Genomic DNA, 57,671 nt, shown 5'->3' on the forward strand with positions numbered 1-57,671 from the left:
TTCTGGGATGAATATTGGTGCCTGGCGTTTACGCAATAATAGCACCTGGGGTGATGACAACGGCTGGTCGTCAATCAGCACGACGTTACAGCGCGATATTAAGCGTCTGCGGAGTCAACTGGAAATTGGACAAACGTATACTGACGGTGAGCTATTCGACAGCGTGCAGATGACGGGAATAAAACTGGAAACGGATACCAGTATGCTGCCGAGTAGCCAACAGGGATTTGCGCCGGTGGTGAGAGGTATTGCCAATAGCGATGCTAAAGTTTCGATCAAACAAAATGGCTATGTCATATACCAAAGCTATGTTTCTGCTGGTCCTTTTGAGATTCGAGATTTAAGTCAGGTGACCGCTGGATCCGATCTGGAAGTGACTATCACGGAAGCCGATGGAACGGAGCGTAGCTTTATTCAAGCCAGTTCGTCAGTGCCGGTGCTACAGCGAGAGGGTTCGCTAAAATACAGCCTGGCGGCCGGGCGCTACCGTGATACGGATGAGGGAGAAGAGCCGGGGTTTGGTCAGGCAACGGCTATTTATGGTCTGCCTTATGGCATGACCGTTTACGGCGGCTTATTGGGGGCGTCGATTTACCGCTCTGCACTGGTGGGCATTGGGGCTGATTTGCACCGCTTTGGTTCATTCTCGATGGACGTGACAGCGGCCAAAACCACATTTGATGGTTCGCGGGAAGACGCTAACGGTATGTCCTGGCGAGCACAGTATGCGAAAGACTTTCCTGTCACGAATACCACTGTGACGCTGGCGAGCTATCGCTATTCAACCGCTGGTTTTTATACCTACCAGGAAGCTATTGACCAGCGTAACAACGCGGATATTGAGGAGGGTATCTACAGCTATCGCAGTACCAATAATCGCCGAAGCCGAATGCAGGCCAACCTCTCGCAATCGATAGGACAATGGGGATCAATTTATGCTAATGCTTACCAGCAGGATTACTGGAATCTGAGTGGTCATGAACAGAGCGTTAGCCTGGGGTATAGCGCGCGTTGGGCTGGTGTGAGTTGGTCAGTGAACTACAGTATGACCAAAACACCGTCGACAGCCCAAGATCAGCAGGTTGCACTAACGGTGAATATTCCGCTTTCTCAGTGGCTTCCCAATGCATGGGCGACCTATAGCCTGAACAGTTCGCAGCATGGTAGTACGTCCCATCAAGTAGGGCTGAGCGGTATGGCACTGAAAGACAACAATCTCAATTACAACCTGCAGCAGAGCTATACCGATAATAATGGCGGGATGGGGGGCTATTTGTCAGCTCGCTATCGCGCTTCGGCGGGTGAGTTTGGCTCCAGCTATAGCTATCAGGGAGATAACCGCCAGTTAAGCTACACCGCACAGGGTTCGGTGGTTGCGCACCCGCACGGCATTACGCTGGGACGCTCGTTACAGGATGCTTTTGCGGTGGTGCATATTGCTGATGGCCGTGATGTCAGTATTCAGAATGCGCAGGGGATTTACACCGACCGCTGGGGGAATGCCATTGTGCCAACACTAAGCAATTACCGACATAACACGATTACGGTGAATACGCGCGGGCGTGGCAACCTTGATATTCAGGATGCTTCGCTGGATGTGGTCCCGACAAAGGGCGCGGTAGTGTCGGCCGATTTTATCGCGCGAGTCGGTCAGCGAGTACTGTTGACGCTGAAAAAAGGCTCAGGTTATGTGCCCTTTGGCGCAGTATTAAGTATGGATAATACCACTGCTATTGTTGGCGATAATGGTGAGGTTTACCTCACAGGGCTACAGGGATCCCAGGCATTTTCAGTTCAGTGGGGCAAGGGGCCGGAAATGCAGTGTAAAGGTACTGTCTCGGTTCCAGAAACGTCAACGCCCCAGATACGGTTAATCAGTACCCATTGTCAGTCATACAAGGATGAAAAGTGAACAGGATGCTCGTATTCAAAAAAGTGGCGATGGCCGTATTGTTGATTCTGCTGGCGGCGGCGAGTTCCCCGGTTCTGGCAGCCTGTATCTTTAATGGTGGTAGTGGCGGCGTTACTCAGACGTTCATTCTGCCAGCTACTATTATTGTTGAACCTGATACCCCCATCGGCACAATTCTGTATGAAAACAGTGTGGAAAGCGGAGAGGTTAAAGTTGATTGTGATAGCCAAGAGGTTAGGGTTCGAGAGGGTTACACCATCATTACCGATGCGGATGCCCGTGGAGATGTTCTTCCCGGCGTATATAAAACCAATGTCGCCGGTATAGGGATACGTGTCGCTGCCGCAGAGGAAAGAGTGGCGACGTTTAACTCAACCGATCTCGTGACGCCCTTGCACTATGTCGGAATGAGAAAAGGTTCTGAATTCACCACGAGATACCATACTGCTGCGGAGTTAGTGGTTATTGGCGAAGTGGCGGACGGTTATCTTGATACGTCGCGACTGTACTCCGAAGTGACCTACGATAACGTTATGATTAGCGCAATAGCATTCTCCCCAGCAAGCGTACATATCACCACGAACACCTGTAATCTGGCTGAGAAAAATATTTATGTTCCCCTCAAGACGCTCTACAGCGGAGACTGGGATGGCCAATACTCGGCCATTCTTTCTGACGATAATTTCAAAATAAAAATTACTGACTGCGCTGCCGGGACTCAGGTGGATTATCAATTTAAAAGCGCTGGATCTACGGGGGTGACGGACGGCAATATCCTTAATATTGCTAGCGGCGATAGCACCGCCAGCGGTGTAGGGATTCAAATTCTCGATAAAAACAATACGGTGCTGAGTTTTGATCAAGACTATACCGCCACGAGTAGCACCAGTAATAAAGAGGTCGTTGAGATCCCTCTGAAAGCGCGTTACATCAAGACAGGGACGGTGAAAGGCGGCGACGTAGACGCGATTGCGACATTTGAGGTCTACTATCGCTAATGCTGAAATGGTCGACACTTGGCTGACGTGGCATCAAAAATATAACAAATCTGATCATCTGGTAACTTTCGCCTTTCATCTGTTTATTTCTTAACCCCTTAATTCTGGTAGGGGCTTATATCGCTTGCTATGCGTCAGTCGGCTGTCCTATTATGCTGCCGTTATAATAATAATTCTCGTTTACGTTATCATTCACTTTCATCAGAGATATACCAATGGCGCGTTTTAAAACTGCTCAGCCAAATTCCTCGCTGCGTAAAATTGCAGTTGTGGTAGCCACAGCGGTTAGCGGCATGTCTGTCTATGCACAGGCGGCGGTCGAACCGAAAGAAGAAACCATCACCGTAACCGCAGCTCCTGCCGCACAAGAAAGTGCATGGGGGCCAGCTCCGACCATCGCCGCGAAGCGTTCCGCCACGGCGACCAAGACAGATACGCCTATCGAAAAGACCCCGCAGTCTGTTTCGGTCGTGACCAATGAAGAGATGCAAATGCATCAATTCCAGTCAGTGAAAGAAGCGCTGGGCTATACGCCAGGTGTGACGGTTAACAGTCGTGGTGCATCTAACACCTATGATTTTGTTATTATCCGCGGGTTCTCTTCCGTCGGTCTGAGCCAGAATAACTATCTGGATGGACTGAAATTGCAGGGTAACTTCTACAACGATGCGGTTATTGATCCTTACATGCTTGAGCGTGTTGAGTTGATGCGTGGCCCAACGTCTGTACTCTACGGTAAGAGTAACCCTGGCGGCATTATCTCTATGGTCAGCAAGCGCCCGACCACCGAGCCGCTAAAAGAAATTCAGTTCAAAATGGGGTCGGACAATTTGTTCCAGACCGGTTTTGACTTTAGCGATGCGCTGGATGACAACGGTGAGTTTTCCTACCGTTTAACCGGACTGGCACGCTCAACAAACGAGCAGCAGCAAGGGTCCGAATCGCAGCGTTACACGATCGCTCCGTCCTTCTCCTGGCGTCCGGATGACAAAACCAACTTTACGTTCTTGTCCTATTTCCAGAACGAACCGGAAACAGGTTACTACGGTTGGTTACCGAAAGAAGGTACCGTTGAGCCTCTGCCAAATGGCAAGCGTTTGCCGACCGATTTCAATGAAGGTGCTTCAAACAACACCTATTCCCGCAATCAGAAAATGGTGGGATACAGCTTCGAGCACGGTTTTAACGATACATTCACCGTTCGCCAGAATCTGCGCTTTACTGAAATGAAGACGTCGCAGCAGAGTGTGTACGGTACCGGGATTGCTTCCGATGGTCATACATTGAACCGTGGAACGGTTGTGGATGATGAGCGCCTGCAAAACTTCAGTGTTGATACGCAACTGGAAAGTAAGTTTGCGACTGGCACTGTCGAACACACTTTGTTAACCGGTGTTGATTTCATGCGCATGCGTAATGATATCAATGCTGCTTTTGGTAGTGCGCCACCGATTGATCTTAACGGCAACTACGATCCTGAGTATTTTGCATTCGGTGATACCGAACCGTATCAGATGAATGAAACCAAACAGACCGGTATCTATGTTCAGGATCAGGCTGAGTGGAATAAGTGGGTGTTTACCCTCGGGGGTCGCTACGACTGGTCACAGCAAGCCACAACAATACGTCAGAACTCATATACGCCAACGGAAGGGTACATTGAGCGTAATGACCACCAGTTCACCTGGCGTGGCGGTGTAAACTATCTATTTGATAATGGTATTACGCCGTATATCAGCTATAGCCAGTCGTTTGAACCGAGTTCATTTGACTTGTGGAGCGTTCCGCGCGTTTCTTACGAGCCGTCCAAAGGCGAGCAGTATGAAGCCGGGATTAAGTATGTACCGAAAGATCTGCCGATTGTCGTAACTGGGGCGGTTTATCAGCTCACGAAAACCAATAACCTGACTGCTGATCCTAATAATCCTCTGGCTCAGGTTCCTGCAGGTGAAATTCGCGCGCGTGGTGTTGAACTGGAAGCCAAAGCGGCACTTACCGCAAATATCAATATGACGGCTTCTTACACCTATACTGATGCGGAATACACGAAAGACACCAAGCTTAAGGGGAATACGCCTGAGCAGGTACCAGAACAAATGGCTTCTCTGTGGGGGGATTACACCTTCTATGAAGGTCCGTTATCTGGCCTGACGCTGGGCACCGGCGGCCGCTTTATTGGTTCCAGCTACGGCGATCCAACAAACACCTTTAAAGTGGGTAGCGCAGCAGTTATGGATGCTGTTGTAAAATATGATTTAGCACGTTTCGGTATGGCTGGCTCTAGCATTGCGGTTAACGTTAACAACTTGCTTGACCGTGAATATGTCGCCAGTTGCTTCCAGACCTATGGCTGCTTCTGGGGCGCGGAACGTCAGGTCGTTGCAACCGCAACCTTCCGTTTCTAATTTCTCTTTGGGCACGCTTTGCGTGCCCGTTTTACAAGTTGGCCGCTATGCAGGAAAACAGATCCCATCCCGACACCACTTTTGCGTTGAGTAATGTCTCCTTTCGTGTGCCTGGCCGCACGCTTTTGCATCCCCTCTCGTTAACGTTTCCCGTGGGAAAAGTGACCGGTCTTATCGGTCATAATGGTTCCGGTAAATCGACCTTACTGAAAATGCTGGGGCGTCATCAACCGCCATCAGACGGCGATATCCTGCTCGATGAGCAGCCGCTGGAAAACTGGAGCAGCAAAGAATTTGCGCGTAAGGTCGCCTATTTGCCGCAGCAGTTGCCACAGGCAGAAGGGATGACGGTACGTGAACTGGTGGCGATTGGTCGTTATCCATGGCACGGCGCGTTGGGACGTTTTGGCGTGGCTGACAGAGAAAAAGTGGAAGAGGCGATAACGCTTGTAGGGTTAAAGCCGCTGGCGCATCGTCTGGTTGATAGCCTGTCCGGTGGTGAACGCCAACGTGCGTGGATAGCCATGCTGGTGGCGCAGGACAGCCGCTGCCTGCTGCTTGACGAACCGACTTCGGCGCTGGATATTGCGCATCAGGTTGATGTGCTGGCGCTGGTGCACCGCTTAAGCCAGCAGCGTGGACTGACGGTGATCGCCGTATTGCATGATATCAACATGGCAGCTCGCTACTGTGATTATTTAGTAGCGCTGCGCGGTGGCGAAATGATTGCTCAGGGAACGCCTGCGGAACTGATGCGCAGTGAAACCCTGGAACTGATTTATGGCATCCCGATGGGCATTTTGCCGCATCCGGGCGGTGCCGCACCCGTGAGTTTTGTTTATTAATGGTCGGATTACATCATATCACCCGTCGACGTTTATTAACGGCGATGGCGCTGTCACCGCTGCTCTGGCAGATGAACTCAGCGCGTGCGGCGGCGGTTGATCCAGAGCGTATTGTGGCGCTGGAATGGTTACCGGTAGAGCTGTTGCTGGCGCTGGGAATCACCCCCTATGGCGTAGCAGATGTTCCTAACTACAGGCTATGGGTCAATCAACCCCCATTGCCGGACTCGGTGATTGACGTCGGGTTACGTACAGAACCCAATCTCGAACTGCTAACCGAAATGAAACCCTCGTTTATGGTCTGGTCCGCAGGCTATGGCCCTGCGCCAGAAAAGCTGGCGCGCATTGCGCCTGGGCGCGGATTTAGCTTCAGTGATGGCAAAAAGCCGCTGGCGGTCGCTCGCCAGTCGCTGCAGGAGATGGCGCAACTGCTGAATCTGCAACCGGCCGCTGAACGTCATCTGGCGCAATACGATAGCGTGATTGCCAGCCTGAAACCGCGCTTTATTCAACGTGGCGCGCGTCCTGTGCTCCTGACATCCCTGCTTGATTCCCGACATATGCTGGTATTTGGCCCGAACAGTCTGTTTCAGGACGTGCTGGAAGAATACGGGATCCTGAATGCCTGGCAGGGGGAAACCAACTTCTGGGGCAGCACAGTCGTGGGGATTGACCGGCTTGCCGGGTATAAAGATGTTGATGTGCTGTGCTTCGACCACGGCAACAATCAAGAGATGGCCGCGCTGATGTCTACGCCGCTGTGGCAGGCGATGCCATTCGTTCGTAGCGGACGTTTTCAGCGAGTGCCTGCGGTGTGGTTCTATGGGGCCACGCTGTCGGCAATGCACTTTGCCCGCATCCTGGATAATGCGTTGGGAGGCAAAGCGTGAGCAAACGAATTGCGCTGTTCCCGGCCCTGTTGCTGACGGTGTTGTTGATAGCAGCCTGCTGGCTAACCTGGATTAACTTCTCCGTTGCGCTGCCGCGTAGCCAGTGGCAACAGGCTATCTGGTCACCGGATATCGATGTCATTGAGCAGATGGTTTTCCATTACAGTCTGCTGCCACGACTGGCGATTGCATTACTGGTCGGTGCCGGATTGGGTCTGGTTGGGGTGCTGTTTCAGCAGGTGTTACGAAACCCGCTGGCGGAGCCGACCACGCTGGGTGTGGCAACCGGCGCGCAACTGGGCATTACGGTCACTACTCTGTGGGCTATCCCCGGTGCGCTGACCACGCAATTTGCGGCACTGGCCGGGGCGTGTATCGTCGGAGCGCTGGTGTTCGGCGTCGCCTGGGGTAAACGTCTCTCACCCGTGACGCTGATCCTTGCTGGTCTGGTAGTTAGCCTGTACTGCGGCGCGATTAACCAGCTGATGGTTCTCTTCCACCACGATCAGCTGCAAAGCATGTTTTTGTGGAGCAGCGGAACGCTCACTCAAACCGACTGGAACGGCGTGCAGCGTCTGTGGCCACAGCTGCTGGGCGGCGTGATGCTGACCCTGCTGTTACTGCGCCCGATGACGTTGATGGGGCTGGATGACGGGGTGGCGCGTAATCTTGGGCTGGCGCTGTCGCTGGCACGTCTGGCTGCGTTAACACTGGCGATTGTGCTGAGTGCCTTGCTGGTTAACGCGGTGGGGATCATCGGCTTTATCGGCCTGTTTGCCCCGCTGCTGGCGAAAATGCTCGGCGCGCGGCGTTTGCTGGCGCGCCTGATGCTGGCTCCGCTGATTGGTGCCCTGATCCTCTGGCTTTCCGATCAAATTATTCTGTGGTTGACCCGCGTGTGGATGGAAGTCTCCACCGGTTCGGTGACCGCGTTGATTGGGGCGCCGCTGCTGCTGTGGCTGCTGCCGCGCCTGCGCAGTATGAGCGCGCCGGATATGAATGCCAATAACCACGTGGCAGCGGAATGTCAGAACGTACTGATGTTCGCGCTGGTGGGTGGGGCGATATTGCTGCTGACTGTCGTCGTGGCGTTCTCGTTTGGTCGCGATGCTCACGGCTGGACCTGGGCCAGCAGCGCTATGCTGGACGAACTGCTGCCCTGGCGCTGGCCGCGTACTCTGGCGGCGTTGATTGCCGGGGTGATGCTGGCGGTGGCGGGCTGTATTATTCAGCGCCTGACCGGTAACCCGATGGCCAGTCCGGAAGTCCTGGGGATTAGCTCCGGTGCCGCGTTTGGCGTGGTGTTGATGCTGTTCCTCGTGCCGGGGGATGCGTTTGGCTGGCTACTGCCCGCCGGGAGTCTCGGGGCGGCGGTGACGCTGCTGATTATTATGATTGCCGCCGGGCGAGGCGGCTTCTCGCCGCACCGCATGTTGCTGGCGGGGATGGCGCTCAGCACCGCTTTCACCATGCTGCTGATGATGCTGCAAGCCAGCGGTGATCCGCGCATGGCAAGCGTGCTGACCTGGATCTCCGGCTCGACCTACAACGCCACCGGCGAACAGGTGCTGCGGACCGGGATCGTGATGGTGATCCTACTGGCGATTACGCCGCTGTGCCGTCGCTGGTTGACGATTTTACCGTTGGGTGGTGATACGGCACGTGCGGTGGGAATTGCATTGACACCGTCGCGCGTGGCGTTACTGATGTTGGCTGCCGGCCTGACGGCGACAGCCACCATGACCATCGGGCCGCTGAGCTTTGTTGGGCTTATGGCGCCGCACATTGCGCGGATGTTAGGTTTCCGGCGTACGATGCCGCATATGGTGATCTCGGCGCTGGCGGGTGGGGTACTGCTGGTGTTTGCCGACTGGTGCGGGCGTATGGTGCTGTTTCCGTATCAGATCCCGGCGGGATTACTGTCGACGTTTATTGGTGCGCCGTATTTTATCTATTTGTTGAGAAAGCAGAGTCGCTGAGTTTGCCGGATGGCGGCCTATGGACGGACCCCTTTCATGTAGGCCGGATAAGACGCTTTGCGTCGCCATCCGGCAATAAAAAAGCCGGGTGGCGGCTTCGCCTTACCCGGCCTACGTTGTTTCTGGACGTTCTCTTTTACAGCTTCGCAAATACCCGGCGTGCAGCGTCGACAGTGTTATTGATATCTTCCATGCTGTGCGCCACGGACATAAAGCCCGCTTCAAACGCGGACGGTGCCAGATAAACACCTTCATCCAACATCATGTGGAAGAAGCGCTTGAAGCGCTCGACATCGCACGCCATCACATCCTGATAGCAGGTCACGGTTTCGGCATCGGTGAAGAAGATCCCGAACATCCCACCTACATGGTTCACCACCATCGGAATATTAGTTTCCTGAGCCGCTTCCAGCAGGCCTTCTGCCAGTCGCGTGGTCAGGTCATCTAAGGTCTCATGAATCCCCGGCTGAGCGACTTCGTTCAGGCAGGCAAATCCTGCTGCCATAGCAATCGGGTTACCGGACAGCGTTCCCGCCTGGTAAACCGGGCCGGTTGGCGCCAGCGCGTCCATCACATCGCGACGACCGCCGAATGCGCCAACAGGCATACCGCCCCCGATGATTTTACCCAGGCAAGTCAGATCTGGCACCACACCGTAGTAATCCTGCGCGCCAGCCAGCGCGACGCGGAAACCGGTCATCACTTCGTCGATGATCAACAATGCACCGAACTCATCGCACAGCGCACGCAGGCCCGGCAGGAATTCCGGCAGTGGTGGGATGCAGTTCATGTTGCCCGCAACCGGCTCGACGATGATGCAGGCAATGTCCTGTGGATACTGCTCAAATGCCGCCCGCACCGAGGACAGATCGTTATAGGTACAGGTCAGGGTATGCTTGGCAAAATCTGCCGGAACGCCCGGTGAGTTCGGCTGGCCCAGCGTCAGCGCACCGGAACCGGCTTTTACCAGCAAGCAGTCGGCATGACCATGATAGCAGCCTTCAAATTTGATGATTTTATCGCGGCCGGTGAAGCCACGCGCCAGACGGATGGCGCTCATCGTTGCTTCGGTACCGGAGTTGACCATGCGCACCATGTCCATGGTTGGCACGAGTTCGGTGACCAGCGCCGCCATTTTGACTTCCATCTCGGTCGGTGCGCCAAAGCTCAGACCACGCTCGGCGGCTTCGATTACCGCATTGCGGATTGCCGGGTGGTTATGACCCAGTACCATCGGGCCCCAGGATCCGACGTAATCAATGTAGGCTTTACCATCGACGTCATACAGATATGCGCCATCTGCTTTTTCGATAAACAGCGGAGTACCACCCACGCCGGTAAAGGCGCGAACAGGGGAATTTACGCCGCCGGGGATAAGTTCGCGTGCTGCGCTGTAGAGGTTTTCAGACTTACTCATGGATGGGTCCTGGTTCGTAGAAAAAGTGAATGCGGGCTATTCTAGTTATTCAGCGAAGGTTATGAAAGTTTTGCGCATTTGAAACAATACGATTTGCAGGGGATTTTCACAAAATGAGCGAGTAGAATGCCGACTCCGTATTTGTATTACCAATAAATGATCATCTGATGAAAACAGACTCTCCCTCTTTTGAATCACAGCAAATAGTGCGTTTACGGCGCAGGGATCAGATCCGTCGACTCCTTGATCGGGACAAAACGCCGCTTGCGATCCTCTTTATGGCGGCCGTAGTGGGAACCGTGACTGGACTAGTGGGCGTGGCGTTTGAGAAATCGGTCACCTGGGTACAGAACTTGCGTATTGGCGCACTGGTACAGGTTGCCGATCACGCCATTCTGGTATGGCCGCTGGCCTTTATTCTCTCGGCGTTGCTGGCCATGGTGGGCTATTTTCTGGTGCGTAAATTTGCACCTGAGGCCGGTGGTTCGGGGATACCTGAAATTGAGGGTGCACTGGAAGAGCTGCGTCCGGTGCGCTGGTGGCGCGTATTGCCGGTGAAATTTATCGGCGGCATGGGGACGTTGGGTGCCGGTATGGTGCTCGGTCGTGAAGGGCCAACGGTGCAAATCGGCGGTAACATCGGGCGTATGGTGCTGGATGTCTTCCGTATGCGCAGCGCCGAAGCGCGGCATACCCTGCTGGCAACCGGTGCGGCTGCTGGTCTATCGGCTGCCTTCAATGCACCGCTGGCCGGCATCCTGTTCATTCTTGAAGAGATGCGTCCGCAGTTTCGTTACAACCTTGTGTCGATCAAAGCCGTGTTTACTGGCGTTATTATGTCGAGCATTGTGTTTCGTATTTTCAACGGCGAGGCCCCGATTATTGAAGTTGGGAAGCTCTCTAATGCGCCGGTGAATACCCTGTGGCTGTATTTGATCCTCGGGATTATTTTTGGCTGTGTCGGGCCGTTGTTCAATACTATGGTGCTACGCACTCAGGATATGTTTCAGCGGTTCCACGGTGGCGACATTAAAAAATGGGTGCTGATGGGTGGGGCGATCGGCGGCCTGTGTGGGATCCTGGGCTTAATTAAACCTGAAGCCGCAGGCGGTGGGTTTAACCTGATCCCGATCGCTGCCGCGGGCAATTTTAGCGTGGGCATTCTGCTGTTTATTTTTATTGCCCGGGTTATCACCACGCTGCTGTGCTTCTCATCGGGTGCGCCGGGCGGGATTTTTGCCCCGATGCTGGCGCTGGGGACACTGCTCGGTACCGCGTTCGGTATGGCGGCCGCAGCCTCTTTTCCACAGTACCATCTGGAGGCCGGGACGTTTGCGATTGCCGGAATGGGGGCGTTGTTGGCGGCGTCGGTACGTGCGCCACTCACGGGCATCGTACTGGTGCTGGAAATGACAGATAACTATCAGCTCATTTTGCCAATGATTATTACCTGTCTTGGCGCAACACTATTAGCCCAATTTATGGGCGGAAAGCCGCTATACTCGACTATCCTTGCTCGCACGCTGGCAAAACAGGAAGCGGAGCAGGCGGCGAAAAGCCAGAGTACAGCCGCTGGCGAGAATACTTGAACGAAATACCAGGGTATTAGATAATGCCCCAATCATTGGGTTGAATGCTCGTCATACTTCAAGCTGCAGATGCGTTGGCTACACTTGCTAACCCCGGTCACATAGTAGCCTATGCTCCTGGGGATTATCTCGCTTGCCGCCTTCCTGCAACTTGAATTATTTAGAGCATTATTTGCCCAATTGCCAATGTCGTTTGGAGCAAAATATGAGTGATGATGTAGCGCTGCCACTGCAATTTACTGAAGCAGCAGCCAATAAAGTAAAAAGCCTGATCGCTGACGAAGATAATCCGAATCTGAAATTACGTGTGTATATCACCGGCGGTGGTTGCAGCGGTTTCCAGTATGGTTTCACTTTTGATGATCAGGTGAATGATGGCGATATGACCATTGAGAAACAGGGCGTTGGCCTGGTGGTTGACCCGATGAGCCTGCAGTATCTGGTGGGCGGCGCGGTTGACTATACCGAAGGTCTGGAAGGTTCCCGCTTCGTGGTGACTAACCCTAACGCCAAAAGCACCTGCGGGTGTGGTTCCTCTTTCAGCATCTGATTGCTGTCTGCAATACCGATGGTCTGATGGTGTAGGCCCGGTAAGCGTAGCGCCACCGGGCAATGTGCCGGATGGCGGCGTAAACGCCTTATCCGGCCTACTTGTTCTGCATCGTTACATCAACGTCCGTTATCATCCAGCGCAAATGTCGGTAGCTTTAAGTGCCAGCGAATAGCGGCCAGACGAATAACCAGCGTGACAACCATCCCCATCATACTGGCGTTTTCCAGCGGTACTGCGAAGGTATAAAACGCGGTTGCGTGAACAATGCCGCCGATAATGCAGGCCGTGGCATAGATTTCTGTACGTAATATCATCGGCACTTCACGGGCCAACACGTCGCGTATGATCCCACCGCCGACGCCGGTAATGACCCCCATACAAATCGCCACCAGCGGACCGGTTCCGGCGAGAAACGCCTTATTGACGCCAATGCCGACGAATACCGCCAGACCCACGGCGTCCAGCACCGGAAGGATCCATTTAGGCAAACGTCTGGGCTGGCGTACCAATACGATCGTCAGCATGCTGGTGATCATGGCAACCACCAGATCGGTAGGATCTTTAACCCAGAATACCGGCCCATGATCCAGGGCCATATCGCGGATCGTGCCGCCGCCGACAGCAGTAACCACGCCGAGGACCAGCACGCCGAACGGGTCCATACGTAATTTCCCGGCCAGTAATACGCCAGAGATAGCAAATACTGCGGTACCGACAATATCCAGCCAATAGACGAGCATGCTTAAATCCTCACAACACACCTGGTGGGGGGGCCGACGCTAATTTATCTGTGAAAGCGCATTACAGAGTTGTTTTGCGGCGAGGATAATACGCGGGCTCGCGCGTTCAAACCAGTCACTATTAAGGGTAATAACCGGGATTTTTAGCTGTTCTCCCCAGTATTGCTCAATTTTAAGAGTTTCGCCCGATCCTCCAGTGGCGACGATTGCCTGGGGGGCTCTGGCCAGTACCTGTTCACGGCTGACCTGCGGCCAGGGAACCCGGCTGCCGGCAAAGATGTTTTCTCCCCCGCATACCTCAAGAACCTGGTGTTGAATGGAGCCTTTTCCACTGGTAAACAAAGGATTCGCGCCAAACTGGAGAAATACCCGTTTTTTCGGTTTGTTCGCATACTGAGATTTTAGTAAAGCATACTCATCAAGCAATGTTTGCGCGGCCTGTTTTGCCTGCTCAGGCTTGGGGCTCCACGGCGCCAACTGGCGCAGCGCATCGGCAACCTGCTCGATGGTGACGGCATCCACCCAGATAACCTTAATACCAAGGGCGGTTAGCTGATTCACTTGCCGCTCGGCATTGCCTCCGCGCCAGGCGATGACCAGATCCGGTTTGAGCGCCACGATGCGTTCCAGATTCATGCCTTGCCAGGTGGAGACCTCTTCAATATTTTTGGCCTCGGGCGGATAATTTGAGTAGCTGCTGACGCCAACGGGCGTAATGCCGGCGGCAAAGGCAAGTTCGGTGTTAGCAGGGGAGAGGGAAATCACACGTGGAGCGGCATAAAGCCACGCCGGAAGCGTAAAAAGCAGGGCGACCAGCGCCCTGGAGATGAATTTAGCCATGCGCCAGTTTCTGTACCAGCGCTTCGACCATCAGGCTTGACTGCTTCGCGGCAACGACCAGGAATTCATCAAAGCTCAGGTGGGACTGCTGATCGGCAACGTCGGAGATGGCGCGAACCACCACGAACGGAACGTTAAAGTTATGGCAAACGTGTGCAATCGCGGTGGCTTCCATTTCTACGGCAATCGCCTGCGGGAAGTTATGCTGAATTTTTGCCAGGCCAACAGAGCCGTTAATGAAGGCATCGCCGCTAACGATAAGACCACGAACGGCGTTCAGATTAAGTTCTGCGATGCAGGATTCTGCCGCGGCGATAAGCGCAGGGTCGGCTTTAAAACCTGCCGGGCAGCCAGGGAGTTGACCGAATTCATAGCCAAACGCGGTGACGTCGGCATCGTGATAACGTGCTTCGTCAGAGACCACGATATCGCCGACTTTCAGCGTAGAAGCCAGGCCGCCCGCAGAACCCGTATTAATGATGGCATCCGGCTTGCAACGTTCGAGCAGCAACGTTGCACCCAGCGCTGCAGCCACTTTACCGATGCCCGATTTCAGTAGCGCAACCTCGGTCCCGTTCAGCTGGCCGGTATAAATTTCACAACCGCCGAGGGTGATTGTCTGACGGTTTTCGATTTTGTCACGCAGCAGCGTGACTTCTTCTTCCATTGCACCAATGATGCCGATTTTCATAGATTTACTCGCGATAAGCCAGATTTGAGGGCATAGTCTATCATGCGCTTAAGGGGTAGCGCATTTCTCAGGCGGGAGAGGGCATGGCACAGATCGATTTTCGAAAAAAAATAAACTGGCATCGTCGTTACCGTTCGCCGCAGGGCGTAAAGTCTGAGCATGAAATCCTGCGAATTTTTGAAAGCGATCGTGGACGTATTATCAATTCCCCGGCCATCCGCCGATTGCAGCAAAAAACCCAGGTCTTTCCGCTGGAGCGCAACGCCGCAGTGCGTACGCGTCTGACGCATTCAATGGAAGTTCAGCAGGTCGGGCGTTACATCGCCAAAGAGATCCTCAGCCGACTGAAAGAGCTGAAGCTGTTAGAGCAGTATGGCCTGGATGAATTAACTGGCCCTTTTGAAAGCGTGGTCGAAATGTCCTGCCTGATGCATGACATCGGTAATCCACCGTTTGGCCACTTCGGTGAAGCGGCGATTAATGACTGGTTTCGCCAGCGGCTTTTCCCTGCAGATGCGGAAAGCCAGCCTCTTAGCGACGATCGCTGCCTGGTGGCCGCGTTACGTTTGCGTGAAGGCGAAGAGTCGCTCAATGACATTCGTCGCAAGGTGCGTCAGGATCTGTGTCATTTTGAAGGAAATGCGCAGGGTATTCGTCTTGTACATACTTTGATGCGAATGAATCTGACCTGGGCGCAGGTCGGCGGTATTTTAAAATATACCCGTCCAGCGTGGTGGCGTGGAGAGACGCCTGTGACGCATAACTATTTAATGAAGAAGCCGGGCTATTATCTTTCCGAGGAACCGTATATTGAGCGGTTACGTAAAGAATTATCATTAGCACCTTACAGTCGCTTTCCATTAACCTGGATTATGGAAGCCGCCGACGATATCTCTTATTGTGTGGCCGATCTTGAAGATGCTGTGGAGAAAAGAATCTTCAGCGTCGAGCAGCTTTATCATCATCTGTATGAGGCCTGGGGACAACATGAAAAAGGTTCCCTGTTTAGTCAGGTCATGGAAAACGCGTGGGAAAAATCGCGCTCAAATACATTAAGTCGTAGTACGGAAGATCAGTTTTTTATGTATTTGCGGGTTAACACGCTGAATAAACTGGTGCCCTACGCCGCACAGCGTTTTATTGATAATTTACCGCAGATTTATGAGGGCAGCTTTAATCACGCCCTGTTAGAAGACGCCAGTAGCTTCAGCCAATTGCTGGGAGTCTATAAAAATGTAGCGATGAAACATGTGTTTAGCCATCCTGATGTTGAGCAACTCGAGTTGCAGGGCTATCGGGTGATCAGTGGCCTGTTGGAGATCTATCAGCCGCTATTAAAAATGGCGCTCGCAGATTTTTCTGCCCTTGTTCAAAACGAAAGATTAAAATCGTTCCCCATTGAGTCACGTTTATTTCAAAAGCTCTCCACCCGCCATCGACTTGCTTATGTCGAAGTGGTCAGTAAAATATCTCCGACATCTGCCGAGTACCCGGTACTGGAATATTATTATCGCTGCCGGCTGATTCAGGATTATATCAGTGGGATGACAGATTTGTATGCATGGGATGAATATCGTCGCTTGATGGCGGTAGAACAATAAACATCCATTTGTAAAGACGGACAATAAAATTTTACTTTTTCCTTAAAGTTTATTCCGGAACTTAGCGCTATAAAACGACTCTGACGTATACAGCAATTTTGCGTTATCAGTTAATCGAGAATGAAACACATGAAAAAAACCACATTAGCAATGAGTGCACTGGCTCTGAGTTTAGGTTTGGCGTTGTCCCCCCTGTCTGCAACGGCGGCTGAGACAGCGTCTTCAGCAACGACCGCCCAACAGATGCCAAGCCTGGCCCCGATGCTCGAAAAAGTGATGCCATCGGTGGTGAGTATTAACGTCGAGGGGAGCACGACGGTGAATACGCCGCGTATGCCGCGTAATTTCCAGCAGTTCTTCGGGGATAACTCCCCGTTCTGCCAGGACGGTTCTCCGTTCCAGAGCTCTCCATTCTGCCAGGGTGGCGCGCCGGGCGCGGGTAACGGCGACGGTCAGGGCCAGCAGCAGAAATTTATGGCGCTGGGTTCTGGCGTGATTATCGATGCAGCAAAAGGCTATGTTGTGACTAACAACCACGTGGTGGATAACGCCACGGTGATTAAAGTCCAACTGAGCGATGGGCGTAAATTTGACGCGAAGATGGTCGGCAAAGACCCGCGCTCTGACATTGCGCTGATTCAGATTCAGGATCCGAAGAACCTGACGGCAATCAAGCTGGCTGATTCCGATGCGCTGCGCGTGGGTGATTATACCGTAGCGATTGGTAACCCGTTTGGCCTCGGTGAAACGGTGACCTCTGGTATCGTTTCTGCGCTGGGTCGTAGTGGCCTGAACGCAGAAAACTATGAAAACTTTATCCAGACGGATGCGGCGATCAACCGCGGTAACTCTGGTGGCGCACTGGTCAACCTGAACGGTGAACTAATCGGTATTAACACCGCGATCCTCGCACCAGACGGTGGCAACATCGGTATCGGTTTTGCTATCCCAAGCAACATGGTGAAAAACCTGACCTCGCAGATGGTGGAGTTCGGTCAGGTGAAACGCGGTGAGCTGGGGATTATGGGGACTGAGCTGAGCTCTGAGCTGGCGAAAGCGATGAAAGTGGATGCCCAGCGTGGAGCATTCGTCAGCCAGGTGATGCCGAACTCCTCCGCAGCGAAAGCGGGTATTAAAGCCGGTGACGTGATTACCTCGCTGAACGGTAAGCCGATCAGCAGCTTCGCCGCGCTGCGTGCGCAGGTGGGTACGATGCCGGTAGGCAGCAAAATCAGCCTTGGCCTGCTGCGTGACGGTAAACCTGTGACGGTGAATCTGGAACTGCAGCAGAGCAGCCAGACTCAGGTTGATTCCAGCTCCATCTTCAAAGGTATTGAAGGGGCGGATATGAGCAACAAAGGCCAGGATAAAGGTGTTGTGGTCAGCGATGTAAAACCGAATACGCCGGCAGCAATGATTGGCCTGAAGAAAGGGGATGTGATTATCGGTGCTAACCAGCAACCGGTGAAAAACATTGCCGAACTGCGTAAAATCCTCGACAGCAAACCGGCTGTTCTGGCGCTGAATATTCAGCGTGGCGACAGCACTATCTATCTGTTGATGCAGTAAGACTCTCTCAACCCCTTCCCGTCATCGGGGAGGGGTTCTTTTTGTGAACCCTCCCACAACTCCATACTTCTCTTCTTCAGTTTGTGCATCTGCACAATGCTGCCGATTATTATCTTCCTTATGCTGAACTCTGCTCACAGGAGGGGTTTATGGCTGGCTGGCATCTTGATACCAAAATGGCACAGGATATCGTGGCGCGAACGATGCGCATCATCGATACCAATATCAACGTAATGGATGCCCGTGGGCGGATTATTGGCAGCGGCGATCGCGAGCGTATTGGTGAATTGCACGAAGGTGCGCTGCTGGTGCTTTCACAGGGCCGGGTGGTTGACATTGACGATGCGGTCGCGAAGCATTTGCACGGCGTACGACAGGGGATAAACCTGCCGCTACGACTCGAAGGTGAAATTGTTGGCGTTATTGGCTTAACCGGCGAGCCGGAGCACCTGCGTAAATACGGTGAGCTGGTGTGCATGACCGCCGAAATGATGCTGGAGCAGTCGCGCCTGATGCACCTGCTGGCGCAGGACAGCCGTCTGCGTGAAGAGTTGGTCATGAACCTGATTCAGGCGGAGGAAAATACCCCCGCGCTGATGGAGTGGGCGCAGCGTTTAGGTATTGATTTGAACCAGCCGCGTGTGGTGGCGGTGGTGGAAGTGGATAGCGGCCAACTGGGTGTAGACAGCGCGATGGCTGAACTGCAGCAGCTACAGAATGCGTTGACCACGCCAGAACGTAACAACCTGATTGCGATTGTGTCACTGACCGAGATGGTGGTGCTGAAACCAGCGCTCAATCAGTTTGGCCGTTGGGATGCGGAAGATCACCGCAAGCGCGTGGAGCAGCTAATTGCCCGTATGAAAGAGAACGGACAGCTGCGTTTTCGCGTGTCGCTGGGTAACTACTTTACCGGACCGGGCAGCATTGCCCGCTCGTATCGCACAGCGCGGACGACGATGATGGTCGGTAAGCAACGTATGCCGGAAAGTCGCAGCTATTTCTATCAGGATTTGATGCTGCCGGTGTTACTGGACAGCCTGCGCGGCGGTTGGCAGGCCAACGAGCTGGCGCGTCCGCTGGTCCGCTTGAAAGCAATGGATAACAATGGGTTACTGCGTCGGACGTTAACGGCCTGGTTTCGCCATAACGTGCAGCCGCTGGCGACCTCAAAAGCGTTGTTTATCCACCGCAATACGCTGGAATATCGTCTGAACCGTATCTCTGAACTTACCGGGTTGGATTTGGGAAATTTCGACGACAGATTATTGCTGTATGTGGCGTTACAGTTGGATGAACAGCATTGATTGATTGCCTGATGGCGCTACGCTTATCAGGCAAAATGCCGGGTGGCGGCTTCGCCTTACCCGGCCTACGAATACATCCACTCACGGTTATTTACGCGTCAGTTTTTCCAGATCGGATTCAATTTCGCTGATCTTGTTGGTAACGACGCTTTCCAGATGTCGTAAGTCATCGAGGATCTTGCGTTTGAGATCGACTTCACTGCGATCGCGTTGGCAGATCTGATCCAGTTCATCAATCACATAGCGCAGGTTCGGGCTGATCTCCTGCACCTCTTTGTAACCCTGGCCGATACCATCGGCAACCACGGTTTTACGCTGACGGGGATACTTAAACTTGACGCTCTTGGCAAAAAACTCGCCTTTATCCTTCTGGAAATAGATTTTCAGGATATCGTTGTTGGCTTCTTGCCGCAGGCTGTAACGATCGATCTCTTCAGGATTGGTAATGCCCAGACTTTTCAGATTGTCATACATAGCGGTACCCTTAAGCTCACTATAACCATTGAATAATTAACGAAAAGCCTTGTTTATGCCACTCGCAGATGTAAAAAAAGCGGGCTAGGCCCGCTTTTTCAAATTGCCGTTAGTCGATGGTACGCAACAGCTCGTTAATTCCGACTTTGCCACGCGTTTTGGCGTCGACTTTCTTGACGATTACCGCGCAGTACAGGCTGTACTTACCGTCTTTCGACGGCAGATTTCCCGATACCACAACCGAACCCGCCGGAACGCGACCATAGAAAACTTCGCCGGTTTCACGGTCATAGATTTTGGTGCTTTGGCCCAGGTATACACCCATGGAGATAACGGAACCTTCTTCGACGATCACGCCTTCTACTACTTCGGAGCGTGCGCCGATGAAGCAGTTGTCTTCGATAATGGTCGGGTTTGCCTGTAAAGGTTCCAGCACTCCACCGATACCGACGCCGCCAGACAGGTGAACGTTTTTACCGATTTGCGCGCATGAGCCGACGGTCGCCCAGGTATCCACCATGGAACCCTCATCAACGTAAGCACCGATATTGACGTAAGACGGCATCAGGACGGTATTACGTGCGATGTAGGCACCCTGGCGCACGGCCGCTGGCGGAACCACACGGAAGCCTTCTTTCTGGAAGCGCGCTTCATCGTAGTTGGCGAATTTCATCGGGACTTTATCGAAGTAGCGGCTTTCTGCGCCATCGATAACCTGGTTGTCGTTAATACGAAAAGAGAGCAGTACCGCTTTCTTCAGCCACTGATGCGTGACCCACTGACCCTCAATCTTTTCTGCAACACGCAGCGCACCGGAATCCAGCAGAGAAATAACCTGATTAACCGCTTCACGGGTTACGGTATCTACATTTGCCGGAGTGATGTCGGCACGGCGCTCGAAAGCGGACTCAATAACGTTCTGTAACTGCTGCATTGTTAAACTCTTTCCATAATAAATAAACACATCACCCTTTATCGTTTGGATTGAGGGCCTCTGTCAACCGTTGATGCACTTCCTGCTGCAGCTCATTATTAAGGGCACGCCGGTCGGCCGTCGCGATTATGAATAAATCTTCTACTCGCTCGCCAATGGTTGTAATTCGGGCGCCATGCAGCGAAATTCCCAGATCGGCAAAAATCTGTCCGACCCGCGCCAGCAGGCCGGGCTGGTCGAGAGCGATAAGCTCAAGGAATGATTTCCGGTCGGTATGGGTTGGCAGAAAAGTTACCTCGGTATCGACGGTAAAATGGCGCAATTTTGCCGGTTGGCGACGCGGCTGCGGTGGCTGCCAGCTGCGTTGGGTGATCGCCTGTTCCAGCCCTGAACGGATTGCTTCATGGCGGTCAGATGACAACGGACTGCCGTCCGGCTCCAGCACGATAAATGTATCCATCGCCATGTTGTCGCGGGTGGTAAAAATCTGGGCATCGTGGACGCTAAGATTACGCCGGTCCAGTTCGGCACAGACTGCGGCAAACAGATAGGGGCGGTCCGGGCTCCAGATGAAAATCTCCGTTCCGCCGCGCGTGGCCTGTGGGCTCAGTAAAATCAGCGGCTTGCTCATGTCGTGCTGGAGTAGGTGGCGTGCGTGCCAGGCCAGCTGGTTTGGGCTGTGGCGCACGAAATAGTTGGCGCGACAGCGTGACCAGATATGGTGCAGCGCTTCTTCATCAATGTTGTCCATGCGCAACAGCGCCAGCGCTTGTAACTGGTGATGACGCACGCGTTCGCGCATATCTGGTGTGTTTTGCATGCCGCGACGTAGCTGTTTTTCGGTAGCGAAGTACAGCTCGCGCAACAGGCTTTGTTTCCAGCTATTCCACAGCGTTTCGTTGGTGGCGCAAATGTCCGCCACCGTCAGGCACACCAGGAAGCGCAGGCGGTGTTCCGTTTGCACTTCTTCGGCGAACTGCTTGATCACTTCGGGGTCCTGAATATCGCGGCGCTGGGCGGTAACCGACATCAGCAGATGCTGACGAACCAGCCAGGCGACCAGTTGTGTTTCGCGGGAATTCAGCCCGTGCAGTTCGGCAAACTTGAGGACATCCTGAGCACCGAGAACCGAGTGGTCGCCGCCGCGACCTTTGGCGATATCGTGGAACAGCGCGGCAATCAGAATCAGCTCCGGCTGGCGCAGGCGCGGCCAGAGATCGACACACAGTGGGTGACGCTGGCGGGTCTCTTCTTTGGCAAAGCTTTCCAGCTTTAGCATCACGCGAATCGTGTGTTCATCCACCGTATAGGCATGAAACAGATCAAACTGCATTTGGCCGACAATGTGCGACCACTGCGGCATATAGGCCCACAGCACACTGTGACGATGCATCGGCAGCAGGCCACGGCTCACCGCCCCTGGATGGCGTAACATGCTGAGAAACAGCGATCGCGCCTCCGGGATGTAGCACAGCGGTTGCGTCAGATGGCGACGCGCATGGCGTAAGTGCCGCAGCGTAGTGGAGTAAATCCCGGTAATCGCGCTATTGCGCACCATGGTGTAAAACATCCGCAGAATGGCTTCCGGTTCGCGGATAAACAGATCGTCGTTACGCAAATCAATTAACGTGCCGCGTAGCTGAAAGTCGTCATCGATCGGGCGCGGCTTTTCATCTGCGGACAGGGCGAGGATCGCCTCATCAAACAGCTGTAGCAGCATGTGGTTCAGCTCACTGACCCTTCGCGTAACGCGAAAATAGTCTTTCATCATCCGTTCGATAGGCTCGTTGCCTTCACCGCCGTAGTGTAGCCGTTGCGCGACGCTAAGCTGACGGTCAAACAGTAGGCGGTTATCGTAACGCGTAACCTCCAGATGCAGTGCGAAGCGAATGCGCCAGAGGATGTGCAGACACTCATTCAGTTCAGCACGTTCCGCCAGCGTCAAGAAGCCGAATCCAACCATCTCATCCAGCGACGTGGCGCCAAAGTGGCGGCGGGCCACCCACTGGAGGGTGTGGATATCGCGCAGGCCGCCGGGGCTGCTTTTGATATCCGGTTCCAGATTGTAGCTGGTGCCGTGATAGCGTTGGTGGCGCAGGTTTTGCTCTTCTACTTTGGCGGCGTAAAACTTATCGGAGGGCCAGAAGCCTTCGCTAAAAATATGTTTTTGTAGCTCAAGAAACAGTGCCACGTCGCCAATCAGCAGGCGTGTTTCAATCAGGTTAGTGGCGACGGTTAAATCGGACAGGCCTTCCAGCAGACACTCTTCCAGCGTACGCACGCTGTGCCCCACCTCCAGCCTCACGTCCCACAGCAGGGTTAGCAGCTCACCGACTTTCTCAGCCTGCGCGTCAGGCAGTTTTTTACGACTCAGAATCAGCAGGTCGATATCGGAAAGCGGGTGCAGTTCGCCACGCCCATAGCCGCCGACGGCGACCAGCGCCAGATCGGCAATTTGACCGAAACCGGCTTCAATCCATAGGCGTTGCAGCAGTTGGTCAATAAACTCGGTGCGCGCTTCGATCAGCTGTTCTGCGGAAATACCGCTGTCAAAGGCTTCGCCTAACCAGCCCTGGAACGAATCGATATGCGCTTTAATGCCGCTACAGTTGAGATCGTGCTGAGGCCAGGTTCCCGGGTTTTGCGGTTGGCCCGGCAGGGTGGGGAGGGCAGTATTTGCGTGTTGTTCAGGAAGAGTATTCATTGTGCGCCACCCATAAAAAAGCCGGATGGTGGCGTGAACGCCTTACCCGGCCTACGGATTTACTCTTCATCCTTCAAGCTGCTTCTGCGTTGGCTGCGTTTGTTCACTCCAGTCACGTACTTATGTACGCTCCTGGAGATTCACTCTCTTGCCGCCTTGAAGCAACTCGAATGATTTTGAGTAAAGGTGCAATTTGTAGGCCTGATAAGATGCAGGGGCATCGCCATCAGGCAAAACATTATTCGTCGTGTGTGATGACCGCCGGGATAGTGTCATCCTTGCGTAACGTCAGAATTTCACAACCGTTTTCCGTCACCACAATAGTATGCTCGTACTGTGCAGACAAGCTACGGTCTTTGGTTTTTACCGTCCAGCCGTCTTTCATGGTGCGGATACGATAATCACCGGCGTTGAGCATCGGTTCAACGGTGAAGGTCATTCCCGGTTGCAGTACTACGCCGCCGTCGTCTGCATCGTAGTGCAGAACCTGAGGCTCTTCATGGAAACCACGCCCGATGCCGTGACCGCAGTATTCGCGTACCACAGAGAAGCCTTCACCTTCTGCATATTTCTGAATGGCAGCACCCAGCGTGCGCAGACGAATACCCGGTTTTACCATCCGCAGCGCCAGATACAGGCTTTCCTGTGTGACGCGGCACAGACGCTCGCCCAGAATCGTCGGCTTGCCGACGATAAACATTTTGGAAGTGTCACCGTGGAACTCGTCTTTAATGACGGTGACATCGATGTTGACGATATCGCCGTCTTTCAGATGCTTGGTGTCGTCCGGGATCCCGTGGCACACCACTTCATTGATGGAGATGCAGACGGATTTCGGATAACCGTGATAGCCCAGGCACGCGGAGATCGCCTGCTGCTCGTTCACGATGTAGTCATTGCAGATACGATCCAATTCGCCGGTGCTGACGCCCGGTTTGATAAACGGTTCGATCATTTCCAGCACTTCGGCAGCCAGGCGGCCAGCGACGCGCATTTTTTCGATTTCTTCAGGGGTCTTGATTGAGATAGCCATAAATTCTGTCCATCAGTGTCGATGATTTCGACAATAATTGTGTAAGTGCTACCAATGGTATCAGTCCCGGATACATGCTGCCAAATTGAGAATCATTCTGAACTTCGCCTTTCGTGCCACAGGTGCGTTGGCTACATTTTTTTACCCCGGTCACTTATTGGCTGTAAACTCCTGGGGATTCAAAAATTTGCCGCCTGCCTGTAACACGAAATTCATCGTTCAATCCAGCACAGACCGCCAACTATTATTGGTGTCTATGGCGTATTTGTGGTATAAAGCGCGCCGGACTTCCGATCCATTCGAAGACTACACACGATGGACGGGAGCGACAAATCTCACTTTGTGTAACAACACACACGTATCGACACATATTCCGGGGTGCCCTTTGGGGTCGGTAATATGGGATGCGTGGAGGCTTAACCCCAACTTTTATATATAGAGGTTTTAATCATGGCAACTGTTTCCATGCGCGACATGCTCAAGGCTGGTGTTCACTTCGGTCACCAGACCCGTTACTGGAACCCGAAAATGAAGCCTTTCATCTTCGGTGCGCGTAACAAAGTTCACATCATCAACCTTGAGAAAACTGTACCGATGTTCAACGAAGCTCTGGCTGAACTGAACAAGATCTCTGCTCGTAAAGGTAAAATCCTTTTCGTTGGTACTAAACGCGCTGCAAGCGAAGCGGTGAAAGAAGCTGCTAACAACTGCGACCAGTTCTTCGTGAACCATCGCTGGTTGGGCGGCATGCTGACTAACTGGAAAACCGTTCGTCAGTCCATCAAACGTCTGAAAGATCTGGAAACTCAGTCTCAGGACGGTACTTTCGAAAAGCTGACCAAGAAAGAAGCGCTGATGCGCACCCGTGAGCTTGAGAAACTGGAAAACAGCCTGGGCGGTATCAAAGACATGGGCGGTCTGCCGGACGCTCTGTTCGTAATCGATGCTGACCACGAGCACATTGCTATCAAAGAAGCAAACAACCTGGGTATCCCGGTATTTGCCATCGTTGATACCAACTCTGATCCGGACGGTGTTGACTTCGTTATCCCTGGTAACGACGACGCAATCCGTGCTGTAACCCTGTACCTGGGTGCTGTAGCTACTACCGTTCGTGAAGGCCGTTCTCAGGATCTGGCTTCCCAGGCGGAAGAAAGCTTCGTAGAAGCTGAATAATAAGGCACGCTCGTTAGAGCCCCCTTATAAACCAGGTAGTATCACGTTTGGTTAGGGGCCCTTTAGGCCCCTTTTTCACTTTTAAATCTGTGCGGTTTGACGCCGGGCAGATCAAATCTTCCGAGGATTTTAGAATGGCTGAAATTACCGCATCCCTGGTAAAAGAGCTGCGTGAGCGTACCGGCGCAGGCATGATGGATTGCAAAAAAGCACTGACTGAAGCTAATGGCGACATCGAGCTGGCAATCGAAAACATGCGTAAATCTGGTGCGATCAAAGCGGCGAAAAAAGCAGGCAACGTTGCTGCTGACGGCGTGATCAAAACCAAAATCGACGGCAACTACGGCATCATTCTGGAAGTTAACTGCCAGACTGACTTCGTTGCTAAAGATGGTGGTTTCCAGGCATTTGCAGACAAAGTTCTGGATGCTGCAATCGCGGGCAAAATCACTGACGTTGACGTTCTGAAAGCACAGTTCGAAGAAGAACGTGTTGCGCTGGTTGCTAAAATCGGTGAGAACATCAACATCCGTCGTGTTGCTTCCATCGAAGGCGACGTACTGGGTTCATACCAGCACGGTGCGCGTATCGGTGTTCTGGTTGCGGCTAAAGGCGCAGACGAAGAGCTGGTTAAACAGCTGGCAATGCACATTGCTGCAAGCAAGCCTGAATTCGTTAAGCCAGAAGACGTGTCTGCTGAAGTGGTAGAGAAAGAATACCAGGTTCAGCTGGATATCGCGATGCAGTCCGGTAAGCCGAAAGAAATCGCAGAGAAAATGGTTGAAGGCCGCATGAAGAAATTCACCGGCGAAGTGTCTCTGACTGGTCAGCCTTTCGTTATGGATCCGAGCAAATCTGTTGCTCAGTTGCTGAAAGAGCATAACGCAGACGTAACTGGCTTCATCCGCTTTGAAGTGGGTGAAGGCATCGAGAAAGTTGAGACTGACTTTGCAGCAGAAGTTGCTGCGATGTCCAAGCAGTCTTAATTTTTTAAAGGAGCCGCCTGAGGGCGGCTTCTTTTTGTGTCTGGCTTGTAAATTTAGCGAACCGCTATAGTGGTGACGCTGAAAAGCGACATACAATGTCGCTGGTATTAACTCCTCTCATTCGTTGACAGTCTCAGGAAAGAAACATGGCTACCAATGCAAAACCCGTCTACAAACGTATTCTGCTTAAGTTAAGTGGCGAAGCACTGCAAGGTTCAGAAGGCTTCGGTATTGATGCAAGCATACTTGACCGTATGGCTCAGGAAATCAAAGAACTGGTTGAACTGGGTATTCAGGTTGGCGTAGTGATTGGTGGCGGTAACCTGTTCCGTGGTGCTGGTCTGGCGAAAGCGGGAATGAACCGCGTTGTGGGCGACCACATGGGCATGTTGGCCACCGTAATGAACGGTCTGGCGATGCGCGATGCGCTTCACCGCGCCTATGTGAACGCTCGCCTGATGTCCGCAATTCCTCTGAACGGCGTATGTGATAACTACAGTTGGGCGGAGGCTATCAGTCTGCTGCGCAACAACCGTGTTGTTATCCTGGCGGCCGGTACCGGCAACCCGTTCTTCACGACAGACTCTGCAGCCTGCTTGCGCGGTATTGAAATCGAAGCTGATGTGGTGCTGAAAGCCACTAAAGTGGATGGCGTGTTTACCGCCGATCCGGCGAAAGATCCTACCGCGACTATGTACGAACAGCTGACCTATACTGAAGTTCTGGATAAAGAACTGAAAGTGATGGATCTGGCTGCGTTCACGCTGGCTCGTGACCACAAATTGCCTATTCGTGTTTTTAACATGAACAAACCGGGTGCGCTGCGCCGCGTGGTGATGGGTGAGAAAGAAGGGACGTTAATCACGGAATAATTCCCGTGTTACACTTTATCATTCATGCTGCCCCTGCGTTGGCTATCTTTGCTCGCCCCAGTCACTTACTTTAGCAAGCTTCTGGGGTTTGCTCAGTGACCACCTTGAGACAACTTGAATGATTTTGTGTAGAAATACAGGTAAGATTTCTCATTACTGTCGCGGGATAGTGTTTTACCCGTAAATGTATTAATCAGGGCTATACTGAGCACATTTCCACACTGTGTGACCGTTTGGTCTGACTGAGACTAGTTTTCAAGGATTCGTAACGTGATTAGCGATATCAGAAAAGATGCTGAAGTACGCATGGACAAATGCGTTGAAGCGTTCAAAAACCAAATCAGCAAAATTCGCACGGGTCGTGCTTCTCCCAGCCTGCTGGACGGCATTATCGTGGAATATTACGGCACGCCAACTCCGCTGCGTCAGCTGGCAAGCGTAACGGTTGAAGATTCCCGTACTCTGAAAATCAACGTGTTTGACCGTTCTATGGGGCCGGCCGTTGAGAAAGCGATTATGGCTTCTGACCTCGGTCTGAACCCAAGCTCAGCGGGTTCTGACATTCGCGTTCCGCTGCCGCCGCTGACTGAAGAACGTCGTAAAGATCTGACCAAGATCGTGCGCGGCGAAGCAGAAGGCGCGCGTGTTGCCGTGCGTAACGTTCGTCGTGATGCTAACGACAAAGTGAAAGCGCTGTTGAAAGATAAAGAGATCAGCGAAGATGATGATCGCCGTTCTCAGGACGACGTGCAGAAACTGACTGACGCCGCTATCAAGAAAGTGGATGCGGCGCTGGCAGAGAAAGAAGCGGAACTGATGCAGTTCTGATTCGTCTGTACGCTTAAAACGCCGCTCAGAAGGCCTGCAAAGGCTGGATGGCGGCGTTTTGCTTTTTTCTGTCTATACCCTAAATAATTTGAGTTGCAGGACAAATTCGTCCGGAATGAATTTGAACGTTGTTCACAACGCCCGTAAGGGCGAGTTATTGCCAACGTACATGCAACTTGAAGTATGACGGATAAAATTCTTCTGGATGTCTGATGAAGCAATTAACCATTCTCGGCTCAACCGGTTCTATTGGTTGCAGTACGCTGGATGTCGTACGCCATAACCCGGAAATGTTTCGTGTTACTGCGCTGGTCGCGGGTAAAAATGTTGCCCGTATGGTCGAGCAGTGCCTGGAGTTCTCTCCCCGCTACGCGGTTATGGATGATGAAACAAGCGCAGCGCAGGTGAAAGCTGCTCTGCAGGAGCAGGGAAGTCGCACCGAGGTAATGTGCGGGCAACAGGCGGCCTGTGAGATGGCTGCGCTGGATGATGTCGATCAGGTTATGGCCGCGATTGTCGGGGCAGCGGGCCTGTTGCCGACGCTTTCGGCAATCCGTGCAGGCAAAAGCATTTTACTGGCGAACAAAGAGTCGCTGGTGACCTGTGGTCGTTTGTTTATGGATGACGTGAAGCGCCACAAAGCACAGCTTTTGCCGGTAGATAGCGAACATAACGCGATTTTTCAGAGTTTACCCCAACCTATTCAGCACAATCTGGGATACGCTGATCTTGAGCAAAATGGCGTCATGTCCATTCTGCTTACCGGGTCTGGTGGCCCTTTCCGTGAAACGCCATTGCACGATCTGGTTTCGATGACTCCCGATCAAGCATGCCGTCATCCGAACTGGTCGATGGGACGAAAAATCTCCGTCGATTCTGCCACTATGATGAATAAAGGTCTGGAATACATTGAAGCGCGCTGGTTGTTTAATGCCAGTGCAAGCCAGATGGAAGTGCTGATTCATCCGCAATCGGTTATTCATTCGATGGTTCGTTATCAGGATGGTAGCGTTCTGGCACAACTGGGCGAGCCTGATATGCGCACGCCTATTGCCCATACCATGGCATGGCCGGAACGCGTCACATCTGGCGTGAAGCCTGTCGACTTTTGCAAACTGAGTGCGTTGACGTTTTCCGCACCGGATTACCAACGCTATCCGTGCCTGAAACTGGCGATGGATGCGTTTGAGCAAGGGCAGGCGGCGACTACCGCACTGAACGCTGCGAATGAAATTACCGTTGCCGCATTTCTGGCGCAACAAATTCGATTTACCGATATTGCCGAGCTCAATTTATCCGTACTGGATAAGATGGATTTGCAGGAACCCCAGAACGTTGATGACGTGTTGAGGGTTGATGCTGCTGCACGGGATGTCGCCAGAAAACAAGTGATGCGACTCTCAAGCCGATGATAATCCCTCTACAGAGGATCGTGCTATTTGTTAGCGTTGGGCTTCAGTGATATAGTCTGCGCCACCCGATCGCAGGTATTGGCATTTTTTCGATTGGGTAAGCCGTGGTTTGACACGGCTTTTTTGTGGATGCACAAAATCATTCAGGTTGCATCAAGGCGGCAAGTGAATGAGTTCCCAGGAGCATACAAATAGTATGTGACTGGGGCGAATGACAAATCTGTCTGGAACAGATTTGAACGTCGCGGAGCGACGGCCCGTAAGGGCAAGGCCCAGGGACAGGCCGCGTAATTCACAGCCAACGAAGAGGCAGTTTGAAGGATGAAGCGCAAAAGGCTTCAGTATTCCTGAGTACCGTTAAATCCTTTCAGGGACTAAAAACGCGTTATGTTGTCTGCAACTCAACCATTAAGCGAAAATTTGCCAGCACATGGCTGTCGCCATGTAGCCATTATTATGGATGGCAATGGCCGCTGGGCGAAAAAGCAAGGGAAGATTCGCGCCTTCGGACATAAGGCCGGAGCGAAATCCGTCCGCCGGGCTGTCTCTTTTGCTGCCAATAACGGTATTGATGCGTTAACGCTGTATGCCTTTAGCAGTGAGAACTGGAACCGACCTGCGCAGGAAGTGAGCGCGTTAATGGAATTATTCGTGTGGGCGCTTGATAGTGAAGTGAAAAACCTGCATCGCCATAACGTTCGTCTGCGTATTATCGGAGATATCAGTCGATTTAACTCACGTTTGCAAGAACGGATTCGCAAGTCGGAAGCGCTTACCGCCCAGAACACCGGGTTAACGCTGAATATTGCCGCGAATTACGGCGGACGCTGGGACATTGTCCAGGGAGTCAGGCAACTGGCGCAACAGGTGCAAGACGGTCTGCTGCGCCCTGAGCAAATTGACGAAGAGATGCTTGGTCAGCAAGTTTGTATGCATGAGCTGGCTCCTGTGGATTTAGTGATAAGGACTGGGGGAGAGCATCGCATTAGTAATTTTTTGTTGTGGCAAATTGCCTATGCTGAACTTTACTTTACGGATGTTCTCTGGCCCGATTTCGATGAACAAGACTTTGAAGGTGCACTGCATGCCTTTGCTAATCGAGAGCGTCGTTTCGGCGGGACTGAACCCGGTGATGAAAAAGCCTGATGGGGGTCGCTTTTGCTGAAGTATCGCCTGATTTCTGCTTTTGTTTTAATACCCGTTGTCATCGCGGCGCTGTTTTTATTGCCGCCGGTGGGGTTCGCCATTGTTACGTTGGTTGTGTGTATGTTAGCCGCGTGGGAATGGGGACAGTTAAGCGGTTTCACCACTCGCACACAGCGAGTCTGGCTGGCGGTTCTGTGCGGGCTTTTGCTGGCACTGATGCTGTTTTTACTGCCTGAATATCATCATAATATTCACCAGCCGTTGGTCGAAGTGTCGCTTTGGGCGTCGCTGGGCTGGTGGGCCGTTGCGCTATTACTGGTGTTATTTTACCCAGGTTCGGCGACTGTCTGGCGTAATTCAAAGATATTACGCATAATTTTCGGCATCTTAACTATTGTTCCGTTCTTTTGGGGAATGCTAGCGCTACGTGCGTGGCATTATGATGAGAATCATTATAGTGGCGCAGTATGGTTGCTGTATGTCATGATCCTCGTCTGGGGAGCGGATTCCGGTGCGTATATGTTTGGCAAGTTATTTGGCAAACATAAGCTGGCGCCGAAGGTCTCTCCGGGTAAAACCTGGCAAGGTTTTATTGGCGGACTCGCCACGGCCGCCGTAATCTCATGGGGTTATGGTATGTGGGCGAATCTTGATGTCGCGCCTGTCACCTTGCTCATTTGCTCTATTGTTGCAGCCCTCGCCTCGGTGCTGGGTGACTTGACTGAGAGTATGTTTAAGCGTGAAGCAGGTATTAAGGACAGTGGTCACTTAATTCCAGGGCACGGCGGCATTCTGGATCGTATTGATAGCCTGACGGCTGCAGTACCGGTCTTTGCGTGTCTGCTGTTACTGGTATTCAGGACGCTTTAACGGATGGTCTTATGCTGAGTATTCTCTGGAATCTGGCTGCATTCATCGTCGCACTTGGTGTGCTTATCACCGTGCATGAATTTGGTCATTTCTGGGTTGCCCGGCGCTGCGGAGTCCGCGTTGAGCGCTTTTCCATTGGCTTTGGAAAGGCGCTGTGGCGCCGCACCGATAGATTGGGCACCGAATACGTCATCGCCCTGATTCCCCTCGGCGGCTACGTCAAAATGCTGGATGAGCGTGCAGAACCGGTGATACCGGAACTGCGCCACCACGCGTTCAACAACAAAACGGTTGGGCAGCGTGCGGCCATAATTGCCGCAGGTCCGATTGCAAATTTCCTTTTCGCTATCTTTGCTTACTGGCTGGTGTTTATCATCGGCGTCCCTGGTGTGCGTCCAGTTGTTGGTGAAATAACACCCAACTCGATTGCTGCACAGGCGCAAATTCAGCCAGGCACGGAACTAAAAGCGGTTGATGGTATCGAAACCCCTGATTGGGATACCGTGAGATTGCAGCTGGTTGCCAAAATTGGCGATGAGCAGACCATTCTTAGCGTGGCGCCGTTTGGCAGCAATCAACGCCAGGACAAAACGCTGGACTTGCGCCAATGGGCATTTGAGCCAGACAAACAGGATCCCGTCACGAGTTTAGGGATTCGCCCACGCGGTCCGCAGATTGAACCGGTGCTGTCAGAAGTACAGGTTAATTCCGCGGCAAGTAAGGCGGGTTTGCAAGCTGGCGACAGGATCGTTAAAGTCAATGGTCAGCCGCTCACGCAATGGATGACGTTCGTGACGCTGGTACGCGATAATCCGAATAAGCCGTTAGCGCTAGAAATTGAAAGGCAGGGGAGTTCCTTGTCTTTGACGTTAACTCCGGACTCAAAACCGGGTAACGGTCAGGAAGAGGGATTTGCGGGTGTCGTGCCTAAAATTATTCCTTTGCCTGATGAGTATAAGACTGTACGCCAGTATGGACCATTTAGCGCCATCCTCGAAGCCTCGGATAAAACGTGGCAGTTGATGAAGTTGACGGTCAGTATGCTGGGAAAATTGATTACCGGTGATGTAAAACTGAACAACCTCAGTGGGCCGATTTCTATCGCCCAGGGGGCTGGGATGTCAGCGGAGTTCGGGGGAATTTATTACCTGATGTTCCTTGCGCTTATCAGCGTGAACTTAGGGATAATTAACCTGTTTCCGTTGCCCGTTCTTGACGGGGGGCATCTGCTGTTCCTGGCGATTGAAAAGCTGAAGGGCGGTCCGGTATCCGAGCGGGTTCAAGACTTTAGTTATCGCATTGGCTCGATTTTGCTGGTGTTGTTAATGGGGCTTGCACTTTTCAATGATTTCTCTCGGTTGTAAGAGAGTGTTAGGAAGAACGCATAATAACGATGGCGATGAAAAAGTTGCTCATAGCGTCGCTGCTGTTTAGCAGCGCCACCGTATACGGTGCTGAAGGGTTCGTCGTGAAGGACATTCATTTCGAAGGCCTACAGCGAGTCGCCGTTGGTGCGGCTCTCCTCAGTATGCCGGTGCGCACAGGCGACACGGTTAATGATGAAGATATCAGTAATACCATTCGTGCTCTGTTCGCCACCGGTAACTTTGAGGATGTCCGCGTCCTGCGCGATGGTGATACCCTTCTGGTTCAGGTAAAAGAACGTCCGACGATTGCCAGCATTACTTTCTCCGGTAACAAATCGGTAAAAGACGACATGCTGAAGCAAAACCTCGAGGCGTCTGGCGTGCGTGTTGGCGAGTCTCTTGATCGCACGACGCTTGCCGATATCGAAAAAGGCCTGGAAGATTTCTACTATAGCGTCGGTAAGTACAGCGCCAGTGTGAAAGCGGTGGTGACGCCGTTGCCGCGTAACCGCGTTGACCTCAAACTGGTGTTCCAGGAAGGTGTCTCGGCGAAGATCCAACAGATCAATATCGTCGGTAACCATGCCTTTACAACCGACGAGCTTATCTCTCACTTCCAACTGCGCGATGAAGTGCCGTGGTGGAACGTGGTGGGCGATCGTAAATACCAGAAACAGAAACTGGCGGGCGACCTTGAAACCCTGCGCAGCTACTACCTGGATCGCGGCTACGCTCGCTTTAATATTGATTCCACGCAGGTTAGCCTGACGCCGGATAAGAAGGGTATCTATATCACCGTCAACATCACAGAAGGCGAGCAGTACAAGCTTTCTGGGGTACAGGTGAGCGGTAACCTGGCCGGACACTCTGCTGAAATTGAGAGCCTGACGAAAATCGAACCGGGTGAACTCTATAACGGCACCAAAGTGACCAAAATGGAAGATGATATCAAGAAGCTTCTGGGGCGCTATGGTTATGCCTACCCGCGCGTACAGTCGCAGCCTGAAATCAACGATGCCGACAAGACGGTTAAATTGCGTGTAAACGTAGATGCGGGTAACCGTTTCTATGTGCGTAAGATCCGCTTTGAAGGTAACGATACCTCGAAAGATTCCGTGCTGCGCCGTGAAATGCGCCAGATGGAAGGCGCCTGGCTGGGTAGCGATCTGGTCGATCAGGGTAAAGAACGTCTGAACCGTCTGGGCTACTTCGAAACCGTCGATACCGATACTCAACGCATTCCGGGCAGTCCGGATCAGGTTGATGTGGTCTACAAGGTGAAAGAACGTAACACCGGTAGCTTTAACTTCGGCGTCGGTTACGGTACCGAGAGCGGCGTGAGCTTCCAGGCAGGCGTTCAGCAGGATAACTGGTTAGGCACCGGGTATTCTGTCGGTATTAACGGCACCAAGAACGATTACCAGACCTATACTGAATTGTCTGTGACCAACCCGTACTTCACCGTGGATGGTGTGAGCCTTGGCGGCCGCGTCTTCTATAACGACTTCGAAGCGGATGACGCAGACCTGTCTGACTATACCAACAAAAGTTATGGTACAGACGTCACGTTAGGTTTCCCGGTCAATGAATACAACACGCTGCGTGCGGGCCTGGGTTATGTACATAACAAACTGTCCAACATGCAGCCGCAGGTAGCGATGGACCGTTATCTTGAGTCAATGGGTGAAAGTAATACCAACAGCTTTGCCGCTGATGATTTCACCTTTAACTACGGTTGGACGTACAACAAGCTGGACCGTGGGTACTTCCCTACCGAAGGCTCGCGTGTCAACCTGAATGGTAAGGTTACTATTCCTGGCTCGGATAACGAATACTACAAAGCGACGTTGGATACCGCGACCTATGTGCCGATCGATGACGACCATAAATGGGTTGTTCTGGGTCGTACCAAGTTGGGTTACGGAGACGGTATTGGCAGTAAAGAGATGCCGTTCTATGAGAACTTCTATGCGGGTGGTTCGAGCACCGTGCGTGGTTTCCAGTCGAATACCATCGGTCCGAAAGCGATCTATAAATCCGGGGCTTACGCCGGAGATCCTGATGACTACGAAGAGTGTACTAACACTGACGGTAAAGACTGTAAATCAGATGATGCAGTCGGTGGTAACGCCATGGCTGTCGCCAGCCTGGAATTTATTACCCCAACGCCGTTTATTAGTGACAAGTATGCCAACTCGGTCCGTACGTCCTTCTTCTGGGATATGGGTACCGTTTGGGATACAAACTGGCAGGATACTGCCGACACCCGAGCTATCGGTGTGCCAGATTATAGCGATCCGAGCAATATCCGTATGTCTGCCGGTATAGCGTTACAATGGATGTCCCCATTGGGGCCGTTGGTCTTCTCCTACGCCCAGCCGTTCAAAAAGTACGATGGAGACAAAGCAGAGCAGTTCCAGTTTAACATCGGTAAAACCTGGTAACTGTTCTTCGCAAAGGAATGTAGTGGTAGTGTAGCGATGACTTTTGGCGGTCCTGCATGGGATCGCCTGGCCACGCAAAGAACTGCACCTTCGGGTGCAAATGGGATGGTAAGGAGTTTATTGTGAAAAAGTGGTTATTAGCTGCAGGTCTTGGTTTAGCGATGGCAACGTCTGCACAGGCTGCCGACAAAATTGCAATCGTCAATATGGGTAGCCTGTTCCAACAGGTTGCGCAGAAGACTGGTGTTTCCAGCACGCTGGAAAACGAGTTCAAAGGCCGCGCCAGCGAACTGCAGCGCATGGAATCCGATCTGCAATCTAAAATGCAGCGTCTGCAATCCATGAAAGCAGGTAGCGATCGTACTAAGCTGGAAAAAGACGTTATGGCTCAGCGCCAGACTTTCTCTCAGAAAGCGCAAGCTTTTGAGCAGGATCGTGCACGTCGTTCCAATGAAGAACGTGGCAAACTGGTTACGCGTATCCAGACTGCTGTGAAATCTGTCGCTAGCAGCCAGAGCATCGATCTGGTCGTTGACGCAAACACCGTTGCTTACAACAGCAGCGATGTAAAAGACATCACCGCTGACGTACTGAAACAGGTTAAATAAGTAATGCCTTCAATTCGACTGGCTGATTTAGCAGAGCAGTTGGATGCAGAATTACACGGTGATGGCGATATCGTCATCACCGGCGTAGCGTCCATGCAATCTGCGCAAACTGGCAATATCACGTTCATGGTGAATCCTAAGTATCGTGAGCACTTAAGCCTGTGCCAGGCTTCTGCCGTTGTGATGACGCAGGACGATCTTCCTTTTGCTAAGAGTGCAGCGTTGGTAGTGAAGAATCCCTACCTGACCTATGCACGAATGGCGCAAATTTTAGATACCACGCCTCAGCCGGCGCAGAACATTGCATCCAGTGCAGTGATTGATGCGACGGCGAAGCTGGGTAAGAATGTTTCTGTTGGCGCAAATGCGGTCATCGAGTCTGGCGTAGAACTGGGCGATAACGTGGTTATCGGTGCAGGCTGTTTCGTCGGAAAAAATACAAAAATCGGTGCAGGTTCACGCTTGTGGGCGAATGTGACGATTTATCATGACATCCAGATCGGTGAAAATTGCCTGATCCAGTCCAGCACTGTCGTCGGATCTGACGGCTTTGGCTATGCAAACGATCGTGGTAACTGGGTGAAGATCCCGCAACTTGGTCGCGTGATTATTGGCGATCGTGTTGAGATCGGCGCTTGCACGACCATCGACCGTGGTGCTTTGGACGATACCGTGATCGGCAATGGTGTTATCATTGATAACCAGTGCCAGATTGCGCATAACGTTGTGATTGGCGACAATACGGCAGTCGCCGGTGGCGTCATTATGGCGGGTAGCCTGAAGATTGGTCGTTACTGTATGATTGGCGGTGCCAGCGTGATCAATGGGCATATGGAAATATGCGACAAAGTCACGGTGACTGGCATGGGTATGGTGATGCGTCCTATCACTGAACCGGGCGTCTATTCCTCAGGCATTCCGCTACAACCTAACAAGGTATGGCGTAAAACTGCGGCGTTGGTGATGAATATTGATGATATGAGCAAGCGTCTCAAGGCGATTGAACGCAAGGTTAATCAACAAGACTAAAGCATCGTTTTACGCATGTCTGACTTTACGGCCTGTCACATTCATACGATTGCGGCAGGCCGTGTTATTATTGCCTTTTAGTATATTTTGACAGGAAGAGTATTTTGACTACTAACACTCATACTCTGCATATTGAAGAGATTTTGGAACTTCTGCCGCACCGTTTTCCGTTTTTGCTGGTTGACCGTGTGCTGGATTTTGAAGAAGGTCGTTTTCTGCGCGCAGTGAAAAATGTATCCGTTAACGAGCCTTTCTTCCAGGGCCACTTCCCGGGTAAACCGATTTTTCCGGGCGTGCTGATTCTGGAAGCGATGGCGCAGGCAACGGGTATTCTGGCGTTTAAAAGCGTAGGAAAACTGGAGCCAGGCGAGCTGTATTACTTTGCAGGTATCGATGAAGCACGCTTCAAGCGCCCTGTCGTGCCAGGCGATCAGATGATCATGGAAGTGACTTTCGAGAAAACGCGCCGCGGCCTGACCCGTTTTAAAGGGGTTGCGCTGGTCGACGGTAAAGTTGTGTGCGAAGCAACGATGATGTGTGCCCGTAGCCGGGAGGCCTGATACGTGATTGATAAATCCGCCTTTATTCACCCGACCGCCATTGTGGAAGAGGGTGCCAGTATTGGTGCCAATGCCCATATTGGTCCTTTTTGTATTGTTGGACCCCACGTTGAAATTGGTGAGGGTACCGTACTGAAGTCTCATGTTGTCGTGAATGGCCATACTAAAATTGGTCGCGATAATGAGATCTATCAGTTTGCCTCCATCGGCGAAGTAAACCAGGATCTTAAATATGCTGGCGAACCGACCCGCGTGGAAATTGGCGATCGCAACCGCATCCGCGAAAGCGTCACCATTCATCGTGGCACAGTGCAGGGCGGTGGGTTGACGAAGGTGGGCAGCGATAACTTACTGATGATCAATGCGCACGTCGCGCATGATTGTACGATTGGTAATCGCTGTATTCTGGCGAATAACGCCACGCTTGCCGGACATGTAACGCTTGATGATTTCGTTATCATCGGTGGAATGACGGCGGTGCATCAGTTCTGCATCATCGGTGCGCACGTGATGGTCGGCGGTTGTTCTGGCGTTGCTCAGGACGTTCCGCCGTACGTTATTGCTCAGGGCAACCACGCGACGCCGTTTGGTGTCAATATCGAAGGTTTGAAGCGTCGTGGGTTCACCCGCGAAGCGATTACCGCGATCCGCAATGCCTATAAAGCGTTGTACCGCAGCGGCAAAACGCTGGAAGAAGTGAAACCGGAAATCGCCGAACTGGCGAAGCAGTATCCGGATGTTCAGGCTTTCAGTGATTTCTTTGAACGCTCAACGCGTGGCCTGATTCGTTAATGACTGAGCAGCGTCCATTAACGATTGCCCTCGTCGCCGGAGAAACCTCCGGCGATATTCTTGGTGCCGGATTAATTCGCGCACTCAAGGCGCGTGTACCTAATGCCCGTTTTGTTGGCGTGGCAGGTCCGTTGATGCAGGCCGAAGGCTGTGAAGCCTGGTACGAAATGGAAGAACTGGCGGTGATGGGCATTGTTGAGGTGCTCGGTCGTCTGCGACGTTTGCTGCATATTCGCGCCGATCTGACTCGCCGTTTCACTGACCTTAAGCCGGACGTTTTCGTCGGTATCGATGCGCCTGATTTCAATATCACCCTTGAAGGGAACTTGAAAAAACAGGGTATTAAAACCATTCATTATGTCAGTCCTTCTGTATGGGCATGGCGACAGAAACGCGTTTTCAAAATAGGCAGATCCACCAATATGGTGCTGGCTTTTCTGCCTTTCGAAAAAGCGTTTTATGACAAATTTAATGTTCCTTGCCGTTTTATCGGCCACACCATGGCGGACGCCATGCCGTTGGATCCGGATAAAAATGCAGCCCGCGACGTGCTGGGTATTCCTCATGACGCGCACTGCCTGGCGCTATTGCCGGGAAGCCGAGGGGCTGAAGTGGAGATGCTTAGCGCCGATTTTCTGAAAACGGCACAGCTGCTACGCCAGCAGTATCCCGATCTCGAAGTGGTCGTGCCGCTGGTTAATGCCAAACGGCGAGAACAGTTTGAGCGTATCAAGGCTGAAGTAGCGCCGGAACTTTCCGTACACCTGCTCAATGGGATGGGGCGTGAAGCGATGGTTGCCAGCGATGCCGCGCTGCTGGCTTCTGGCACGGCAGCGCTGGAATGTATGCTGGCGAAGTGCCCAATGGTTGTCGGTTATCGTATGAAACCTTTTACGTTCTGGCTGGCGAAGCGTCTGGTGAAAACCGATTATGTTTCGTTGCCGAACCTGCTGGCGGGAAGAGAATTAGTCAAAGAGCTGTTGCAGGATGAATGCGAACCGCAGGCGCTGGCGAACGCGCTGCAGCCGTTGCTGGCGAATGGCAAAACCAGCCATGCGATGCACGATACGTTCCGCGACCTGCACCAGCAGATCCGTTGTAATGCCGATGAGCAGGCGGCGGATGCGGTCCTGGAGTTAGCACAATGATTGAATTTGTTTATCCACATACGCATTTAGTGGCGGGTGTGGATGAAGTAGGACGGGGTCCTTTGGTTGGGGCCGTGGTGACTGCAGCAGTTATTCTTGACCCGGCGCGTCCGATTGTTGGTCTCAACGACTCCAAAAAATTGTCTGAAAAGCGTCGCCTGGCGCTGTACGATGAAATCAAAGAAAAAGCGTTGAGCTGGAGTCTTGGGCGTGCGGAACCGCATGAAATTGACGAGCTGAATATCCTGCATGCCACCATGCTGGCCATGCAGCGCGCGGTGGCTGGTTTGCACATCACGCCAGAATACGTGCTAATTGACGGAAATCGTTGTCCGGTATTGCCGATGCCGTCGATGGCAGTAGTGAAAGGGGACAGTCGCGTGGCGGAGATCAGTGCGGCGTCTATCCTGGCAAAAGTCACCCGTGATGCTGAGATGGCGGCGCTGGATACTGTTTTCCCGCAGTACGGTTTTGCGCAGCATAAAGGCTATCCAACTGCTTTTCATTTGGCTGCGCTCGTTGAACATGGTGCTATCGAGCATCACCGTCGCAGCTTTGCTCCTGTCAAACGCGCACTGGGACTTACGTCCTGATTCTTGTGGCAAGAATAAGTAAACCGGAATCTGAAGATGTCTGAACCACGTTTCGTCCACCTGCGGGTGCACAGCGACTACTCCATGATTGATGGGCTGGCGAAAACCGGGCCGCTGGTGAAAAAGGCGGCCGCGTTGGGTATGCCTGCGCTGGCGATCACCGATTTCACCAACCTGTGTGGTCTGGTGAAGTTCTACGGAGCGGGTCACGGTGCGGGCATTAAGCCGATTGTTGGCGCTGATTTTCATGTCCGTAGTGAGCAGTTTGGCGACGAATTGACTCAACTCACGGTGCTTGCAGCCAATAATACGGGCTACCAGAATCTGACGTTGTTGATATCAAAAGCCTATCAGCGCGGTTATGGTGCTGAAGGGCCGACCATTGACAGAGACTGGCTGATCGACTTAAAAGACGGCTTAATTTTACTTTCCGGTGGTCGCATGGGCGACGTCGGACGTAGCCTGCTACGCGGTAACAGCGCGCTGGTTGAAGAGTGCATCACGTTTTATGAAGAACATTTCCCCGATTGTTATTTTCTGGAACTGATCCGAACCGGCCGGCAGGACGAAGAAAATTATCTGCATGCTGCGGTGGCGCTGGCCGAAACGCGGGGTCTGCCGGTGGTGGCGACCAACGATGTTCGCTTCCTTGAAACCGGAGACTTTGACGCACATGAGATCCGCGTTGCGATCCATGATGGTTTCACTCTCGATGATCCGAAACGTCCGCGTAACTATTCGCCGCAGCAGTATATGCGCAGCGAAGAAGAGATGTGCGAGCTGTTTTCCGACATCCCGGAAGCGCTGCAAAATACCGTCGAGATAGCCAAGCGCTGTAACGTGACAGTACGTCTGGGTGAATATTTTCTGCCGCAGTTCCCGACCGGGGATATGACCACTGAGGATTTCCTCGTGGCAAAATCGCGTGAAGGGCTGGAAGAACGTCTGGAGTTTCTGTTCCCCGATCCTGACATTCGAGCGCAGAAGCGTCCTCCTTACGACGAACGTCTGGAGATTGAACTTAAAGTTATCAACCAGATGGGGTTCCCAGGTTACTTCCTGATCGTAATGGAATTTATCCAGTGGTCGAAAGACAACGGCGTGCCGGTTGGACCTGGCCGTGGTTCCGGTGCGGGTTCGCTGGTGGCCTATGCGCTGAAAATAACCGACCTCGATCCGCTGGAATTTGATCTGCTGTTCGAACGTTTTCTTAACCCGGAACGTGTTTCGATGCCCGACTTCGACGTTGACTTCTGCATGGAGAAACGCGACCAGGTGATTGAACACGTAGCGGAGATGTATGGCCGTGATGCGGTATCGCAGATTATTACCTTCGGTACCATGGCGGCAAAAGCGGTTATCCGCGACGTGGGCCGCGTGCTCGGGCATCCGTACGGGTTTGTCGACAGGATTTCTAAACTAGTGCCACCCGATCCGGGAATGACGCTGGCAAAAGCCTTTGAGGCTGAGCCACAACTGCCAGAAATCTACGAGGCGGACGAAGAGGTCAGGGCGCTTATCGACATGGCGCGTAAGCTGGAGGGTGTCACACGTAACGCCGGTAAGCATGCGGGTGGCGTGGTTATCGCGCCCACTAAAATTACCGACTTTGCTCCGCTCTACTGTGATGAAGAAGGTCTTCATCCGGTCACTCAGTTCGATAAAAACGACGTGGAATACGCCGGGCTGGTGAAGTTTGACTTCCTGGGGCTGCGTACGCTGACGATCATTGACTGGGCGCTGAAAATGATCAACCCGCGTCGGGCAAAGCAGGGACTGGAGCCGATTGATATCGCCGCCATTCCGCTCGACGATAAAAAATGTTTCGATATGCTGCAACGCTCGGAGACGACCGCCGTCTTCCAGCTTGAATCCCGCGGCATGAAGGATCTGATCAAGCGCCTGCAGCCTGACTGCTTCGAAGATATGATAGCCCTGGTGGCGTTGTTTCGCCCCGGTCCGCTGCAGTCGGGGATGGTAGATAACTTTATCGACCGTAAGCACGGGCGAGAAGAGATATCCTACCCGGACGTACAATGGCAGCATGAGTGCCTGAAACCTGTTCTGGAGCCGACGTACGGCATTATCCTGTATCAGGAACAGGTCATGCAGATCGCCCAGGAGCTGTCTGGCTATACTCTTGGCGGCGCGGATATGCTGCGTCGTGCGATGGGTAAGAAAAAGCCGGAAGAGATGGCCAAGCAGCGCGGCACCTTTGAAGAAGGGGCGAGGAAGCGCGGCGTAGACGGTGAACTGGCGATCAAAATCTTTGACCTGGTAGAGAAATTTGCCGGTTACGGGTTTAACAAATCGCACTCCGCTGCCTATGCGCTGGTGTCTTACCAGACGCTATGGCTGAAAACGCATTACCCCGCTGAGTTTATGGCCGCGGTAATGACCGCCGATATGGATAACACTGAGAAAGTGGTTGGACTGGTGGATGAATGCTGGCGCATGGGACTGAAAATCCTGCCGCCGGATATCAACTCCGGGCTGTATCATTTCCACGTGAATGATGACGGTGAGATTGTGTATGGCATCGGCGCGATAAAAGGTGTGGGTGAAGGCCCCATTGAAGCTATTATTGAAGCGCGTAACAAAGGTGGCTATTTCCGCGAGCTGTTCGATCTCTGCGCCCGTACTGATATCAAAAAGTTAAACCGCCGAGTGCTGGAAAAACTGATCATGTCCGGGGCGTTTGACCGCCTTGGCCCGCATCGTGCCGCACTGATGAATTCGCTGAATGATGCGCTTAAAGCCGCCGATCAGCATGCCAAAGCCGAAGCCATCGGCCAGGCCGATATGTTTGGCGTCCTGGCGGAAGAGCCGGAACAAATTGAACAATCTTATGCCAACTGCACGCCGTGGCCGGAGCAGGTGGTATTAGACGGTGAGCGTGAAACGTTAGGGCTTTACCTGACGGGACACCCCATCAACCAGTATTTAAAAGAAATTGAGCGCTATGTCGGAGGCCACAGGCTGAAAGACATGCATCCGACAGATCGTGGTAAAGTCACCACGGCTGCGGGGCTCGTCATTGCTGCGCGGGTAATGGTCACCAAGCGCGGCAATCGTATCGGCATCTGTACGCTGGATGACCGTTCCGGGCGTCTGGAAGTGATGTTATTTACTGAGGCTCTGGAGAAATACCAGCATTTGCTGGAAAAAGACCGCATACTTATCGTCAGCGGACAGGTCAGCTTTGATGACTTCAGCGGCGGGCTTAAAATGATGGCCCGTGAAGTCATGGATATTGACGAAGCCCGGGAAAAATACGCTCGCGGGCTTGCTATCTCGCTGACGGACAGGCAAATTGATGACCAGCTTTTAAACCGACTCCGTCAGTCTCTGGAACCCCACCGCTCGGGGACAATTCCAGTACATCTCTACTATCAGAGGGCGGATGCACGTGCGCGGTTGCGTTTTGGCGCAACGTGGCGTGTCTCTCCGAGCGATCGTTTACTTAACGATCTCCGTGGCCTTATTGGTTCGGAGCAGGTGGAACTGGAGTTTGACTAATACAGGAATACTATGAGTCTGAATTTCCTTGATTTTGAACAGCCGATTGCAGAGCTGGAAGCAAAAATCGATTCTCTGACTGCGGTGAGCCGTCAGGATGAGAAACTGGATATTAACATCGATGAAGAAGTGCATCGCCTGCGCGAAAAAAGCGTAGAACTGACGCGCAAAATCTTTGCCGATCTTGGCGCATGGCAGGTAGCCCAGCTGGCACGCCATCCACAGCGTCCGTACACCCTGGATTATGTCCGCCTGGCGTTTGATGAGTTTGATGAGCTGGCGGGCGATCGTGCCTATGCGGATGATAAAGCTATTGTCGGCGGTATCGCGCGCCTTGATGGTCGTCCGGTGATGATCATTGGTCATCAGAAGGGCCGTGAGACCAAAGAGAAGATTCGTCGCAACTTCGGCATGCCCGCGCCGGAAGGTTACCGCAAAGCGCTGCGCCTGATGGAAATGGCCGAACGTTTCAAGATGCCGATCATTACCTTCATCGACACCCCTGGCGCATACCCAGGCGTGGGTGCGGAAGAACGCGGCCAGTCTGAAGCGATTGCGCGCAACCTGCGTGAAATGTCACGTCTGAGCGTGCCGGTTATCTGTACCGTTATCGGTGAAGGTGGATCTGGCGGCGCGTTGGCAATCGGCGTAGGCGATAAAGTGAATATGCTGCAATACAGCACCTATTCCGTTATCTCCCCGGAAGGCTGTGCGTCCATTTTGTGGAAAAGCGCAGACAAAGCGCCGCTGGCGGCAGAAGCGATGGGTATTATTGCGACGCGTCTGAAAGAGCTGAAGCTTATCGATTCTATCGTACCGGAACCGCTGGGCGGGGCTCATCGTAATCCAGAAGTCATGGCTGCGTCGCTGAAAGCACAACTGCTGACCGATCTGGCCGATCTTGACGTGTTAAGCACGGAAGAGCTGAAAAATCGCCGTTACCAGCGTCTGATGAGCTACGGTTACGCGTAAACTGCATATATTCTGAAAAGGGCCACAAAGCTGTGGCCCTTTTTTTTACCTGCGGTTTGACCAGGCTATGATTAACTAAGGTTTTTCCAGGAGGAATGCATGAATATCATTGCCATCATGGGACCGCATGGCGTCTTTTATAAAGATGAGCCCATCAAGGAACTTGAACGTGCGTTACAGCAGCAGGGGTTCCAGATTATCTGGCCGCAGAATAGTGTCGACCTGCTGAAATTTATTGAGCACAACCCGCGAATTTGTGGTGTCATTTTTGACTGGGATGAATACAGCCTGGAGCTGTGTAGCGATATCAACCAGCTTAACGAATATCTCCCGCTGTACGCCTTTATCAATACCCATTCGACGATGGATGTCAGCGCACACGACCTGCGCATGGCGCTGTGGTTTTTCGAGTATGCTCTAGGCCAGTCTGACGATATTGCCACCCGCATTCGCCAGTACACCAATGAGTACCTTGATAATATCACTCCGCCGTTTACCAAGGCGTTGTTCACCTACGTGAAAGAAGGGAAGTATACCTTCTGTACACCGGGGCATATGGCGGGAACTGCGTACCAAAAGAGCCCGGTGGGCTGCCTGTTCTATGACTTTTTTGGCGGCAATACGCTCAAGGCCGACGTCTCCATTTCCGTGACCGAATTGGGATCGCTGCTGGATCATACCGGCCCGCACCTGGAGGCCGAAGAGTATATCGCCCGCACCTTTGGTGCTGAGCAGAGCTATATGGTGACGAATGGCACCTCGACGTCGAACAAAATTGTCGGTATGTATGCAGCCCCGACCGGAAGTACGTTACTGATCGATCGCAACTGTCATAAATCACTGGCGCATTTGCTGATGATGAGTGACGTGGTGCCCATTTGGCTGAAACCCACGCGTAATGCGCTGGGAATTCTTGGTGGCATACCTAAGCGTGAATTTACCTGCGAGAGTATTGAACGTAAAGTCGGAGAGACCGTCCAGGCCCAGTGGCCAGTACATGCGGTGATCACCAACTCCACCTACGACGGTCTGCTGTATAACACCAACTGGATCAAACAGACGTTGGATGTACCTTCTATCCACTTTGACTCGGCCTGGGTGCCATACACCCATTTTCACCCAATCTATCAGGGGAAAAGCGGCATGAGCGGTGAAAGGGTGCCGGGCAAAGTTATCTTTGAAACGCAGTCTACCCACAAGATGCTAGCGGCGCTGTCTCAGGCATCTCTGATCCACATTAAAGGTGACTACGATGAAGAGACCTTTAATGAAGCCTTTATGATGCATACCTCGACGTCGCCGAGTTATCCGATTGTCGCGTCAATAGAAACGGCAGCGGCAATGCTGCGCGGCAACTCGGGCAAGCGCTTAATCAATCGCTCCGTTGAGCGTGCGCTGCATTTTCGCAAAGAAGTTCAGCGACTGCGGGAAGAGTCGGACGGCTGGTTCTTTGATATCTGGCAGCCGGAAAAGGTGGATGAAGCGGAATGCTGGCCCGTTGCGCCGGGTGAAGACTGGCATGGGTTTACCGATGCCGACGCCGACCACATGTTCCTCGACCCGGTGAAAGTGACTATTCTGACGCCGGGGATGGATGAACAGGGAAACATGAGCGACGAAGGGATCCCGGCGGCGCTGGTGGCGAAATTCCTCGACGAACGTGGTGTCGTGGTGGAGAAAACGGGTCCGTATAATCTGTTATTTCTGTTCAGCATTGGTATTGATAAAACCCGGGCGATGGGGTTGCTGCGCGGGCTGACAGAGTTCAAACGTTCGTACGATCTGAATTTGCGTGTGAAGAATATGCTGCCAGATTTGTATGCTGAAGATCCGGATTTCTATCGCAATATGCGTATTCAGGATCTGGCACAGGGGATCCACAATCTGATCCGCCAACACGATCTCTCCGGGCTAATGCTACGGGCATTTGACACCCTGCCTGAAATGAAAATGACGCCGCATCAGGCCTGGCAGCGGCAGATCAAAGGTGAAGCAGAGACGGTGATGCTCGATCAACTGGTGGGGCGTGTTTCTGCAAATATGATCCTGCCTTATCCTCCTGGTGTACCGCTGCTGATGCCGGGGGAAATGATCACCGAAGAAAGCCGGTCGGTGCTCGATTTCCTGCTGATGCTGTGTTCTGTTGGCCATCATTACCCTGGATTCGACACGGATATTCATGGCGCTAAACTGGGCGAGGACGGCGTGTACCGTGTGAGAGTCTTAAAAATGGCATAACAACTTGCCGGAACTGACTGCGGACGAGTAACGTGCGAAAAGAAAACTAAAGAGGCCAAGACGCTATGCTGGGATTAAAACAGGTTCACCATATTGCCATTATTGCGATGGATTACGCGGTGAGTAAGGCATTTTACTGTGATGTTCTGGGCTTTATGCTGATAAGCGAGGCCTATCGGGAAGAGCGTGATTCCTGGAAAGGCGATCTGGCGCTGAACGGGCAGTACGTGATTGAGCTTTTTTCTTTTCCGTTTCCACCATGCCGTCCCAGCCGACCGGAAGCCTGCGGTTTACGCCACCTGGCATTTAGCGTGGATGATGTGGAAAAGGCGATAGCCCATCTGGAACGTCATTATGTGAAATGTGAGCCGGTACGTATCGACCCCTTTACCGGTAAACGTTTTACCTTTTTCAACGATCCAGACGGATTACCGCTTGAACTGTACGAGCTGTAAGGCTTGTCATTGTGACCGCAGCCCGGTAACGTGCCGGGCAATACCCTTGTAAGCAATCATCATGACGACACTCACGCTGAACACTTCACTTCTGACTTCTCCCCGTATCCTGGTGGCTTTTAGCGGCGGCCTCGACTCGACCGTGCTTTTGCATCAGTTGATGCTGTGGCGAAAACAGCACCCCGACGTCGCCCTTCGTGCTATTCACATCCACCATGGGTTGAGTCCGCACGCAGACGAATGGGTGACACACTGCGAATCGGTTTGTGCACAATGGCAGGTGCCGCTGGTGGTTGAGCGGGTGCATCTTCAGGATGGCGGGATGGGGATAGAGGCGCAGGCCCGGCGGGCGCGCTATCAGGCTTTTGCCCGGGCGCTGCTGCCAGGTGAAGTGCTGATGACCGCCCAGCATCTGGATGACCAGTGTGAAACTTTTCTGTTGGCGCTTAAGCGCGGCAGTGGTCCTGCCGGGCTTTCCGCCATGGGGGAATGCTCTCCGTTTGCTGGAACCCAACTTATTCGCCCTCTATTGGCGCAAACGCGTGACGTGCTTGAACGCTGGGCGTTGAAGTATGGACTACGCTGGATTGAAGATGAAAGTAATCAGGATGATGCCTACGATCGCAATTTCCTGCGGCTACGTATTATCCCGCAACTGCAACAGCGTTGGTCGCACTTTGCTGAGGCAACGGCTCGTAGTGCGGCGCTGTGTGCCGAGCAGGAAAGCTTACTGGATGAGCTACTCGCCAATGATTTAGCGGGGTGTGTCACCGCTCAAGGCACCTTGCAGCTAGCGCCATTAATGACGATGAGTGATGTACGGCGTGCGGCGTTGCTTCGTCGCTGGCTAGCTGGACTGAATGCACCGATGCCCTCCCGGGATGCACTGGAGCGGATCTGGCAGGAAGTGGCGCTGGCGCGAGAAGATGCCGTGCCGCGCTTGTGCGTTGGTGAATACGAAATCCGCCGCTATCAGTCACAGCTGTGGTGGATTAAATCTGTTGCCGGGCAAAGTGACCGGGTGATCCCGTGGTCATGCTGGCAAACGCCGCTGAAGTTGCCAGCCGGGCTGGGAGAATTACAGTTACTTCCCGCTGGCAAACTGCGTATACCGCGTATGGATGAACCCGTCAGTATTCGCTTTAAAGCGCCCGGGTTATTGCACATTGTCGGGCGTAACGGTGGGCGTAAACTCAAAAAAATATGGCAGGAGCAGGGGATCCCGCCCTGGCGACGCGATACCACGCCGTTACTGTTTTACGGTGAAACGCTGATTGCGGCAGCCGGTGTCTTTGTAACGCGGGAAGGACTGGCGGAAGGGGAAGAAGGCGTGAATCTGGTATGGCATGCCTGATGACGCTGCGCTTATCAGGCCTACATTTCGCATGGAGAGTAGGTCAGGTAAGGTGCTTGCACCGCCATCAGGCAAAATGGTTTATGACTCGCTAACCACCACGGTTCCGATTTCCGGATGGCTGAAGCTGGCAATCTTGTCGAGACGAAGCTCACGTGATTCACCTGAGACGTCTGCAACCAGATATTCCACATTTTTGCGTGAAACCAGGTCATTGGCTTTCGCCTGCAGAACTTCGCCATCTTTTAGCGCCAGTGTCAGTAATAAATGGTGCTGGCAGGCGAGCTCAAGATTGTCGTAATCATCACAGTTAATGGGTTGATACGTTTCATTCATTGACATAATCGCTCACCAGTAAGTTCGCGGCAGCATAGGCCGCTTTTTCTCTGACCGACTCTGAAAGGGCGCTGTCTGCCGCCACTTCATTCAGTACTTTCAATACGCAACCCAGCGCATCCGGGATATACCCTAAGTCTCCGCTGGCGATTTCCGCGTACCGCTTGCGTATTAACTCACAATATTTTTCCACATGCCCTCCTGTCAGTACTCTGACTTAACCGTGGATGCAAGTCTAAGCCTACGAAGATAAACTCTGTTTAGCAAGGTGACTATACCATACTCATTCAAGCAATATCAGCGCCTTGATAGGTGCGGTTAGCAGCCTTTTGGCGCAGTTTTCGCTACAATGTGCGCCTGATTCGAAAGGAGTTCTCTCATGGCGCTTAAAGCGACAATTTATAAAGCCGTTGTCAACGTGGCGGATCTTGACCGCAACCAGTTTCTTGATGCGGCATTGACGCTGGCGCGTCACCCTTCTGAAACCCAGGAGCGCATGATGCTGCGCCTGTTGGCATGGATTAAATATGCCAATGAGCGGTTGCAGTTTACGCGGGGCTTGAGTGCGGAAGATGAGCCGGAAGCATGGCTGCGTAACGATCATCTGGATATTGATTTATGGATTGAGCTCGGCCTGCCGGATGAACGTCGTATAAAGAAAGCCTGTACTCAGTCTGCGGAAGTTGCCCTATTTACCTATAACAGCCGTGCGGCGCAAATCTGGTGGCAGCAAAACCAGAGCAAGTGTGCTCAATTTGCTAATCTATCCGTCTGGTATCTGGATGACGAGCAACTGGCACAACTGAGCGATTTTGCCGGCCGTACCATGACATTACAGGCGACTATCCAGGATGGGGCCATCTGGTTGTCAGACTCTCAGAACAATCTGGAAATTCATCTGACCGCGTGGCAGCAACGTTGATGATTGTACTCTCCCGAAACGTCTCTATCCCTGATAATGAGCTGGAAATCACGGCTATCCGGGCACAGGGTGCGGGCGGACAGCACGTTAACAAAACCTCGACGGCCATTCATTTGCGCTTTGACATTCGGGCCTCTGGCCTGCCAGAGTATTACAAGGAACGCCTGCTGGCAGCCAGTCACCATCTGATCACAGCAGATGGTGTCATCATCATCAAGGCGCAGGAATACCGCAGCCAGGAGCTTAATCGGGAAGCTGCCCTGGCCCGCCTGGTGCAGGTGATTAAAGAATTAACCGCGGTGCAAAAAAGCCGACAGGCAACCCGCCCTACGCGCGCCTCGAAAGAGCGCCGGTTGTCATCGAAGGCGCAAAAATCCACAGTGAAGGCGCTGCGTGGGAAAGTTCGTCGCTCGCAGGACTGACGAACAGGAATAAAAAAATCATAAGGAAAATTCATAGTGAAAACAGCAATATTGTCAGTCATCGCTGCATGTACGCTCTTTTCCTTGATCGGCTGTAATAATCGTACTGAGGTCGAAGCATTACAGCCGACGCGGGCGGCAGAATTAAAACCAATGCAGCAAAGCTGGCGTGGTATCTTGCCCTGCGCCGACTGCGAAGGGATTGAAACCTCGTTGTTCCTGGAAAAAGACGGGACATGGGTGATGAACGAACGCTATCAGGGCGTACGGGATGAGCCGTCTTCCTTTGCCTCTTATGGCACCTGGGCCCGCACGGCGGATAAGCTGGTGTTGACCGACAGCAAAGGTGAAAAATCTTACTACCGGGCAAAAGGCGAGGCGCTGGAAATGCTCGATCGTGAAGGTAATTCGATCGAGTCGCAGTTCAACTATACCCTTGAGCCGGTCTCAGCCAGCTTGCCCGTCACGCCAATGCCGATGCGCGGGATGTATTTCTATATGGCGGATGCGGCTATCTTTACCGACTGTGCGACGGGCAAGCGTATGCCGGTTGCGAATAATGCCCAACTTGAACGCGACTATTTATCGGCACGAGCGGAAACGGGGCAATCTGTCTTGCTGACCCTTGAAGGACATTTCACGCAGGAGGCGAACCCGGACACGGGCGAGAAGGTGAAAACGCTGATGGCGGATAAAGATGCGAAGTTTATACCCGGTAAAGGGTGTAATTAATCGATGAAAAAAAGGCCCTGATGATCAGGGCCTTTTGCTGGTATTAGCCTTTAATGGCTTTAATCAGATAGTCGACGATGTCGCCGGTTTTAATCAGCTGTTTCTCGCCGTGACGACGGTATTTGTATTCGATATCATCGTTGTCGAGGTTACGGTCGCCCAGCACGATGGTGTGCGGAATACCGATCAGTTCCATATCGGCAAACATCACGCCTGGACGTTCTTTACGATCGTCCATCAGCACTTCGATACCCTGCGCGCGTAGCTCAGCGTAAAGCTTCTCAGCCAGTTCCTGTACGCGGTAGGATTTGTGCATGTTCATCGGCAGAATCGCCACCTGGAACGGTGCGATGGCGTCCGGCCATACGATGCCGCGATCGTCAAAGTTCTGTTCAATAGCGGCAGCAACAACGCGAGTCACCCCGATACCGTAGCAGCCCATGGTCAGAATCTGGTTACGACCATCTTCGCCCTGAACGGAAGCTTTCATTGCTTCAGAGTACTTGGTACCCAACTGGAAGATGTGACCCACTTCGATACCGCGTTTAATCAGTAGTGTGCCTTTGCCGTCCGGGCTCGGGTCGCCGGCGACCACGTTACGGATGTCAGCCACTTCCGGAGTTGCGACATCGCGATCCCAGTTAATGCCGAAATAGTGTTTACCGTCGATGTTGGCACCGGCAGCGAAATCGCTCATTACCGCAACGGTGCGGTCGATAACTACCGGGATCGGCATGTTCACCGGACCGAGAGAACCCGGACCCGCTTTGACTACGGCACGAATTTCTTCTTCGGTGGCGAAGGTCAGTGGGCTGGCAACCTGCGGCAGCTTTTCTGCTTTGACTTCGTTCAGCTCGTGATCGCCACGAACCAGCAATGCCACCAGCGGGTAGCTGCTGCCTTCGACCGCTTTCACCAGCAGGGTTTTCACGGTTTTTTCGATCGGCAGATTGAACTGCTCAACCAGCTCAGCGATGGTTTTCGCGTTTGGCGTATCGACCAGCGTCATTTCCTGCGTGGCGGCGCCGCGCGGTTCTTTTGGCGCTACGGCTTCTGCAAATTCAATGTTGGCAGCAAAGTCGGAGCTGTCAGAGAACACGACGTCATCTTCGCCGCTCTGCGCCAGTACCTGGAATTCGTGAGAGGCGCTACCGCCGATAGAACCGGTGTCAGCCTGTACCGCACGGAAATCCAGACCCATACGGCTGAAGATCTTGCTGTACGCGGCATACATTGCGTCGTAGGTTTCTTGCAAAGATTCCTGCGTCGTATGGAAAGAGTATGCATCTTTCATCAGGAATTCGCGGGAGCGCATGACGCCGAAACGTGGGCGTACTTCGTCACGGAATTTAGTCTGGATCTGGTAGAAGTTCAGCGGCAGCTGTTTGTAAGAGCTGAGCTCGTTACGGATCAGGTCGGTGATCACTTCTTCATGCGTTGGGCCGAGTACGAATGGACGATCGCCGCGGTCAGCAATACGCAGCAGTTCCGGGCCGTACTGTTCCCAACGGCCGCTCTCTTCCCATAGTTCAGAAGGCTGAACTACCGGCATTAACACCTCGATAGCACCGGCGTTGTTCATCTCTTCACGCACGATGTTTTCGACTTTTTTCAGGACGCGCACGCCGGTCGGCAGCCAGGTGTATAACCCGGAGGCCAGCTTGCGGATCATCCCGGCGCGCAGCATCAGCTGGTGGCTGATAACCTCGGCGTCGGCAGGTGTCTCCTTCAGAGTGGAGAGCAGATATTGGCTAGTACGCATGTTGTTACGGTTCCAGTTGAACGATCGAACAGGCTCAACGCGAGCCTGACACAAAAAAAGTGGTTTAGTTTACCAGCGAGTAAGGGATGTCAAAAGAGAAGGGCGTGAAATTACCGGGGTTCGAGCGCAAAGACTTCGAAACCCTCTGCTGTCACGCGCCAGCGCACATTGAAATCGTGTAGCCAGACGGCGTACGTTTTGCCTGTCTCTTCACCCTTACGATACGCAGGACGCGGGTCCTGTGCCAGCACTTCACCAATAAATGTTTTTAGCAACGGATAACGTTTTTCTAGCATCAGAAGTTGTTGCTCAACCTCAGGGGTGAAACCGACAGCCATTTCCGCCTCTGGCGCATGCTGTGCATAGCTGGCGGTGGCATCAGGCAGTGCTTCAGCAAATGGCAGGTAGGGCTTGATATCGACCACCGGGGTTCCGTCGACCAGATCCAGACTGCCCAATTGCAGGATGACGTTCTCTTTGTGGCAAACAATGCCTTTCAGTTCGACCAGTGACATGCCGACAGGATTAGGGCGAAAGGTCGAGCGTGTGGCAAAGACTCCCATTCTGGCGTTGCCGCCGAGTCGGGGAGGGCGCACGGTTGGCCGCCATCCACCTTCCATTGTCTGGTGAAAAACAAAAATCACCCACAAATGACTGAATGCTTCCAGGCCGCGAACGGCATCGGCCTGGTTATACGGTGCGAGCAAATGTAGTTCGCCGTTGGCGCTGTTCACCAGACCAGGCTGGCGCGGAACGGCGAATTTTTCTTTATAGGGAGAGCGGATAACGCCTATTTGCTCGAACTGAAAATGGCTCATTTCGTTGAAATATTTAGTGCAGAACCGATACAAACCGCCTGACGGTAGCAACCTGGTGTTCCGCTGGTCACTTCGCAGCTGTGCAGCAATACCGCATTCGCTTTCATTTTAGACGCATTAATCTGCATGCGTTTGCGTGCGGTTGGAATGCTCGGAGGGGAATCCTGGTTTGATGCCTGACAGGATTCACCGCTGACTTCGCCCAGATCGCGGAACGGTTTACCGACCAGATCTTCAGCGTTAGTAATAATTCTTACCGGTGTGGCACGCGGCGCTTTTGGTTTTTCTGGCTCCGCTTTCGGCGGGGTCGCGGTGCTTTGAACGGGTTCAACAGGGGATCTGCTTAACATAGAACAGCCGCTCAACATGAGTGCTACTAAACAGATCGGTAAAGCACGCATAATATTTCCTCAATGAATGATCTAAACGTCAGATATTGAATCAGGTGCTTGCATAAATGACAAGACGGGCAAGCGCCCGTCCTGATGATATTACAGATTCTGGAAACAGCCTAAAACTACCAGCCCTTAACAGCACCGCCGTTAAAGACTTTGTTTGCCGCTTCGTAAACTTCGTCAGACTGATACGCCTCAACAAATTTCTTCACGTTCTCAGCATCTTTATTGTCTTCGCGAGTCACGATCAGGTTTACGTACGGGGAGTCTTTATCTTCAACAAAGATACCGTCTTTTGCCGGGGTCAGGCCGATCTGGCTGGCGTAGGTGGTATTGATAACCGCCAGGGCGATTTGTGCATCGTCCAGTGAACGCGGCAGTTGCGGTGCTTCCAGCTCTACCAGCTTCAGGTTTTTCGGGTTTTCAACAACGTCCAGCGCGGTTGGCAGCAGGCCAACGCCGTCTTTCAGTTTGATCAGGCCCACTTTCTGCAGCAACAGCAGGGAACGGCCGAGGTTAGTCGGGTCGTTTGGAATGGCTACCTGAGAACCTTCCTGCAACTCATCCAGTGATTTGATCTTTTTGGAATAGCCAGCAATCGGGTAAACAAACGTATTGCCTGCAGCAACCAGTTTGTAACCGCGATCTTTGATCTGCTGATCCAGGTACGGTTTGTGCTGGAAGGCGTTGGCATCGATATCGCCTTTGCTCAGCGCTTCGTTAGGCAGGACGTAATCGTTGAACGTGACCAGTTCAACGTCCAGACCGTATTTTTCTTTCGCCACTTTCTGCGCGACTTCGGCAACCTGCTGCTCTGCGCCAACAATAACGCCCACTTTGATGTGGTTTGGATCTTTTTCATCCTGACCGCAACCCACAAGTGCCAGAGAACCGATCAGGGCTCCAACTGCCGCAAAGGTTTTGAATTTGAACGCCATGCTTATTTCCTTTTCTTAATGAGTTTTTCTGTGTTGTGTGCAACGTTACTTGTGCGTGACCGCCCGGACGATGCGATCGCCGGATAACTGAATTAAATAAACCAGAACGACAAGTAATACCAGTACTGTATTCATCACGGTAGCGTTGTATCCAATGTAGCCGTATTGATAGCCAATCTGCCCAAGGCCGCCTGCACCGACTGCCCCGCCCATTGCTGAATAACCGACCAGGGTAATCAGTGTGATCGTTGCCGCATTCACCAGGCCCGGCAACGCTTCTGGGAGTAACACTTTACGCACGATCTGTAACGGCGTAGCGCCCATCGCTCGCGAGGCTTCAATCAGCCCGGTAGGGATTTCCAGCAGCGCGTTTTCTACCATACGGGCAATAAACGGTGCGGCACCCACGGTTAGCGGGACGATAGCGGCCTGCAAACCGATGGAGGTGCCGACAATCATGCGGGTAAATGGAATCATCCACACCAGCAGTATAATGAACGGGATGGAACGGAAAATATTGACCAGTGCTGATAGCGTACGATAGAGCTTCGCGTTCTCGATGATTTGCCCCGGACGCGTGACGTACAGCAGTACGCCGACGGGCAGGCCAATCACAAAGCCAAAAAAACCGGACACAAAGGTCATTGCCAGCGTTTCCCATACGCCGCGAACCAGCAGCCACATCATCGGCTCAGACATAACCCAGTACCTCTACTTTTACATGGTGTTCCTGCAGCCAGTTGATGGCCGCTTGTGTATCTTCCGGTGCGCCGTGCATTTCAGTCAGCATGATGCCGAACTTGACGCCACCAGCGTAATCCATCTGCGCGCTGATAATGTTATTGTTCACATTAAAGCGGCGAGCGATTTCGGAGAGCAGTGGGGCATCGACAGAATGGCCGGTAAATTCCATGCGCAGCATCGGGACGCTGTCGGCTTCTGGCTCTGCTTTTAAACGCTCCAGGTAATCTTCTGGAATATCCAGATGCAGCGTGGATTGAATGAATTTCTGCGCCAGCGGGGTTTTTGGGTGTGAAAACACTTCACTCACCGTGTCCTGCTCGATCAGTTCACCATCACTGATAACCGCTACACAGTCACAAATACGTTTTACGACGTCCATCTCATGGGTAATCAGCAGGATGGTTAACCCAAGACGGCGGTTAATGTCTTTCAGCAATTCCAGAATCGAACGAGTGGTTGCCGGATCGAGCGCGCTGGTGGCCTCATCGCACAGTAATACCTTCGGTTGGCTTGCCAGGGCACGGGCAATAGCGACACGCTGTTTCTGTCCACCCGAAAGGTTGGCGGCATAGCTGTCGTGCTTATCCCCAAGACCTACTAAATCCAGCAGTTCCGTAACGCGACGTTTGATCTCTTCTTTTGGTGTGTTGTCCAGCTCCAGCGGAAGCGCGACGTTACCAAATACCGTGCGGGAAGATAGCAGGTTAAAGTGTTGGAAAATCATGCCAATTTGACGGCGAGCTTTGGTCAGTTCGGATTCAGAAAGCGTGGTGAGCTCCTGACCGCCGACCTGTACACTGCCCTCGGTTGGGCGCTCAAGTAAGTTAACGCAGCGGATGAGCGTACTTTTACCGGCGCCTGAGGCGCCAATAACGCCATAAATCTGTCCGGCAGGAACATGCAGACTGACATTGTTCAGTGCCTGAATGGTGCGCGTCCCCTGCTGGAACACTTTGGTGATATTCGAAAGTTTAATCATTGGTTATTTATTATCGTAATTAAGTTAGCCGTGGCATTTTCGTCTGTCTGGTACGGTCGACGTCGTTAATAAGATGGATGTTAAGGCATCCAGACGTCTAAATCAATCTGGCTTTGCACGATGAGCACTTTCTTGACTGCCGAAACATGCGATACTAGAGCAACATGCCTTATTCAGGAGCTATAAAAGGTGGCAAAGACTGTACCTGCAATTTTTCTCGACCGTGATGGCACCATTAATGTGGACCACGGTTATGTACATGAGATCGACGAGTTCGAGTTTATCGACGGCGTTATTGATGCCATGCGTGAACTTAAACAGATGGGCTATGCGCTTATCGTCGTGACTAACCAGTCGGGTATTGCTCGCGGTAAATTTACCGAGGCGCAATTCGAAACGCTGACGGAGTGGATGGACTGGTCGCTGGCCGATCGTGACGTTGATCTGGATGGCATCTACTATTGCCCGCATCACCCGCAGGGATCTGTAGAAGAGTACCGCCAGGTTTGCGACTGTCGTAAACCGCATCCGGGAATGCTTCTCTCTGCGCAAGAGTTCCTGCACATCGATATGGCGTCTTCCTATATGGTAGGCGACAAAATAGAAGACATGCAGGCGGCGGCAGCCGCTAACGTTGGGACCAAGGTATTGGTGCGCACCGGCAAGCCTGTCACGCCAGAAGCAGAAAATGCGGCTGATTTAGTGATAAATAGCCTCGCTGACCTGCCATTGGCGATAAAAAAGCAGCAAAAGTAAGCGTTGTGGGTAAAAGG

The 57,671-nt window shown here is 52.7% G+C and carries 51 protein-coding genes; 35 read left to right on the forward strand and 16 right to left on the reverse strand.

Translation table 11 applies throughout. From position 1 onward, the window contains the following. The 6 genes from IMQ48_RS21630 to fhuB form a co-directional block, all read left to right on the forward strand. The coding region (locus IMQ48_RS21630) for a fimbria/pilus outer membrane usher protein (protein WP_196210604.1) at window positions 1-1,912 on the forward strand (1,912 nt) is incomplete at its 5' end. 5 nt (window positions 1,913-1,917) lie between these two features. Continuing rightward, window positions 1,918-2,910 (forward strand): fimbrial protein, encoded by a 993-nt coding sequence (locus tag IMQ48_RS21635; RefSeq protein ID WP_196210641.1) that lies wholly within the window; start codon window positions 1,918-1,920, stop codon window positions 2,908-2,910. A 215-nt stretch (window positions 2,911-3,125) separates the two neighbouring features. Then, complete coding sequence (gene fhuA / locus IMQ48_RS21640) at window positions 3,126-5,315, forward strand: ferrichrome porin FhuA (RefSeq protein ID WP_196210605.1); 2,190 nt, start codon at window positions 3,126-3,128, stop codon at window positions 5,313-5,315. Between the two features lie 47 nt (window positions 5,316-5,362). Beyond that, the gene (gene fhuC, locus IMQ48_RS21645; protein ID WP_196210606.1) at window positions 5,363-6,160 is read left to right on the forward strand and encodes a Fe3+-hydroxamate ABC transporter ATP-binding protein FhuC; all 798 of its coding nucleotides are present in this window, start codon (window positions 5,363-5,365) and stop codon (window positions 6,158-6,160) included. After that, window positions 6,160-7,050 (forward strand): Fe(3+)-hydroxamate ABC transporter substrate-binding protein FhuD, encoded by an 891-nt coding sequence (gene fhuD / locus IMQ48_RS21650; RefSeq protein ID WP_196210607.1) that lies wholly within the window; start codon window positions 6,160-6,162, stop codon window positions 7,048-7,050. Before fhuC ends, fhuD begins: the two co-directional genes overlap by 1 nt. Continuing rightward, window positions 7,047-9,029 carry a Fe(3+)-hydroxamate ABC transporter permease FhuB gene (fhuB, locus tag IMQ48_RS21655; protein WP_196210608.1) on the forward strand — a complete coding sequence of 661 codons (1,983 nt, stop codon included), beginning with the start codon at window positions 7,047-7,049 and terminating at the stop codon, window positions 9,027-9,029. The genes fhuD and fhuB overlap by 4 nt, the downstream gene beginning before the upstream one ends. 136 nt (window positions 9,030-9,165) lie before the next feature. On the opposite strand, the gene hemL is transcribed toward fhuB, so the two are convergent. Then, a complete protein-coding gene (gene hemL, locus IMQ48_RS21660) occupies window positions 9,166-10,446 on the reverse strand; it encodes a glutamate-1-semialdehyde 2,1-aminomutase (protein ID WP_196210609.1) in 1,281 nt (426 codons plus the stop codon). Window positions 10,447-10,613: 167 nt separating this feature from the next. Here hemL and clcA point away from each other — a divergent pair, with 167 nt between their 5' ends. Together clcA and erpA are read left to right on the forward strand one after the other, a co-directional pair. Beyond that, entirely contained in the window at window positions 10,614-12,035 is a 1,422-nt protein-coding gene (gene clcA / locus IMQ48_RS21665; RefSeq protein ID WP_196210610.1) for a H(+)/Cl(-) exchange transporter ClcA, read from the forward strand. 205 nt (window positions 12,036-12,240) lie between these two features. Then, the gene (gene erpA, locus IMQ48_RS21670; RefSeq protein WP_003018581.1) at window positions 12,241-12,585 is read left to right on the forward strand and encodes an iron-sulfur cluster insertion protein ErpA; all 345 of its coding nucleotides are present in this window, start codon (window positions 12,241-12,243) and stop codon (window positions 12,583-12,585) included. Window positions 12,586-12,704: 119 nt separating this feature from the next. Here erpA and IMQ48_RS21675 read toward each other — a convergent pair whose 3' ends face one another. Genes IMQ48_RS21675 through mtnN form a run of 3 tightly spaced genes read right to left on the reverse strand, consistent with a single transcriptional unit; the run spans window position 12,705 to window position 14,859 of the window. After that, the gene (locus IMQ48_RS21675) at window positions 12,705-13,328 is read right to left on the reverse strand and encodes a TRIC cation channel family protein (RefSeq protein ID WP_196210611.1); all 624 of its coding nucleotides are present in this window, start codon (window positions 13,326-13,328) and stop codon (window positions 12,705-12,707) included. 39 nt (window positions 13,329-13,367) lie between these two features. After that, entirely contained in the window at window positions 13,368-14,168 is an 801-nt protein-coding gene (gene btuF, locus IMQ48_RS21680) for a vitamin B12 ABC transporter substrate-binding protein BtuF (RefSeq protein ID WP_196210612.1), read from the reverse strand. Beyond that, on the reverse strand, window positions 14,161-14,859 hold the full coding sequence (mtnN, locus tag IMQ48_RS21685) for a 5'-methylthioadenosine/S-adenosylhomocysteine nucleosidase (protein WP_115259412.1): 699 nt from the start codon (window positions 14,857-14,859) through the stop codon (window positions 14,161-14,163). Before mtnN ends, btuF begins: the two co-directional genes overlap by 8 nt. 83 nt (window positions 14,860-14,942) lie before the next feature. Here mtnN and dgt point away from each other — a divergent pair, with 83 nt between their 5' ends. From dgt to cdaR, 3 genes are all read left to right on the forward strand, one after another. Then, the gene (gene dgt / locus IMQ48_RS21690) at window positions 14,943-16,460 is read left to right on the forward strand and encodes a dGTPase (protein WP_196210613.1); all 1,518 of its coding nucleotides are present in this window, start codon (window positions 14,943-14,945) and stop codon (window positions 16,458-16,460) included. A gap of 129 nt (window positions 16,461-16,589) precedes the next feature. Next, window positions 16,590-18,029, forward strand: coding sequence for a serine endoprotease DegP (gene degP / locus IMQ48_RS21695; RefSeq protein ID WP_196210614.1), 1,440 nt, complete (start codon window positions 16,590-16,592; stop codon window positions 18,027-18,029). Between the two features lie 149 nt (window positions 18,030-18,178). After that, entirely contained in the window at window positions 18,179-19,336 is a 1,158-nt protein-coding gene (gene cdaR / locus IMQ48_RS21700) for a DNA-binding transcriptional regulator CdaR (RefSeq protein WP_196210615.1), read from the forward strand. An 87-nt stretch (window positions 19,337-19,423) separates the two neighbouring features. Here the strand turns inward: cdaR and IMQ48_RS21705 are convergent, their stop codons facing one another. The 4 genes from IMQ48_RS21705 to map form a co-directional block, all read right to left on the reverse strand. Beyond that, window positions 19,424-19,810, reverse strand: a complete 387-nt coding sequence (locus IMQ48_RS21705) for a DUF3461 family protein (protein WP_096758245.1) — start codon at window positions 19,808-19,810, stop codon at window positions 19,424-19,426. Between the two features lie 109 nt (window positions 19,811-19,919). Beyond that, complete coding sequence (gene dapD / locus IMQ48_RS21710) at window positions 19,920-20,744, reverse strand: 2,3,4,5-tetrahydropyridine-2,6-dicarboxylate N-succinyltransferase (protein WP_196210616.1); 825 nt, start codon at window positions 20,742-20,744, stop codon at window positions 19,920-19,922. A gap of 31 nt (window positions 20,745-20,775) precedes the next feature. Continuing rightward, window positions 20,776-23,448 carry a bifunctional uridylyltransferase/uridylyl-removing protein GlnD gene (gene glnD / locus IMQ48_RS21715; protein WP_196210617.1) on the reverse strand — a complete coding sequence of 891 codons (2,673 nt, stop codon included), beginning with the start codon at window positions 23,446-23,448 and terminating at the stop codon, window positions 20,776-20,778. Window positions 23,449-23,686: 238 nt separating this feature from the next. Then, a complete protein-coding gene (map, locus tag IMQ48_RS21720) occupies window positions 23,687-24,481 on the reverse strand; it encodes a type I methionyl aminopeptidase (protein ID WP_196210618.1) in 795 nt (264 codons plus the stop codon). Between the two features lie 450 nt (window positions 24,482-24,931). Between map and rpsB the strand changes: the two genes are divergently transcribed. From rpsB to tilS, 20 genes are all read left to right on the forward strand, one after another. Continuing rightward, window positions 24,932-25,657, forward strand: a complete 726-nt coding sequence (gene rpsB, locus IMQ48_RS21725) for a 30S ribosomal protein S2 (protein ID WP_016151758.1) — start codon at window positions 24,932-24,934, stop codon at window positions 25,655-25,657. Between the two features lie 134 nt (window positions 25,658-25,791). After that, window positions 25,792-26,643, forward strand: coding sequence for a translation elongation factor Ts (gene tsf / locus IMQ48_RS21730; protein ID WP_096758241.1), 852 nt, complete (start codon window positions 25,792-25,794; stop codon window positions 26,641-26,643). A gap of 146 nt (window positions 26,644-26,789) precedes the next feature. Then, a complete protein-coding gene (pyrH, locus tag IMQ48_RS21735; RefSeq protein ID WP_135323084.1) occupies window positions 26,790-27,515 on the forward strand; it encodes a UMP kinase in 726 nt (241 codons plus the stop codon). Between the two features lie 270 nt (window positions 27,516-27,785). Then, the gene (gene frr / locus IMQ48_RS21740) at window positions 27,786-28,343 is read left to right on the forward strand and encodes a ribosome recycling factor (RefSeq protein WP_196210619.1); all 558 of its coding nucleotides are present in this window, start codon (window positions 27,786-27,788) and stop codon (window positions 28,341-28,343) included. Between the two features lie 212 nt (window positions 28,344-28,555). Then, complete coding sequence (gene ispC, locus IMQ48_RS21745; RefSeq protein ID WP_196210620.1) at window positions 28,556-29,755, forward strand: 1-deoxy-D-xylulose-5-phosphate reductoisomerase; 1,200 nt, start codon at window positions 28,556-28,558, stop codon at window positions 29,753-29,755. Between the two features lie 387 nt (window positions 29,756-30,142). After that, on the forward strand, window positions 30,143-30,901 hold the full coding sequence (gene ispU, locus IMQ48_RS21750; protein ID WP_096758237.1) for a (2E,6E)-farnesyl-diphosphate-specific ditrans,polycis-undecaprenyl-diphosphate synthase: 759 nt from the start codon (window positions 30,143-30,145) through the stop codon (window positions 30,899-30,901). Window positions 30,902-30,913: 12 nt separating this feature from the next. Next, entirely contained in the window at window positions 30,914-31,771 is an 858-nt protein-coding gene (cdsA, locus tag IMQ48_RS21755) for a phosphatidate cytidylyltransferase (RefSeq protein WP_196210621.1), read from the forward strand. Window positions 31,772-31,782: 11 nt separating this feature from the next. Further along, complete coding sequence (rseP, locus tag IMQ48_RS21760) at window positions 31,783-33,135, forward strand: sigma E protease regulator RseP (RefSeq protein WP_196210622.1); 1,353 nt, start codon at window positions 31,783-31,785, stop codon at window positions 33,133-33,135. Between the two features lie 29 nt (window positions 33,136-33,164). Beyond that, entirely contained in the window at window positions 33,165-35,582 is a 2,418-nt protein-coding gene (gene bamA / locus IMQ48_RS21765) for an outer membrane protein assembly factor BamA (protein WP_196210623.1), read from the forward strand. 122 nt (window positions 35,583-35,704) lie between these two features. Beyond that, entirely contained in the window at window positions 35,705-36,190 is a 486-nt protein-coding gene (skp, locus tag IMQ48_RS21770) for a molecular chaperone Skp (RefSeq protein WP_096758233.1), read from the forward strand. Window positions 36,191-36,193: 3 nt separating this feature from the next. Further along, window positions 36,194-37,219, forward strand: coding sequence for a UDP-3-O-(3-hydroxymyristoyl)glucosamine N-acyltransferase (lpxD, locus tag IMQ48_RS21775; protein WP_196210624.1), 1,026 nt, complete (start codon window positions 36,194-36,196; stop codon window positions 37,217-37,219). Between the two features lie 104 nt (window positions 37,220-37,323). Further along, window positions 37,324-37,779: a 3-hydroxyacyl-ACP dehydratase FabZ gene (fabZ, locus tag IMQ48_RS21780; protein ID WP_003018528.1), complete on the forward strand. Its 456-nt coding sequence runs from the start codon at window positions 37,324-37,326 to the stop codon at window positions 37,777-37,779. Between the two features lie 3 nt (window positions 37,780-37,782). Next, window positions 37,783-38,571: an acyl-ACP--UDP-N-acetylglucosamine O-acyltransferase gene (lpxA, locus tag IMQ48_RS21785; RefSeq protein ID WP_196210625.1), complete on the forward strand. Its 789-nt coding sequence runs from the start codon at window positions 37,783-37,785 to the stop codon at window positions 38,569-38,571. Further along, window positions 38,571-39,719 (forward strand): lipid-A-disaccharide synthase, encoded by a 1,149-nt coding sequence (lpxB, locus tag IMQ48_RS21790; protein WP_196210626.1) that lies wholly within the window; start codon window positions 38,571-38,573, stop codon window positions 39,717-39,719. Before lpxA ends, lpxB begins: the two co-directional genes overlap by 1 nt. Continuing rightward, window positions 39,716-40,312, forward strand: coding sequence for a ribonuclease HII (gene rnhB / locus IMQ48_RS21795; RefSeq protein ID WP_196210627.1), 597 nt, complete (start codon window positions 39,716-39,718; stop codon window positions 40,310-40,312). The genes lpxB and rnhB overlap by 4 nt, the downstream gene beginning before the upstream one ends. A 36-nt stretch (window positions 40,313-40,348) precedes the next feature. Beyond that, a complete protein-coding gene (gene dnaE / locus IMQ48_RS21800) occupies window positions 40,349-43,831 on the forward strand; it encodes a DNA polymerase III subunit alpha (protein ID WP_196210628.1) in 3,483 nt (1,160 codons plus the stop codon). A gap of 12 nt (window positions 43,832-43,843) precedes the next feature. Next, complete coding sequence (accA, locus tag IMQ48_RS21805; RefSeq protein ID WP_196210629.1) at window positions 43,844-44,803, forward strand: acetyl-CoA carboxylase carboxyl transferase subunit alpha; 960 nt, start codon at window positions 43,844-43,846, stop codon at window positions 44,801-44,803. Window positions 44,804-44,902: 99 nt separating this feature from the next. Then, window positions 44,903-47,041, forward strand: a complete 2,139-nt coding sequence (ldcC, locus tag IMQ48_RS21810) for a lysine decarboxylase LdcC (protein WP_196210630.1) — start codon at window positions 44,903-44,905, stop codon at window positions 47,039-47,041. Between the two features lie 65 nt (window positions 47,042-47,106). Beyond that, on the forward strand, window positions 47,107-47,496 hold the full coding sequence (locus IMQ48_RS21815; RefSeq protein ID WP_196210631.1) for a VOC family protein: 390 nt from the start codon (window positions 47,107-47,109) through the stop codon (window positions 47,494-47,496). Window positions 47,497-47,557: 61 nt separating this feature from the next. Beyond that, window positions 47,558-48,850 carry a tRNA lysidine(34) synthetase TilS gene (tilS, locus tag IMQ48_RS21820; protein ID WP_196210632.1) on the forward strand — a complete coding sequence of 431 codons (1,293 nt, stop codon included), beginning with the start codon at window positions 47,558-47,560 and terminating at the stop codon, window positions 48,848-48,850. An 81-nt stretch (window positions 48,851-48,931) separates the two neighbouring features. Here tilS and rof read toward each other — a convergent pair whose 3' ends face one another. After that, complete coding sequence (gene rof, locus IMQ48_RS21825; protein WP_096758223.1) at window positions 48,932-49,192, reverse strand: Rho-binding antiterminator; 261 nt, start codon at window positions 49,190-49,192, stop codon at window positions 48,932-48,934. Continuing rightward, window positions 49,179-49,379 carry a YaeP family protein gene (locus IMQ48_RS21830; protein ID WP_196210633.1) on the reverse strand — a complete coding sequence of 67 codons (201 nt, stop codon included), beginning with the start codon at window positions 49,377-49,379 and terminating at the stop codon, window positions 49,179-49,181. The genes rof and IMQ48_RS21830 overlap by 14 nt, the downstream gene beginning before the upstream one ends. A gap of 186 nt (window positions 49,380-49,565) precedes the next feature. On the opposite strand from IMQ48_RS21830, the gene IMQ48_RS21835 reads away from it, so the two are divergent. Genes IMQ48_RS21835 through nlpE form a run of 3 tightly spaced genes read left to right on the forward strand, consistent with a single transcriptional unit; the run spans window position 49,566 to window position 51,262 of the window. Further along, complete coding sequence (locus IMQ48_RS21835) at window positions 49,566-50,108, forward strand: YaeQ family protein (protein ID WP_196210634.1); 543 nt, start codon at window positions 49,566-49,568, stop codon at window positions 50,106-50,108. After that, complete coding sequence (gene arfB, locus IMQ48_RS21840; RefSeq protein WP_196210635.1) at window positions 50,108-50,530, forward strand: alternative ribosome rescue aminoacyl-tRNA hydrolase ArfB; 423 nt, start codon at window positions 50,108-50,110, stop codon at window positions 50,528-50,530. The genes IMQ48_RS21835 and arfB overlap by 1 nt, the downstream gene beginning before the upstream one ends. A gap of 33 nt (window positions 50,531-50,563) precedes the next feature. Beyond that, the gene (gene nlpE / locus IMQ48_RS21845) at window positions 50,564-51,262 is read left to right on the forward strand and encodes an envelope stress response activation lipoprotein NlpE (protein WP_196210642.1); all 699 of its coding nucleotides are present in this window, start codon (window positions 50,564-50,566) and stop codon (window positions 51,260-51,262) included. A 43-nt stretch (window positions 51,263-51,305) separates the two neighbouring features. On the opposite strand, the gene proS is transcribed toward nlpE, so the two are convergent. The 6 genes from proS to metN all read right to left on the reverse strand — a co-directional run bounded on the left by proS (window position 51,306) and on the right by metN (window position 56,898). Further along, a complete protein-coding gene (gene proS / locus IMQ48_RS21850) occupies window positions 51,306-53,024 on the reverse strand; it encodes a proline--tRNA ligase (RefSeq protein WP_137399687.1) in 1,719 nt (572 codons plus the stop codon). Between the two features lie 110 nt (window positions 53,025-53,134). Further along, on the reverse strand, window positions 53,135-53,842 hold the full coding sequence (gene tsaA / locus IMQ48_RS21855; RefSeq protein WP_196210636.1) for a tRNA (N6-threonylcarbamoyladenosine(37)-N6)-methyltransferase TrmO: 708 nt from the start codon (window positions 53,840-53,842) through the stop codon (window positions 53,135-53,137). Next, window positions 53,839-54,243, reverse strand: coding sequence for an Rcs stress response system protein RcsF (gene rcsF / locus IMQ48_RS21860; RefSeq protein ID WP_196210637.1), 405 nt, complete (start codon window positions 54,241-54,243; stop codon window positions 53,839-53,841). Before rcsF ends, tsaA begins: the two co-directional genes overlap by 4 nt. Window positions 54,244-54,359: 116 nt before the next feature. Then, window positions 54,360-55,175 (reverse strand): methionine ABC transporter substrate-binding lipoprotein MetQ, encoded by an 816-nt coding sequence (gene metQ / locus IMQ48_RS21865; RefSeq protein ID WP_196210638.1) that lies wholly within the window; start codon window positions 55,173-55,175, stop codon window positions 54,360-54,362. A gap of 45 nt (window positions 55,176-55,220) precedes the next feature. After that, window positions 55,221-55,874 carry a methionine ABC transporter permease MetI gene (locus IMQ48_RS21870; protein WP_003018471.1) on the reverse strand — a complete coding sequence of 218 codons (654 nt, stop codon included), beginning with the start codon at window positions 55,872-55,874 and terminating at the stop codon, window positions 55,221-55,223. Further along, entirely contained in the window at window positions 55,867-56,898 is a 1,032-nt protein-coding gene (metN, locus tag IMQ48_RS21875) for a methionine ABC transporter ATP-binding protein MetN (protein WP_196210639.1), read from the reverse strand. Before metN ends, IMQ48_RS21870 begins: the two co-directional genes overlap by 8 nt. A gap of 189 nt (window positions 56,899-57,087) precedes the next feature. Between metN and gmhB the strand changes: the two genes are divergently transcribed. Further along, entirely contained in the window at window positions 57,088-57,654 is a 567-nt protein-coding gene (gene gmhB, locus IMQ48_RS21880) for a D-glycero-beta-D-manno-heptose 1,7-bisphosphate 7-phosphatase (RefSeq protein WP_196210640.1), read from the forward strand. Window positions 57,655-57,671: the final 17 nt, after the last annotated feature.

Origin of the sequence: Citrobacter sp. Res13-Sevr-PEB04-36, assembly GCF_015672735.1 — a bacterium.
GTDB lineage: Bacteria > Pseudomonadota > Gammaproteobacteria > Enterobacterales > Enterobacteriaceae > Citrobacter.

Excerpts from the sequence above, each read along its gene's own strand:
- IMQ48_RS21635 (WP_196210641.1), top strand. The coding sequence starts at position 1,918 with ATGCTCGTATTCAAAAAAGTGGCGATGGCCGTATTGTTGATTCTGCTG.
- fhuA (WP_196210605.1), top strand. The coding sequence starts at position 3,126 with ATGGCGCGTTTTAAAACTGCTCAGCCAAATTCCTCGCTGCGTAAAATT.
- fhuC (WP_196210606.1), top strand. The coding sequence starts at position 5,363 with ATGCAGGAAAACAGATCCCATCCCGACACCACTTTTGCGTTGAGTAAT.
- fhuD (WP_196210607.1), top strand. The coding sequence starts at position 6,160 with ATGGTCGGATTACATCATATCACCCGTCGACGTTTATTAACGGCGATG.
- hemL (WP_196210609.1), bottom strand. The coding sequence starts at position 10,446 with ATGAGTAAGTCTGAAAACCTCTACAGCGCAGCACGCGAACTTATCCCC.
- clcA (WP_196210610.1), top strand. The coding sequence starts at position 10,614 with ATGAAAACAGACTCTCCCTCTTTTGAATCACAGCAAATAGTGCGTTTA.
- erpA (WP_003018581.1), top strand. The coding sequence starts at position 12,241 with ATGAGTGATGATGTAGCGCTGCCACTGCAATTTACTGAAGCAGCAGCC.
- IMQ48_RS21675 (WP_196210611.1), bottom strand. The coding sequence starts at position 13,328 with ATGCTCGTCTATTGGCTGGATATTGTCGGTACCGCAGTATTTGCTATC.
- btuF (WP_196210612.1), bottom strand. The coding sequence starts at position 14,168 with ATGGCTAAATTCATCTCCAGGGCGCTGGTCGCCCTGCTTTTTACGCTT.
- mtnN (WP_115259412.1), bottom strand. The coding sequence starts at position 14,859 with ATGAAAATCGGCATCATTGGTGCAATGGAAGAAGAAGTCACGCTGCTG.
- dgt (WP_196210613.1), top strand. The coding sequence starts at position 14,943 with ATGGCACAGATCGATTTTCGAAAAAAAATAAACTGGCATCGTCGTTAC.
- degP (WP_196210614.1), top strand. The coding sequence starts at position 16,590 with ATGAAAAAAACCACATTAGCAATGAGTGCACTGGCTCTGAGTTTAGGT.
- cdaR (WP_196210615.1), top strand. The coding sequence starts at position 18,179 with ATGGCTGGCTGGCATCTTGATACCAAAATGGCACAGGATATCGTGGCG.
- IMQ48_RS21705 (WP_096758245.1), bottom strand. The coding sequence starts at position 19,810 with ATGTATGACAATCTGAAAAGTCTGGGCATTACCAATCCTGAAGAGATC.
- dapD (WP_196210616.1), bottom strand. The coding sequence starts at position 20,744 with ATGCAGCAGTTACAGAACGTTATTGAGTCCGCTTTCGAGCGCCGTGCC.
- glnD (WP_196210617.1), bottom strand. The coding sequence starts at position 23,448 with ATGAATACTCTTCCTGAACAACACGCAAATACTGCCCTCCCCACCCTG.
- map (WP_196210618.1), bottom strand. The coding sequence starts at position 24,481 with ATGGCTATCTCAATCAAGACCCCTGAAGAAATCGAAAAAATGCGCGTC.
- rpsB (WP_016151758.1), top strand. The coding sequence starts at position 24,932 with ATGGCAACTGTTTCCATGCGCGACATGCTCAAGGCTGGTGTTCACTTC.
- tsf (WP_096758241.1), top strand. The coding sequence starts at position 25,792 with ATGGCTGAAATTACCGCATCCCTGGTAAAAGAGCTGCGTGAGCGTACC.
- pyrH (WP_135323084.1), top strand. The coding sequence starts at position 26,790 with ATGGCTACCAATGCAAAACCCGTCTACAAACGTATTCTGCTTAAGTTA.
- ispC (WP_196210620.1), top strand. The coding sequence starts at position 28,556 with ATGAAGCAATTAACCATTCTCGGCTCAACCGGTTCTATTGGTTGCAGT.
- ispU (WP_096758237.1), top strand. The coding sequence starts at position 30,143 with ATGTTGTCTGCAACTCAACCATTAAGCGAAAATTTGCCAGCACATGGC.
- rseP (WP_196210622.1), top strand. The coding sequence starts at position 31,783 with ATGCTGAGTATTCTCTGGAATCTGGCTGCATTCATCGTCGCACTTGGT.
- bamA (WP_196210623.1), top strand. The coding sequence starts at position 33,165 with ATGGCGATGAAAAAGTTGCTCATAGCGTCGCTGCTGTTTAGCAGCGCC.
- lpxD (WP_196210624.1), top strand. The coding sequence starts at position 36,194 with ATGCCTTCAATTCGACTGGCTGATTTAGCAGAGCAGTTGGATGCAGAA.
- lpxB (WP_196210626.1), top strand. The coding sequence starts at position 38,571 with ATGACTGAGCAGCGTCCATTAACGATTGCCCTCGTCGCCGGAGAAACC.
- rnhB (WP_196210627.1), top strand. The coding sequence starts at position 39,716 with ATGATTGAATTTGTTTATCCACATACGCATTTAGTGGCGGGTGTGGAT.
- dnaE (WP_196210628.1), top strand. The coding sequence starts at position 40,349 with ATGTCTGAACCACGTTTCGTCCACCTGCGGGTGCACAGCGACTACTCC.
- accA (WP_196210629.1), top strand. The coding sequence starts at position 43,844 with ATGAGTCTGAATTTCCTTGATTTTGAACAGCCGATTGCAGAGCTGGAA.
- ldcC (WP_196210630.1), top strand. The coding sequence starts at position 44,903 with ATGAATATCATTGCCATCATGGGACCGCATGGCGTCTTTTATAAAGAT.
- IMQ48_RS21815 (WP_196210631.1), top strand. The coding sequence starts at position 47,107 with ATGCTGGGATTAAAACAGGTTCACCATATTGCCATTATTGCGATGGAT.
- tilS (WP_196210632.1), top strand. The coding sequence starts at position 47,558 with ATGACGACACTCACGCTGAACACTTCACTTCTGACTTCTCCCCGTATC.
- rof (WP_096758223.1), bottom strand. The coding sequence starts at position 49,192 with ATGTCAATGAATGAAACGTATCAACCCATTAACTGTGATGATTACGAC.
- IMQ48_RS21835 (WP_196210634.1), top strand. The coding sequence starts at position 49,566 with ATGGCGCTTAAAGCGACAATTTATAAAGCCGTTGTCAACGTGGCGGAT.
- arfB (WP_196210635.1), top strand. The coding sequence starts at position 50,108 with ATGATTGTACTCTCCCGAAACGTCTCTATCCCTGATAATGAGCTGGAA.
- proS (WP_137399687.1), bottom strand. The coding sequence starts at position 53,024 with ATGCGTACTAGCCAATATCTGCTCTCCACTCTGAAGGAGACACCTGCC.
- tsaA (WP_196210636.1), bottom strand. The coding sequence starts at position 53,842 with ATGAGCCATTTTCAGTTCGAGCAAATAGGCGTTATCCGCTCTCCCTAT.
- rcsF (WP_196210637.1), bottom strand. The coding sequence starts at position 54,243 with ATGCGTGCTTTACCGATCTGTTTAGTAGCACTCATGTTGAGCGGCTGT.
- metQ (WP_196210638.1), bottom strand. The coding sequence starts at position 55,175 with ATGGCGTTCAAATTCAAAACCTTTGCGGCAGTTGGAGCCCTGATCGGT.
- IMQ48_RS21870 (WP_003018471.1), bottom strand. The coding sequence starts at position 55,874 with ATGTCTGAGCCGATGATGTGGCTGCTGGTTCGCGGCGTATGGGAAACG.
- metN (WP_196210639.1), bottom strand. The coding sequence starts at position 56,898 with ATGATTAAACTTTCGAATATCACCAAAGTGTTCCAGCAGGGGACGCGC.